Raw genomic sequence first — 57671 nt, forward strand, 5'->3', positions numbered from 1 at the left:
GTTCTTCCGCGTCTCCTATGCGCACGAGGAAGACCCCCGCCATGAGGGCCTCTCGAAATAAGAGCGTGATTGAAGATTCGTTTCCAGACAGTCGGCGGCAAGCAGCGCGGATTAATAAACCCAAGCCGTCGGCCGGGTCGCGCCCCTGCAGCTTTCGTTATTCAGTTGATGAGTCAACCGATAACGACTGTCAAGAAAACGGCCATCATCAAAGCACGATCCCTCCATTCCTACGAATAAACCGATTATACTTCCGGCGGCGGAGGTCCGCAACCGGACAACTTTTGGCGGGAAGCGAGGCCGAAACGGCCTCTTCCCGGATTATGCCTTCGCCCGGACCGACACGGCCACCTCCGCCATGATCCGGTCTCCCCCTTGGGCATTCCACTGCTCGACGAACGTGTCGAAGGCGCTCAAGGGCAGCTCGCCGGTGATGATTTTGGCGTATGTTTCCTGCTCAAGCTTTTGCAGCGCGGCCCACTTCTCGGTCATCGTCGACGTCGGATCGACGAACAGGCTCTGAACCTTCTCCATCTTCGTCTTGCTGACCGCCCCGCCCAGCAAATAAGCTTGCGTGGCGCTCCAGGCCTCCAGATTCTTCCTGGGCGACTCGCGTTCGGTCACTGCGCTGTCGTACAGCTGCTTCGTCTCGGCGTCCAGCTGACCGGGCTGGATCTCCCCGTTCAGCGCCTGAACGAGCCGGTCGTGCCTGGTGATGACGGCGTCGGGCCGATCGAGCAGCAGATCGAACGGATAATAATTGCGCAGCTGCGTGCCCAACTGATCGGTCAAGGCGATCAGTGCGGGCGCGTTCGGATCGAGGTTCCGCTCCATCCGGGTGAACGTGTTCAGCAATTTCAAAGCCGCTTCCGGATGGGCATATCCGCTGCGGACGACCAGATACCGATCGGTTACCGGGGAAGTTCCGGTGACGAACGCTCCCTGGTCGTTTTCCGGAGCCGCATACACCTGCCATTCCGCTTTCGTGTCGTCCGAGATGGACTTCGAGAGCGGATAATACGGCGCCCACCACGGGCCGAAAAACAGCCCCGTCTTGTTCTCGGCGACCAGATCCTGAGCGTCCTGCCGCAGCATGAACTGCTCGTCGAGGACGCCGTCCTTGTACCATTCCGCCAGCAGGCTCAGCGCCCGCTTCGCCTCAGGCTGGACCGAGCCGTAGACCGGCTTGCCGTCCGAGCCCCGAATCCACCGCTTCGGGAACGCCCCGAAGGCGGCGAAAACACCGTTCAGGCCGTTATTGCCGGTCTTCTCGTCGTAGACGAGCGAGCGGTCCACCGGAATGCCGGCCGTATCGGCCTTGCCGTCGCCGTCGAAATCCGCCGAGCGGAATGCCTTCGCGATGGAGGCTATGTCCTGCAGCGATTGCGGGGCCGGCAGGCCGAGCCGGTCCAGCCAATCCTGCCGGACCCATAAGTACGTCGGCTCGTCCGCCTCGATCGCCACGTTCGGGAACCCGTACAGCCTCCCGTTCAGCGACGCTTCCTTCAGCGCCTTCCCTCCGGTCGAGCCGTACAGGGACTTCACGAGAGTGGAAGCATACTGTCCGTAGATGTCGGTCAAGTCCGCGAGCTGCCCCGAGCGGGCGAGCTCCAGAAACTGGGCGCGATTCGCCACGAATGCGTCCGGCAGGTCGCCGCTGCGGATCGACAGATCCATTTTGGAGGCGTACTGGGCGTCGTTGGGCGCCTCCCAGGCGTAGCGGATCGTGATGCCCGTCATCTTCGTCAAATACCGGGTCAGAAAATTGTTCTCGCTCGTATCCCCTTCCGGAAGCTGAATGTCCGAATATTGGTGGGGGATGCGAAGCGTCACCGGGGATTCGTAGCGTTCGTACGCGAACCGATCGGCATCGTCCGTCGGGCTCCCGGAAGCGGGCGCTCCGCCCCGGCCCGTGCAGGAGCCGAGCAGCAGCAGCGCGAACCCGGCCGCCGTCAGCGCCCGTGCCGCTTTCCCAAGGCTTGCCTCTTGTCGCCACCGTTCCGCTCTGCCGAGGCTCGTCTCCTTTCGCGCCCCTTCCGCTCTCCCGAGGCTCACCGCCCTTCGCCTCCTCCCGCGCCGGTCGTCTTTCGGAGCTCGGACGGCAGACAGCCGAGCTTATCCCGGAACACCCGGCTGAAATACTTCTCGTCGACGAACCCGACCCGGCCCGCGACCTCCCGGACCGGCAGCTCCGAGCGGACGAGCAGCTCCCGCGCCCGGTCGATCCGCAGCTTGCGAAGCGTGTCCCCGAACAGCTCGCCGCCGGCGAACTTTTTGAAGCACTGGCTGAAATAGCTGCGGCTCATGCCGACGCGGCGGGCGATATCGTCCTGGCTCAGCTCCTCGCCCAGATGGTCCTTCATGTAACGGATCGCACGGACGAGGCTGAAAAACACTTCCCGGCTGAGCGACAGCTCCGCCATACGCTGCTGAACCCGCAGCGCCGCCTTCGAGAACCAGCCTTTGAGCGGCTCCCACCTTCGCATCTGCCGAAGCTCCGCTTCGAAGGACGCCCCTTCCGGCTCCCAGCCGAGCAGCCCGGCCCATTCGCAGGCGATCTCCCCCGCGAAGCGGCGGAGGCGGTCCGGATCGATCCGCCGCGCTTCGACCCATTCGATGAATCGTTTCCAATCCTCGGTGAAAATGAGCCATTTCAGCTCTCGCCAGGCATCTTCCGCCGCCGCCAGCTCCGATTCGGACGGCGGGTCGAGCCGCTTCAAGTCTTCCAGCGCGACACGGGCCGCCGTCTCCGCGACGGGCAGGTAGAACAGGTAGGAAGGCAGCCGGGAGGAGATCAGCGATTCCGCTTCGCGCCGGGCCATGCCTGTCACCGAGACCGCCTGAACGGCCTGCCAGTCGGCCGTTACGTAGGCCGGCAGGTCTCTCAGCCAGTCCGCATGCGATTTCCCTTCGCCCGGCGCCAACCAGAGGCCGCCGGACAGCGGCCTGAGCGAATGGGAGGACGGCACGCCGTCATGGAGGGCGTCCGTTCGCGACGACTTGCGCAGCGGGACGAACACGACCCCCGTCTCGAAAGCCGCGGCACGGACGGGGGCGGCATCCCTCGTCTCCCAGGCGTACCGCTTCGCGATCCGGTGCATCGTCTCGTCCACGTTATTTTTGTTAAGCAGCGTCTTGACGATGTAATCGATCGCCCCGAGCCGCAGCGCCTCCTGCACGTAATCGAACTCGTGGTGGCAGGTCAGGATGACCGACTTCGTCCCCGGATATCGTCCTCTCGCTTGCTCGATCAGCTCGAAGCCCGACATGCCGGGCATGCCGATGTCGACGAACATGAGGTCGATCGGCTCCTGGCCGAGCGCCTCCAGGGCGGACGCGCCGTCCTTCGCTTCCCCGACGATCCGGATTCCGTAGGAAGCCCAGTTCGCGAGCGAGATGAACCCTTTGCGCACGCGCTTCTCGTCATCGACCACCAAAGCTTTGATCATGGAGCTCGCCCTCGTTTCGCATCGGAATGTCTACCGTAAGAGTCGTCCCTTCTCCGGGCGCGCTGCGAATCTGCAGCCGCTCCCCGCTTCCGTAGAAGCTGTCCAGCAGCCTGCGCACGTAGCGCAAGCCGATGCCCATGCCTCTGCGCGGCCGCTCGCCGTCCTCTTCGAACAGCTTGCGGATCGTATCCTCGTCCATGCCCGGACCGTTGTCCGACACTTGCAGCCGCAGGCCGGCGGGCTTCACCCGGCGCACCGTGACGACGATCTCGCCGTCCTCTTCGTTTTTCCCGTGGTAGATCGCGTTCTCCACCATCGGCTGCAGCAGGAATCTCGGGATCGCGCACATTTCCGTCTCCGGGTCCACCTCGATGCGGAATCGCAGTTCGTCTTCGTACCGGTACCGCTGCAGCTCCAAATAATGACGGAGCGCCTCGATCTCCTCCCGGACCGTAACGATCAAGCTTTGCTTGCCCATATTGTACTGCAGCACCTTGACCAGAAGCGTGACGATCGTATCGATCTCCTCCTGGCCGTTGGCTCGGGCCACCCATTGCACCGTATTCAGCGTATTGTGCAGAAAATGCGGATTGATCTGGCTGAGCAGCTTCTCCGTCTCGAGCTGATACTTCATGCGCTCGTTGCTGCCGACCTCGGCGATCAGCTGATTGACGGTCGTCTTCATCGTCTGAAAATTGCCGAGCAGCTGGTCGAATTCCTCGACGTTCATATATTGAACGGGCGCCTCTCGCTCGCCCGTCATGCGAACGATCTCCAGGTTTACCTTGCGAATCGAACCGTACACCTTGCGCCAGATCAACATCGCCAGCACGATGGCGAACGCGAACGCGCCGACGAACAACGCGGCCATGCGCCACAGCCAGTTGTCGATCTCGCGGTTGAAAGCGCTTTTGCTAACGGCCGTCACGAGCTTCCATCCTTGCGGGCTGTCGTAGCCGAACAAATAATACCCGTGCTCGGTTTTCATCTCGGGATTGTCCGCGGACTGCGCCATCTCCCAACGGACGTTCTGCGGATCGAGCGGCGCCTCGCCATCGTCCGCGAACAGCGCTTGGCCGCTCTCGTTGATCAAATAATGGGACACCTTCATGCCGTACCAGGAGTTGTTCATGATCTTCCGGAACAGGTTGTAGTTCGTCTCCAGATAAATGTAGACGGACTGCTCCTGATCCGTCCGCACGACCCGCAGGGACGAGAACACGGTATTGTCGCTGTCTTTGTACTGCGTCCGATGCGGCCCTTGGAAAGTGGCTCCCTTGTAATGAACGAAAGCCGGCAAATCGTCGATGCGGAACGTCGGCGCCACGGCCAGATTGGTGAACAAGACCGGATTGTCGGCCTGCGGCATGTAGTACACCGTCAGCCCCAGGTTCGGGTTCGTAAAGTTGACGACGTTCATGCTCTCTTCGATGTCTTTCTTGATTTCTCCTTTGTCGTACGTCCGGTCGGTGGCAAGGTACCGGTTCATCAGATCGGCGATACGCCCGTCGAGCGCGAACTGCTTCGAGACGAAATCCAGGTCGTTCAGCACGTTCTCCAGCCCCGTCGCTTCCTGCTTCAGGCTCGCGTCGATGCCGCTGCGAATCTTGTTGGTCAGAATCGCGTGCAGCGAAGAGTAGGTATAGACGGAGAACAGGACAGGCGGGAACAGGCAGGCGATGAGCAAATAAACGACCAGCGTCCGTCTTAACGTACCGGGCTTGAATGGATGGGGCATCCGAAAAAATCGCAGCGCGGACAGCTGGCGTTCCTCCTTCCCGGCTCACGTGATGCGGAATGTTCATCTGCTATTTTAGCAACGTTCGCGGTCTTTAGGGAATAGAGAAAGGCATGGATGACGGCAAGCGTCCCCCATACCTTTCCGTTCGGAATGTCTTCGCTTATTTTTGCTTGCGGTACCCGAACACTTTCTCGTTCTGCTCCTTGTTCCAAGCCAGCACTTCGTCGTAGCCGAGCCCTTTGGCCTTGGCGATCATCTCGTTCTTCAGCTTGTCGTATTCGGCGTCGTTCTTCGCGAACACCATCTTCCATGAATACTGCTTGATCACCTGTGCCGCCTGGCTCTGCTTCTGCGACAGCGAATCGCTGATCACTTCGGGCGCCGTGCCGGTGAAGATCTGCGGGTTGACCGCGAGCATGTTGTTCTTCTCCAGATACTCCTTGGCCGTCGTCGCTCCGCCCATCGCCGCGCGCCAGCTCTCATCGAACTTGGTCGGAGCTTTCGACAGATAAGACGACCACAGGTCGTACTCGTACGGCTCGCCCGTATCCGGGTTCGTATCGGTCAGCTTCAGCGTCGTGTTGTTGATCTGGTTCTGGCCGTCCTTCCAGGTACCGCCGCCGAACTCTTCCGGCACCGGCGTCGGGTTCGAAGGCAGCGCTTGGTTGCCGAAGTCCGTCAGCTCGTACTTGCCGTCGGCGTTTTTCTTCCAGGCGAGACCTTCCGGACCGTAGTTGGCCACGGTAACGCCTTCCGGGCTGTACAGCCAGTCGAGGAACTCCATGATCCGCTCCGGATGCTTCGCCTTGGCGCCGATCGCCCAGATCCGGTTGCCGCCGTACGGGTTGTAGCCGTACGAGAACGTGCGCTCTTCCTGGAACGGCACGAGCGCGAAGCCCTTGCCTTCCGCGAGGCGTTCCGGCGTGTTGTACGTGTTCATCCACGGGAACCACGTGAACAGCAGCTGTCCGTCCGTCATCTTGTTGACGACGTCGTCGAACGTCTGGGTGAGCGAATCCGGATCGACGAGGCCCATTTGGTTCGCTTCATAGTACAGATGAAGGCCGCGCAGATAGTAGCCGTCTTCGTCGAGAACGCCCTGCACCTCGTCCTTGTCGGCCGAGATGAGCGTGAAGCCGCCGTTGTTGAAGCCGTCGCCTTCGTCGAAGCCGTTAAGCCCCGCCCAAGCCTTCGCGTTCATCATCATGTTGCCGTCCCAGTCCTTCCACATCGAGAAGGCGTAGGTCGGTCGGCCGGAATCGCTCTTCGGCTCGAGCTCCTGCATTTTCTTAAGCACCGGCAAATAATCTTCCATCGTCTTGATGGGCGGGCTGCCGATCTTCTGGTACAGGTCGAAGCGGAGGTTCGGGTGGTAGGTCAGGTCTCTCGCCTCGGACGGGCCCGGCTTGTCGTCGCCGACGTCGAAGCCGATGCCGTACACCTTGGAGCCGCCGCCGAAGTTGACTTTGTTCTTCTCGATCGCCTTCGGCGCATACTTCAAGATGTTCTGCCCGTACTTGTCGAGCAGGCCGTCCTGCGTCCAATCCAGCAGCATGCCGGCCTTGATGGCGTCCTGATACTTTTGGCCGTCGTCGCCGAACACGACGAGATCGCCGAGGTTGCCGGCCGACATCATCGCGGAGAACTTGACGTCGCCGCCGCCCTCCAGGTTCGAGGAGATGATGTTCAGGTCGAGGTTGAACTTGTCCTTGACGACTTTGGCGAACCAGCCTTGCTGCTCGCCGGAGAAGTTGGACAGCATGGAGAAGACGTCGACTTTGTATTCGTCCCGGTTCTGCGAAGCCGAAGGCGATGCGGATGCGGAAGAGCTTGCCGCCGATCCGGACGGCGATGCGGCCTGCGATGCGGATGGGGATGAGTTGCCGTTATCCTTGTTCGACGAGCAAGCCGCCAGGCTCAGCGCCAGCAGAACGGCGGTAGACGCAAGTCCCGTTTTTCTCATCTTGGTCAACTGGTTTGCCTCCCTTGTTTGTTCCCGATTGTGGCCGTGCTTGAACGTTGCGTGAATCGCATGCGCGGCCGCGCCGCGCGCCCCCTCCCGATCACCTCCTTCAAGAAGCCGATAAGCCTCGTGCTTCACCCCTTGACGGCGCCGATCATGATGCCCTTCACGAAGAAGCGCTGGAAGAACGGGTAGACGAACAGAATGGGGATGACCACGACCATGGACACGGTCGTTCGGACCGAAGTGGCCGTCTGCATTTTGGACAGATCGATATTCGCCGTGCCGCCGCCGCTGCGGATAATGGCCGCGAGCGAATTGGATTCGTTCAAATATTTGTAGAGCACGAATTGCAGCGTGTAATATTTCTGCTCGGTCATCAGGAAGACGGTATCGATAAACGAATTCCACTGCGACACCGCGGCGAAAATGGCGATCGTGGCCGCGATCGGCATGATGAGCGGCAGAACGATCCGGGTGAAGATCGTCATGGTGCCGGCTCCGTCCATCTCCGCGGATTCCTGCAACACCTCGGGAATCGATTCGACGAACGTCTTGACGAGAATGATGTAGAACGGCGAGACGATCGTGGGCAGCACGTAAGCGAGGAAGTTGTTCGTCATGTGCAGCTTCATCATGATGACGTACCAGGGAATAATCCCGGCGTTAAAGTACATCGTGACGACGACGAAGCGATACCAGAAGCTGCGGCCCCACATTTTTCGCTTGGTGAAAATGAACCCGAGAAACGCCGAGCCGAGCACGGTCGCCGCCGTTCCGACGACGGTGCGCGCCACGGAGATGAATGCGGCTTGGGACAAGCCTTTCAGCTTAAGGATCTGGACATAGTTCCCGAAATGGATCTCCCTCGGATACCAGGTCACGAGGCCTCTGGCGCTGAGATCGTTGCTGCTGATCGTGTTGATGAACAGGTAGTAGAACGGGAATACGCAAAGCAGCGTAAAGAGGACAAAGAAGGCATAATTTAACGTCATAAACGTTCGGTCGCCCATCGAGCGGCGAATTCGCATGTGCGTCACCTCTTCCGTTAATCAAATGATGGATTCGCCGCGGACGAGCTTGGACAACCGGTTGGCGAACAAGAGCAGGCCGATGCTGATGAGCGACTTGAGCATGCTGACGGCCGTCGCGAACGAGAAGTTCGTTCCGAGCATCCCCGTGTTGTACACGTACAGGTCGAGCACTTCGATGTGGTCTTTGTTGATCGGATTCTGGAAAACGAAGTACTGCTCCATCCCGTTGTTGATGAAGTTCGCGATCGAGAGCATCAGCAGAACGAAGTAGGTCGGAAGAATGCCGGGCACCGTGATGTTCCACATCATCCGGAACCGGCCGGCGCCGTCGACCTTGGCGGCGTCGTACAGCTCCTGGTCGATCGAGGTGATCGCCGCGATGTACATGATGGCGCCCCAGCCAAGCCCCTTCCAGGTCCCCCACAGAATCATCGCAAGCCACGTGTGGCTGTCGGTGGCCAGGTAGTTGATGCCGCGATCCTGCCAGCCCAATCCGATCATGATCTTGTTGATGAGCCCGTTGTCCACGTTGAACATGGCGAACGCGATGGCGTAGACGAGGACCCAACTGATGAAGTTCGGCAGCGTCGTCAGAATCTGAACGAGCTTCTTGAAGCGCATGGCCCGGATCTCGCTCAGCAGAATCGCGAACGCGACCGGGAGCACCGAGGTGAGAATGCCGAGCGAGCTCATGGCGATCGTATTTTTCATGACCCGTCCGACTTCCGCGGTCTGCGTCGGGTTCGCGAAGATCGAACGGAACCATTGCAGCCCGACGAACGGCGTATCGGACAGCTTGAAGCCCGGCCGGTAGTTGTAAAGCGAATAGATCCATCCGTAGAGCGGCAAGTAGCTGAAAAGAAAGACGAGCACGATAAAAGGAAGCGCATACAAAAACAACCGGTAACGCTCTGGCAACCCTCTCGATCTTCGGACGACGGACTCTCCGGAAGCGCGGACGATCGGTTCCATGGGACCCCTCCTGCTGAACTTCTTGGTTTTGCGGCTCGCGTCAAAGAATTTGTCGAAACCGTTTTCTTTTTCGGACCGGACCCGGCCTCTTGCCTTTCGACCGGTACTTTCATTTTACGGAGTTATCGGTAACCGTGGGAGGCAAAACGGTGCGGCGTTCGGGAAAAACGTTTTCGGAAGGAGAACGAATTTCTACCCTCATCGAACCGTTGTCTACCTAGGGGAGGGAACGGAGAAAGCCCCGGTCAGGAGGACCGGGGCTTTCGGGCTTGGAGCTTATGGGGTCTCGAGCAGGTTATACGTTGAAGCGGAAATGCATGACGTCGCCGTCGGCGACGACGTATTCTTTGCCTTCCAGGCGAAGCTGGCCTTTGTCGCGCGCGGCGGCCATCGAGCCGGCGGCGACAAGGTCGTCGTAGGAGACGACTTCGGCGCGGATAAAGCCGCGTTCGAAGTCGGTGTGAATGACGGCGGCCGCCTGGGGCGCTTTGGTCCCTTTGCGGATCGTCCAGGCGCGCACTTCCTGAACGCCGGCCGTGAAATACGTGTACAGGCCGAGCAGCTTGTAGGCCGCGCGGATCAGACGATCGAGCCCGGATTCTTGCAAGCCGAGCTCCTCCAGGAACATCGCCTTGTCCTCGCCTTCGAGCTCGGCGATCTCCGATTCCACCTTCGCGCTGATCGGCACGACCTCGGAGCCTTCCGCCGCGGCGAATCGGCGAACCCGCTCGACATACTCGTTGGCGTCCGCGTTCGCCGCTTCGCTCTCATGCACGTTCGCCGCATAGAGCACCGGCTTGATCGTAAGCAGGTGAAGATCGCGGACGATCAGCTTTTCCTCGTCGGACAGCTCGACGCTCCGCGCCGGCTTCTCCGCCGTCAACGCGGCGTGGATGCGCTCCAGCACTTCAAGCTCTTGGGCGTACTTCTTGTCTCCGCCCTTCATGTTCTTGCGAGAGCGGTCCATCCGCTTCTCGACGGAATCGATGTCCGCCAGGATGAGCTCCAGGTTGATCACTTCGATATCGTTAATCGGGTCGATCTTGCCGGACACGTGGGTGATGTTCTCGTCCACGAAGCAGCGGACGACGTGCACGATGGCGTCGACCTCGCGAATGTTGGCGAGAAACTTGTTCCCGAGACCTTCGCCCCGGCTGGCGCCTTTGACCAGGCCGGCGATGTCGACGAATTCGAATGCGGTCGGCACGATCCGGTTCGGCGTGACGATGTCGGCCAGCTTCTGAAGCCGTTCGTCCGGCACCTCCACGACCCCGACGTTCGGATCGATCGTACAAAACGGGTAATTGGCGGATTCGGCCCCGGCTTGGGTGATGGCATTGAATAAAGTGGACTTGCCGACGTTCGGCAGCCCGACGATCCCGCAGGACAGTGGCATGCGTACAACACTCCTGACTTGGCGGCGGCCGGCGGCGATCCCGCCGCCCGCGGCCCCTGTTCAATTCTCACGTCATTATACCGGAATCCGCTCGGCTTCGTCTACTCGGGCCGCGACGGCCGTTACTCTCGCGGGACGCGGATAGCGGCAGGCCCACGGGAGAACAATGACGTCAGGGAGCTCCGCTCCCCATGCACGGCGGCCGCGACTTATCCGCGGCTCAGCCACTATGCCAGAGGAGGCTATCCGAGTGGAGAACAAAAAGCACCGCGGCAATTACAAAGGAACGACGAACATGCACGCCGAGAACCAGGACATGGCGTTCGTCAACGATACGCTGGAGAACACCAAGTCGGTCGCTCCGGTTCCCCAGAAAAACAAAAAGTCCGACTGAACGGCGACGGCGGCACCCCGACAAGGTGCCGCCGTTTTCTATTTGATCCGCTCGCGCAGTTAAACCCAAGCGTCATTGTCATATCCAAGGTTTTCCCAATAGCCGATGTGAGACTTGTCGATCAGTTCGATCCGCACCAGCCATTTCACCGACTTGTAGCCGTACATCTTCGGCACGATCAGCCTCGCCGGGCCGCCGTAGTCGCGTCCGATCGGCTTGCCGTCATGCAGGACGGCGACCATGATGTCGTCCATCGCCGCCTGCTCCAGCGACAGGGCGTCGGTGTAGACGCCGTCGCCGGAATAGAACTTCACGAATTTGGCTTCCGGCTTGACGCCCGCCTGCGCCAGCAGCTGAGCGAGGGGGATGCCCTCCCACGTATTCTTGTACACCGACCAGCCGGTGACGCAGTGGAAGTCGCTGACCTGCACGCGGCGCCGAAGCGCGAGGAACTGCTGCCAGTTCCAGCTCCCCGGCTTGTCGACCAGGCCGTCCAGCGTGAACGTCCAATTTTGGGAGTCGAACTTGGGGAGCGGCGTTACCGTATAGACCCGGTAGCTGCCCTTAGCGCCTCCGCCCACGACGTTCGCCGAATCGGGGAGCGGCACCGGCTCCGGCACCATATGGTTCGCATCCTCCCCATCCGCCATGCCCCCCGGCAAACCGACGCCGAGAACCGACTTGCCCATCCAGCGGAAGAAGGACGGCGCGACGGCCGCGGTCAAGGCGATGCCGACCGACCATTTGACGAATTGCCGCCGGGTCATCCAAGGCTGCGGGTGCGCCGCGGGGTGAAGGGCGGGCGAGCGCTCGCCGGATGGAACGTTCGTCTCTTCGGGCTCCGGAATGTCCGTCCGGATCGCCCGCCGCTCCGGCCTCCGCATCCAGCGCAGCCGCACGAGCGAATGGTACGCGATATACGGCAGGCCGGCCCAGGTGAGCAGATCGTGCACGAGCAGCGCGTTGCTGGCCCATCGGGGCGGAAGATGGCGGAACTGCCACAGAACGATGCCGGACAGCAGCCACCCGATCAGCAGCAGCAGTACGAAGCCCAAGTTGCCCCGCTGGCGGGGACGTTGGCGAAGCTGCTTCAGGTGCTTCCGCATGAGCGGGCCGTAAAGAGCAAGAAAAATCGCCGTAATCAGACCGATATAAATGTGCAGCTGCTTCAGCCATACCCGTCCCCCGCCCAGCCATCCGCGCGCCGCGCCCCAGGACAGCAGCAGCCCGCTTAAGGCGAGAAAGACGACCAGCCAAGCGTTCCATCGATGCAAATCCGCCAGTTGCTTGCCGAACCCCGGTTTTTTGCGACCGCTCATGTTCCGATCCCTCCCCGCGCGCTTATCTCGCCTTGCCGGACGCCGTCCGAAGCGTAAACCGGAATTCGCTTCCTTCTCCCGGCCTTGATGCCACGCCGATCGTCCCTCCGTGCCGCCCGACGAGCGACTTCGCGATCGCCAGGCCCAATCCCGCTCCGCCCTCGTCGCGCCGTCGAGCGGAATCGGATCGGTAAAATCGCTCGAAAATCCGTTCCCTCTCCGCCTCCGGAATTCCTTCGCCTTCATCCCGCAGCGTCACCGCCACCGCCGTCTCCCCTTCCGGTTCGACCGACCAGACGAGCCGCCCCCCGATCGGAGAATGCCGAATGCCGTTATCCAGCAAATTGCCGACGATTCTCCGCAGCTCGCTCTCCACGCCGAGAACGATAGGGGAAGCCTCGGGGAGCTGGACGGACACTTCGAGCCGCTTATTCTCCAGCTTGAGCCGGTACGCGTTCAGCGTGTCGACCAGCACGTCCTCGAGCGGCACCGCACGAGCCTCGAACGATTCGGCGCCCGCATCGAGCCGGGACAGGTCGAACAAATCTTTCACAAGTTCCCCCAGCCGGACCGTCTCTTTGCGAATGACGTTCAGGTAGCTTCGCACGGTCTCCTCCTCCTCGACGATTCCGTCGAGAAGAGCCTCGGAATGAGACTGCAGCAAGGCGAGAGGCGTGCGCAGGTCGTGCGCCACGTTCGCGACCAGCTCTCCGCGTGCGGCTTCGGAGCGGGCGATCCGGTCGAAGCTTTCTTTGAGCTGGCGGCTCATCGCGTTGAACTGCTCGGCGAGGAGACGGAATTCGGCGGGTCCGACGATCGGCACCTCGGTGCCGAGGGAGCCTGACGCGATCTGGGCGGACGCCTCTCCGATCCGGGCAATGGCCCTTTCCAGAGGGTGCGTCAGCATGACGTGCAGCAGAAAAGAAAGCGCCCCCGCCGCAACGGTCGCGCCCCCGAGCCACGCGAAAGCGGAAGCCTTGAGCAGCATGTGGCTATAGCAATAGAAGAGAACGGCAAGGATGGCCGCAAGGCTGAACGCGTTGGCCAGCAGCAAGTACGTGCGGAACTTGACCGTTCTCCGTTTCATCATAATGGCCGCCCTTCGAACTTGTAGCCGATTCCCCAAACGGTTTTCACAAATGTAGGCTCGGACGGGTTCGGCTCGATCTTCTCCCGCAGCCTTCGCATATGTACGGTCACCGTCGTGGAGTCGCCTTCAAAGTCAATGTTCCACACCCTGCTCAGCAGCTGGCTTCTCGAAAAAACCTGTCCCGGATGCCGAGCCATCCATTCCAGCAAGTCGAACTCCTTCACGGTCAGCTCCTCGTCGATGCCGTTCACCGTTACCCTGCGCTGATCGCGGAAGATGGACATTCCTTCAAAATGGAGATCGGAAGACGGAGCGCCTCCTCCGGAAGGAGTCTCCTGGTCTCCCGAAGCCGGCCTAGGAGCGGCGCGGCGGAGCAGGTTGCGGACGCGCAGCACCAGCTCGCGGGGGCTGAACGGCTTCACCACGTAATCGTCGGCTCCGAGCGTCAGGCCGATGAGCCGGTCGCTCTCTTCCCCTCTGGCTGTCAGCATGATGATCGGGACGTCTTCCTCGTCCCGAATCGCCGAGCAGACGTCGAGCCCCGAGCGCCCCGGCATCATCAGATCGAGGATGAGCAGATCGGGGCGCGGGCGAGAGTCCTTCCACAGCCGATAAGCTTCCTCCCCGTTATCGGCGACCAGAACCTCGTAGCCTTCCCGTTCCAGATATCTTCGGCATACGTCCGTAATCTCCCGCTCGTCGTCTGCGACCAACACCGTACCCGCCATTTGCTTCGTCACCCCGGCAAACCCTTTTTTCTGCCCAAATTATAGCATACTCATATGTCCGCAAGATGAACGCAATGCTTTATTGGCTCCCCATGCTCGCTTGGTTCCCATCATCGGTCCCTTCTTCGAATTATGGACGCCTCTTACGATATCGCCCATTGCTAACGGAGCTCTAACCGAAAAGGAACGAAATAATTAAACATTTCTTACGAAAAAATGACGATCGCCCTCGCAAGGGAACCGATTGCACAAAAATATTTTCCATCGCGGATCGCTCGGAACATCTGGACGTCTTTTGCGTTTAACCCTATGACACAATGCCATCGAACATACGAAGTAGGAGGAATGTAAATGATGCGCAGATTGCTCCCGCTGCTCGCGGTAGCCCTTCTCGCGCTGCAATTGGCCGGGTGCGGCGCCGGGAACGATCGTTCGACCGCAAGCTCGCCCGGAGCCGATGCGGAAGCCAGTCAGTCAGCGTCTCCTAGCCATAACCACGCCGTACCTGCCCCATCCCCTTCGGCGGGACAACCGACCCTTTCTTCCGAGCACTCGGAATCGCCCAGGGTCTCCGAAGAGAAATCCGCCCTTCACGATGCCGCCAAGGATGTGGTTGAAGCTTTACGCGACCGGGACTTAAAGCGGCTCGCCGGCTGGATCGACGGCGAACGCGGTCTTCGTTTCTCTCCGTATGCTCATCTGGATGCGAAGAGCGGCCTGGTGTTCAAAGCCGGCCAACTCCCGAGTTTCCGGGACGCCGACAAGCTGGAGTGGGGAGTTTACGACGGCTCGGGCGAACCGATCAGCCTGACGTTCCGCGACTATTTCGAGAAATTCGTCTACGACCAGGATTTTGCCGACGCTCCCGACATGAACGAGAACAAGCTAAAGGGCAAAGGCAACTCGGCCTATAACGGGCAGGAGGTTTACCCCGGATCCTCGTTCGTGGAATTTCATTATCCGGGTTTTGACGACAAGCTGGAAGGCCAGGATTGGGAGAGTCTCATTCTGACCTTCGTCCCGTCCGGCCGCGACTGGCGTCTTTGCGCCGTCACCCATGCGCAGTGGACGATCTGAATCCGCCGGGGACAGGGCGTGCGTCTTGCCGGGCGGTTCCTTGCCGACGAATAACTGTGATACCATCGATATAACGAATCCACGCAAGGGACCGATCCGACATGGGAACGCCAAATGCCCCTTTTATCACAATCGCCGCGCTTTCGGCCGTGCTGAACGTTCTTCTCGGCATCTACGCCGGCATGAAGAAGGCCGATTTTTCCGGCATCAAATATTACGTCTGGATTACGATCGCATCCGCCGTCTACGTTCTTGGGTACTCCTTCGAACTGGCCAGCGGTTCTCTGAGGGAAATCAAGTTCTGGATCGGGGTCGAATACGTCGGCATGCCGTTTATCCCGCCCTTGTGCCTCATTCTCTCCTGCCATTATATCGGGCTGGGCAAGCTGTTTAACCGGCGAACCGTCTCGCTGCTGCTCATGATTCCGGCCCTTACCCTGCTGGCGGTATCGACGAACGACTTCCATCATTTGTTTTACCGCTCCGTCTTCCTGCGTGCCGGCACGCCTTCTCCCATGGTCGATCTTCAACTCGGCGATTGGTATATCGTGCATGGGGTTTACACCGTCGCCTGTCTGCTCGGATCGGTCTTCCTTCTGGGCCGGCATTGGAAAAAAACGAAAAAGACCTACCGGAAACAGCTGCTCGCCTTGATCTTCAGCGTGCTGCTTCCGGTGCTGGCCGCCTTCCTCTATCTGGTCGGAGCGACGCCGAACGGCATGGATCCCGTGCCTCCGCTCACTTGCCTGACCTCGCTGGCCATGGCCTGGTCGATCTTCCGCAACGACATGCTGACCGTCGTCCCCGTCGCCCGGGACACGATCTTCGACAGCATGCGCGACGGCGTCATGGTGCTCGACTCCGCGGATCGTCTGATCGACTACAATCAAGCCGCGGCAGCCATTCTTCCTTCCCTCGCCTTATCGTCCATCGGGCAATCGATCGACCGCATCTGGAAAAAAGAACAGGGAGGCGACTTCCCGCTGCCCCGCGACGCCGACGGCAACGAGCGGGACGAGCGCCAGATCGACTGGGCGGATGCGAACGGCCGCTCCCACTACTCGCTGCGGTCTTCCCCGGTCGTCAGGGGGAAACGCAGGGAATCCGCCCGAATCATCGTCATGCTCAACATGACCGAACAGAAACGGCTTCAGGATCGCTTGCAGCAGTTGGCCTATTACGACGATCTGACGCGCATCTACAACCGCGGGCATTTTATACGTCTCGGGAAACAATTGCTGGAGCGAATGCGGGATGCGGGAATCCCGATCTCGCTCGTGCTGTTCGACATCGATCATTTCAAACGGATCAACGACACCTACGGGCACGAGACCGGCGACGAGGCGCTGCGCCATGTCGTCTCATCCTGCCGGGACAAGCTCGGCGCGGACGATTTGTTCGCCCGGTATGGGGGAGAAGAGTTCGTCGTATGCCTTCCCGGCGCATCGATCGGAAAAGCCGCGGCCACGGCCGAGCGGCTCCGTCTGGCGATCGCGGAGCGTCCGCTCGAGAGCGCGCACGGACCGATCGCGATTACGGCCAGCTTCGGCGTCGCGGAAGCTTCTCGCGTCGAGGATTCGCTCAAGCAGCTCCTCCGCGAAGCCGATGAGGCGCTTTACTCGTCCAAGAGAGACGGACGCAACCGGGTCAGCCTGCCGCTCACTTCCGCCGAGCAGCCTTCCCGGTAAACTGTTGATCCGGGCGAGCGCCAAGGGGCATTTCGCTTCTGACGCAAAAAAACGAGCGCCCTTAGCCTCACGGCTTCGGGCGCTTGTTTTTATCGCGGCTTACAGTTGGTTCTGGATCTTCGTCTTGAGCGAGTCTTTGCTTTGCAGACCGACCAGCTTGTCGACCGGCTGGCCGTTCTTGAAGACGATCAGCGTCGGAATGCTCATGACTCCGAATTGCGAAGCCAGTTCCGGCTCTTCGTCCACGTTCACCTTCGCGATCGTCGCTTTGCCTTTCAATTCCTCGGCCAGTTCATCCACGATCGGGCCTTGCATTTTGCAAGGTCCGCACCAAGGCGCCCAGAAGTCCAGCAAAGAGACGCCTTCGGAGACGGTCGAATTGAAGTTGTCTTTCGTTACGGTTGCAGACATCCTAATCCACTCCTTCAAAGAATCTATAATGGGTACCATCCAATCTGGCTATATGATGATCGAGTCGGCAAAGCCTCCCCGCTGCATCCTTCTTCGGCGGCCGCCCGTCAGACTTGCTGGCGTTCTTTGATCCGGTTCAGCATGGAGCCGATCGTGATCTCGGAAAAGTAGCTCTCCAGCCTGGTCTCCGCCCCGCAAAAAACGGCGTTCATGACTTCCTGCATGTTCGAGCCGACCATGCAGTCCATGTCCGGATCGCCCGAGCACCAGCTCGGCGTGAGCGTGCCGGCCGCCATGGCGCGGTACACATCCGCGAGCGTGACGCTTGCCGGATCCCGAACGAGCCGGTACCCTCCGCCGGATCCTTCGCGCGTCGCCACGAAGCCTTCCTTGCGCAGGCAGCCGAGCACTTTCCGAATCCGCGCGGGATGCGTGCACACATTCGCCGCGATCTCCTCGCTGGATGCCATGCCGTCCGGTCGGTAAGCCATGAACACGAGACTGTGGACAGCTATGATAAATTCGCTGTTCATCGCTTTCCGCCTCCCCGGTTCGTACTGTAATATTATCAGTTACAGTTGGCGTTGTCAAGCGGTCTCGGCGGATGAATTCCCATTAGAAATCCACGTGGTCCGGATCGGCCCCGAACCGATGGTCTTCATTCAACGCATCGATGCGTTCCATATCTTCCCGGGACAAGCGAAAATCGAACACTTGCCCGTTCTCGCGAATGCGGTCGGCATGTACGGACTTGGGAATCGTGACGACGCCGAGCTGCAAGTGCCAGCGAATGACGATTTGGGCCGGCGTTTTGCCGTACTTGTCCGCGAGCTCCCGGAGCAGGGGAAGATCGAGGCCGCCCTTCATCAGCGGCCGCCAGCTCTCGACCTGGATGCCCTCCCGCTTGCAAAATTCCAGCAGCGGCTTGCGGGTCAGCAGCGGATGCATCTCCACCTGGTTGACCATCGGCTTGATCCGGCAGGAGCCCATCAGATCCTCCAAATGATGCTCGAGGAAGTTGCTGACGCCGATCGCCCGCACTTTTCCTACCTCATAAAGCTTCTCCAGCGCCCGATAGGTCGTCTTATATTTCCCCGGAACCGGCCAATGGACCAGGTACAAATCAACGTAATCCAGCTTCAGGCGCTCCATGCTCCGCTCGAAAGCCTTCAGCGTCTCGTCGTACCCCTGCTCGTTGTTCCACATTTTCGTCGTCACGAACACCTGGTCTCTCGGAAGACCGGAAGCCCGGACGGCTCGGCCGACACTGGCTTCATTCTCGTACAGGGAGGCCGTATCGATCAGGCGATAGCCGGCCTTCAGCGCGGCTGCGACCGCGTTCTCCGTCTCTTCCCCCTCTTGGGATCTCCAGACGCCCAGGCCTAGCTTCGGCATAAGGACGCCGTTCAACAGCTCCACCGTTTGCGGAACGTTTACGTTCATGATGGATCTTCCTTTCTTCGCTTATGCATGATGTTCCGATTTTATCATGCGCCGGCGCGCGCCGCACATTGTCACCTCCTCTTCCGTCTGTCATACTAGGCGGTAACCGACCGACGAAGAGGTGTCCACGATGCACATTGCCGTTTATTCCGATATGATCTGCCCCTGGTGCCGAATTGGAAAAAAGAATTTGTCCGATGCCATCCGCGAGTGGGAGGAGAGATCGGGCGCGAAGGTTGCCGTGAGCGAACACGCATTCCTGCTGGACCCGACGCTGCCGGAAGAAGGGCTGCCGTTCAACAGCTCCATGGCGGCCAAAATGGGCGGCCCCGAGAACGTAAAGGTCATGCTCGAGAAAGTCCGGGAGGCCGGCGCCGCCGTCGGCGTCACGTTCCGCTGGGACCGCGTGACCCGAATGCCGAACACGATGCTGGCCCATCGGATCACCGCGATGGTGCCGGAAGAACGCCGACATGAATGGGTGGAAACGGTCATGATCGCGCACTTCGAATACGGCCGCGACATTGCCCGAAAAGACGTGCTTCTAGAGTTGGCGGGCGATCTTGGGCTGGATGCGGACGAACTGTCCGCCGGCCTGGATGAAGGAGGCGGAGACGAAGCCGTTCGCCAAGACTTGGAGCAGGCCCGAAAGATGGGCATCTCCGGCGTTCCGTTCTTCGTCATCGACAACAAATACGGACTGTCCGGCGCTTATCCCGTTGCCGACTTCGTGCGGGCTTTCGAGAGGATCGCCCAAGGCGCCTGAGTGCCTCGCAACACACCCGTCAATCGATCAGCAGCCGCTCCGTCTCCTCTTGAAGCGTCTGCAGGAACACTTCCATCGTGCGGGTTCTCAGCTCTCCCTTTCGAAGAAGAACGTAAAAATCCCGTTTTACCGGGATTCCTTCCACGAGCAGCAGCTTCAGCGAGCCGAGCCCCAGCTCCTTGCGAAGGGCCAAACGGGATTGCAGCGTGACGCCGAGCCCCGCTTCCACCGTCTCCTTGATGAGCTGGGTACTGCCCAGCTCCATCAGGCGGGCCGGGCGAATGCCCAGCGACGCGAACATCCGGTCCGTGGCCGCCCGCGTTCCCGAACCTTCCTCCCGCACCATCCATATCTCCTCGGATAATCGCTCCGGACCCACCGGCTCCCCGCCCGCCAAAGGATGGCCCGCTCCCGCGGCGATATACATCCGATCGTTCGCCAGCCTTTCAGCTTCCACTCCCGTTCCGTACTCGCTTCCTTCCACGATAGCGAGGTCCAGCTCCCGTGCGCGCAGCCGATCGGCAATGTCGGCCGTGTTGCCGATCGCAATGGACGGCCTGATCCCGGGAAATTCGAGATGGAGCCGGGCAATCGTGGCCGGCAGCGCATATTCCCCGAACGTATAGCTGGCTCCGATCGCCAGAGGCCCTCCCGTAAAATGCAGCAGCTCGTCGATCATTTCCCTCATTTTACGGTATTGCCCGTTAATTTCCTTCGCATAATGAAGCACAAGTTCGCCTGCGTTGGTCAGCGAAACCCCCTTGTTATTCCGCTCCATCAGGCGAACGCCGAGCGAATCCTCCAGCGCCCGGATCTGCTGGCTCACGGCCGGCTGCGTCATATGCAGCTTCTCCGCCGCGCGAGAAAAATGCTTCAGTTCGGCGACGGTCTGAAACACGTTCAGCTGAGCGTCCATCCGAATTCCTCTTTCTATTATTATATAATGCTTATGATAACCATAATGATAATCAATTTTCCTTATTCATTCAACGGAGTTATGCTAAAACCACATTCCGACATCCTGATTCGAGGTGCCATCATGATGAACGCTCAACCGTTTCGCCTGCCGGCCGTGCTGACGGCCGAGGGAGCCGCGCGGCGCAAAGGCCTGATCGGCGGCCTGGCGCTTATCGCCTTGCTGACGCTGGCCGGCTGGCAGCTGTCCCGCGTTCCGGGCCTGGCACTCGCCGGACCGATGGCCTGCACGCTGCTGCTCGCCATCGTCTATCGCAACCTGTACGGCTATCCCGAGGAGCTGCGGCCGGGCATCGCCTTCGCCGGAACCAGGCTGCTGCGAACCGCCATCATCCTGTTCGGCCTCAAGCTGCCGATCGACGTCGTGCTCGGCCAAGGCTTGCCGTATCTCGCCCGTGCCGCCGGCACGCTTGCGTTCGCGCTGGCCGCCAGTGCCGCTCTAAGCCGCTTGTTCAAAGCCGACCGCGAGCTGAGCCTGCTGCTGGCCATCGGGACCGGCATCTGCGGCGCCGCCGCGATTGCGGCCACCGCCCCGCTGCTCGGTTCCAAAGAGCAAAAGACCGCGCTGAGCGCCGGCCTGATCGCCGCGACCGGCACCTTGTTCGCGGTCGCCTATACCCTGCTCGAGCCGGTGCTTCCGATCAACGGCGTCACCTACGGCATCTGGTCCGGCCTCTCTCTCCATGAGATCGCTCACGTCGCACTTGCTTCCGCCGCCGGAGGGCCGGACGCCTTGAGCCAAGGAATGCTCGCCAAGCTTAGCCGGGTTCTGCTGCTCGTCCCGCTCACCTTCGCGCTGCACGTTCTCAACATCCTCCGGCAGCGCCGTCATTCGCGCGCCCACGACGGCAACGCGCTCCGTTCGAGCGCTGCTTCGGCTGATATGTCCCGCCGTTCGGGCCTTCGCGGACTGCCCTGGTATCTTCTCGGTTTTGTGGCCATGAGCCTGTTCGCCTCGACTCATCCGGACAACTGGCTCCCTCTGCCTTCCGGCTGGGAGAGCGCGGCAGCCCAACTGACGACGACTCTCCTCGTCATGGCCATGGCCGCGTTCGGCCTCAGCGTCAACGTGCGGGAGCTGCGGTATGCCCTCCGCCCTTTGGCTGTCTTGCTGACCGTCTCGATTCTGCTGTCGGCTGCCGTTTTCGTCTCGCTTCTATAAGCTTCAACATCCCGCCCGGCCGGTCGCTATGTCCTCGACTGTCTTCGTCCGCTCGTTCTCCAGTCATCCCCGCTTTCACGAGGCGGACAGATGGCTCTCGATCGGTAAGCGGCGTGGGCGGCAAACTCTTTTTTTCTCTTTATTTCGAAATCCCCGTCCCTCAGGAAAGGGACGTCAAGTGCTTATGCGGAAATAGCGGATGTGTCCCTTGTATTTACAATTTGCATTACCCAACCGCCTTGATAGCAGTTGCGGACCGCGGGCGCCGGCCGGAACGGGCCTTCGATGGCCGCTTCGTCAACACCGGATACGTGATGGTCCGCGTCGCCGCGCACCATCTCAGCAGATCGCCGAACCGTGACGTTTTCCGCCGATTCCAGTCATAGCAATAGTGGTTGAGATAGGCCTGGAAATGCTTCGGACCGATCCCCCGGAACAGCTCCGCCAGCCATTTTTCCACCTCTCTTCCGATTTTCAGCAGCGCGTGATGGCGTTCTCTGCTATATTGACGGACGAAATTTATACTCATTCTCGCTTCCGGCGCGACATGCTGGATGATAAAAGAGCTCGTCCCGGGCGCCTCCAACCGATGCCTCAGCAAGCTCTTATCCTGCTTCTTGATCTTCACGTTCTCCGGTTCTCCGTTCTCCCCGTCCGTGGCCCCGATCAGAACGGATTGCTCCTGCCGATGCCATTTCATATTCGATGAAACCCGGTGATAGATGCAAGCGTCGGTCAGCCGGACCGCGCCGGTGAGCAGCTCGTCGGCATCCGCCCCGCTCATCGCATGGCGCAGCTTGTGGCAGATGAGCCACGCGGTTTTATAAGTAACATGGATCTCTTTGGACAATTGAAGGGCGTTGATGCTCCCGGGACGGGAATGCAGCCAGATCGCCTGAAACCACAGATGCAGCGGCGTGCGCGTCCCTTGGAAAACGGTGCCGACGATCAGCGACGTTTGCTTGGAGCAGCGGGAACATTCATAAAGAGGAAGTCTGCGCGTGGCGATCGGATAAGCATGATCGTGGCCGCAGCTCGGGCAGCGGAAGCCGTTCGGCCATTTGGCCTCATACAGTACGCGAGCGCACGCTTCTTCATCCTGCAGCAGGGCGCGCACCTTTTCAAAGGAATCGAACGCTTCGGACATCCTCAATCACCTCAAACGCGAATGTATGTTCCCTTTTTAATTATACCAAACATATGTTCCCAATTGTAACCAAAACTTTTCCAACCGTTTCCTGATCGAAGGGGATTTCGGAGGGTTAAGCAAATGTGCGAAAGCAGCCTGATTAACGGGGATTTCGACGGAAGGAGAACAAGTAATACGAAAGAGCCGGCTCCTGAGCGACGGGGATTTCGAAGTTAAGGAAAAACAGAACGTCCTCGGAGGCGTCCTGAGCGAGAGGGATTTCGAAAGAAAGCAAAAATAAGAGGCAATGGGCGCTGGTTGACCTGAGCTAGAGGGATAACCCCCAAGGACAGGAGCACAAAAAGAAGAAGCCCCCTACATACGGGCGGCTTCTTCCTTGGCCATCGAACGAATGTAGAAAAATCCGAGAACCGAGCAGAGGAGAAACGTGAAGACGGCGATGGCGGCCGCTTGCTCCCGTTCCTGGAACACGCCGAACACTTGCTCCATCGCGACGCCCAGCATCTGCGGAGAATTCTGGCCGATGAGGAACGGAGCGGTGAAGGAGCCGATCACGCCCATGAACACGAACGTCAGCGCAACTAGGAACGTCTTGTAGGACAGCGGGAGAATAATTCGGAAAAAGATGCCGAGCTTTCCCGCTCCGACGTCTCTGGCGCTCTCGATGACGGAGCCCGGAATGCCTGCGATCGCCGAGCTGAGCAGCATGGTGGTGAACGGGATGTTAAACCACAGGTTCGCGATAATGAGCCCCTTCTCGTCGAAAATGATCCGCGGCAGCGTCACCCCGAAAGGAAGAAGCAGTCTCGACAGCCAGCCGTGATTGCCGAGCAGGTTCATCAAGCCGTACGTGGCGATGACGCCGGGAATGAACATCGGGATCATATACGTCCGGCGGATCCACCCGGCCAGCTTGCCGGGGCTGAACCGCAGGTACAATGCCAGCGCGTAGCCGATCAGAAGGACAAGCGCGCAGGAGATCACCGTGATCTTCAGCGTGAACCAAATGTTGTTCCGCATCCCTTTGTCCGTGAACAGCCACTCGTAACGGCTCAAGTCGTAGCCGCCGGCCTCGTTCCGCAAGCTCTCGATGAAGGATTGCACGATCGGGATCACGACGACGACGAGAAGAAGCAGGAACGAAGGGGTGACGAGGACCAGCCCCCACAGGGCTTGCTTCCGCTCCTTCGTCATTGGGCCGCGACGTCGCTTTGCCAGCGCTTGTTGATTTCGGTGCCGAGGTCGCCGATGTTGAACGTCCGGAAGCCGTCGGACACGCCTTTGAATTTATCCTGCATCTCCTGGGACATGTGGGACAGCTCGATGCCCGGGAATCCGTTCATCTTGCCCACGATAACTTCCTGCGCCTCCGAAGAGAGGACGAAGTTCAGGAATTGGTAGATGGCGTCTTTCTTGTCGGACAGTTTGTTCACCATCAGATAAGTCGGGCCGCCGTTGAACCCGGGGGTAATCTGCTGCATCTTCACGTTCGCGGACAGCAGGTTCTCGCTTTGCTGCTGGAGGATCATATCCGACCAGGCCGGGATCATGTCGACTTCCCCGTTCTGCAGCAGATCGATCGTTCCCTGGTTTTTCTTGGGATAGATCCCTTTTCCGTACACGACCGGTCCCAGGTCCTTCAACGTTTTGAAGCCGGCATCCCACTGCGACATGATGGAGGGATCGCTGTTGTGAATCGCGTCTGCCGGCAGATCCTTGTAAATGACGGTCTGGACGAACGAGCTGCCTGCGCCGCCGGTGGACGGATCGTTATAGGCGAACTTGCCCGGATGCTGTCGAATCCAGTCCAGCAGCTCGTCCAGCGTCTTGGGCGGATTCGTTACTTTGTCGCTGTTGTAAGCAAGGAGAACCGCCGAAGAGCGATAGGGAATGGCCAGATTGGACACGTCGCTCATCGTCTGGGCGTTGACGTTCGCCAGGTTCGCAATGTCGCTCGTGCTGAGCGTCTGCCAGACGTCGTCCTTGCCTCCTTGGGTGACGACGTTGATGCCGTCCTCGTAAAGGTCGATGTCGCCGGCGCCTTTGCCCGCCTTCTTGGCGGCCAGAATGCGGTCGTACGTCGGCTGTGCGCCCGTGCCGGACGGAATATACACTTCGTCGACTTTGACGTTCGGATTCTCCTTCTCGAACATCGGAATGAGCGTATCCCACAGATCCTTCACGTTCTGGGAACCGGTAAAGTAGAAATGGAATTTGACCGGATCGCCGGACGCGGTTGTCGCGGACGAGGAAGCGGAGGCGGAGGGAGACGCGGAAGAAGAAGCAGACGAGGAAGGCGAAGGAGATGCGGAATTCGAACTGCCGCTCGCGTCGGAGCCGGAATTGTTGGAGCTGCCGCAACCGGCCGCAAGAACGGCAAGCGACAGGGTCAGGGCGGCGATCGCCGCAGGCTTTTGATTCTTTTGGAACATGTTGATCATCATCCTCCCGTGGATTCGTTCGTATGGGGATAAGCTATCGTTTTGGCAAAAGAAATGCCGACATTCTGCCCGATGTCCAGCTCGCGGACGGCGTCCTTGGGCAGGAAACTCCGAACCGTGCCGCCCGTCTCGGTCTCGATCGATACCTCCGCATAATGACCGAGCACCATCGATTGCTTGATTCGCCCGCTTAGCGCCCGATCGTCCGCTGCGCCGATCCGAACGTCTTCCGGGCGAACCGCCGCGATAACCGGGCCCGCCAATCCTTTGGGATTCGGGAACTCGCCCCGCCCGACCCGGATGAACTCCCCTTGCGCCGTCCCGTCCAGAAAGTTCATCTTGCCGATAAACCGGGCGACATAAAGCGATGCGGGATCGTCGTAGATGCGCTGAGGCTCGCCGATCTGCTCGACGCGGCCGTTGTTCATGACGACAATCCGATCGGACAGCGCCAGCGCTTCCTCCTGGTCGTGGGTCACGAACACCATGGTCAGGCCGGTCTGCGCCTGAATCTCCCTCAGCTCCTCCCTCATCTCGTGGCGAAGCTTGGCGTCGAGCGCGGAGAACGGCTCATCGAGCAGCAGCACCGCAGGCTGCAGCAGCAGAGACCGGGCGAGCGCGACGCGCTGCTGCTGGCCGCCCGAGAGCTGGCCCGGCAGCTTCTTCTCCGCGCCGGGCAACCGTACGAGACGCAGCGCGCCGGCTACCGCTTCGCGGATCTCCGCCTTCGATTTCTTGCGTATTTTAAGACCGAATGCCAGGTTCTCGTACACCGACATATGCGGCCATAGATTGTAGCTTTGGAACACCATGGTGGTCGGACGTTTCTCCGGGGGAAGCTTCACGACGCTGCGGCCTTCGATCTGGATGTCTCCCGAGTCCGGCTCGAGAAATCCGCCGATGCTGCGCAGCACAGTCGTTTTGCCGCAGCCGGAAGGCCCGAGCAGCGTGACCAGCTCTCCTTTGGCCACGTCCAGATTGATGTCGGAGACGCCCTCGCCCGTCCTGTAGCGCTTCGACAAGTCTTTGATCGATAGCTGAATGCTCATAGGATCCTCCGCTTTCGAACCGGTAAGGTCCGTTTATTTGACTTGGAAGCCGCTCGCCAGCACGTCCGCGCTTACGAGCCGCTGCGCCGCCAGCAGCAGAATGAGCGTCGGAGCGGTAAGAATGATGGAGAAGACGGCGCCCGCGCTGCTCGGAAAGTCCGAGATGATCGAATACATGACGATCGGCATCGTCTTGTAATCCGGAATCCCAACGAGGAACGTGCCTTGCGCTTCGTCCAGCGAATTGAGGAACGTGAACACCGATGCGACCGCGATGCCGGGCATCGCCATCGGCAGCGTCACGCTGCGAAAGACGCGCAGCGGCGAAGCTCCGACGTCCCGCGCGGATTCCTCCTGCGCGGCGTGCACGTTGCGGAAGGCCGCCGTCGGAATCCACGTCATGAACATCAGCACGTTGATCATGTGGATCAGCACGACGCCGAGCAGCGTGTTCATGAGCCCCAGCCGATAGAAGAGAACGGCGATCGACACGTACAGGCCCATTTTCGGGAACGCATGAGTGAGAAGGAACGAGAACAGGAAAAACCGCTTGAACGGGAACCGGATACGCGCGAATGCGTAAGCGGCCGGAATGCAGAGGACGATGGACAGCCCCGTGACGATCGCGGCGATCAGGAACGACAAGCTGATCGACTGCGCGATATCTTCCTTCTGCAGCACGAAGCTCCACCACTTGAGCGACCATTGATGCGGCAGCGCGTCGGGGTAGGTCCACTGTCCGCTGAAGGCGAGAACGGCCAGATTGAGCAAGGGGCCGGCGAAAAAGACCGCGAATACGGTAAGCAAAATAAATTCGATGATGCGGCGCAAACCCACTGAACGGAAATACCATAGCACCGGTAAATCACCCCTCTCCTTCAGGCGGCGCCGCTGCCGTCTCATGGCCCGAAGGCCCGGGCCTCGTCGACTGCCGGACGATCAGCTCGCTCGCGTATTCGTTCAGCATGGGAACGCCTTCCTCCTTGCGGATCAGCCGGTCGAGCAGACCGACGGCATCCCGCCCCATCCGCTCCGTGTCCACTCTCACCGTTGTCAGGGCGGGAGCGAACATGGCGGCGGAAGCGACGTCGTCGAAGCCCATGACGGATGCCCGACCGGGAACGTCGATGCCGCGTTCCAGCAAGGCTTTCATGACGCCGAGCGCCAGCATGTCGTTCGTCGCGAACACGGCGGTACGTCCGTCCCGCAGAAAATCGTCCGCCCGTTCCGCCATCAGCCGGTAACCGTGCTCGAAGCCGGATTCCGGGGAAGGGGCGATTTCGACGTTTTCCGCGCCGCCTAGCTTGGCGAGGCCTCGCTTGAAGCCTTCCAGACGCAAGTTGTGGCTGCGATGCTCCTGCGGCCCCGCGATGACGAGAAACCGGCGATGTCCAAGGCCGTGAAGATGCTCTGCCACCCGCTGTCCGCCTTCTTCGTCGTTGCTGACCAGATGGATCACTTCCGGATCGTCGGTAGAACCGTTCACCATCAGGTAAGGCACGTTGAACTTCTTGACGTAATCGATGACGTTCTTCCGCAGGCGGCTGATCAGGATCAGACCGTCGACCCGCTGCTCCATCAGATAGCCGGTCGAGCGAAGCGACATCTCCTGGTCGGTCTTCAGGAAGACCGAATAGCCCCGGGCTTCCGCCGCCAACAGGATCGCGTCGATCAGCTTGCCGTACAGCGGATGGGAGACGATCGGCTGCCACTCGCGGAACACGATGACGCCGATATTGTGCGTACGCTGCGAGACCATGGCCCGCGCCACGGCGCTCGGTTTATATTGAAGCTCTTCAATGACGGCCGTTACGCGCTGGCGCACCTCTTGACTGACATAGCCTTTGCCGGAGATGACCCGGGAAGCGGTCGAGCGGGATACGCCCGCCAGTTCGGCGATCTCCTTGATGTTGTGGTTCATAAACGACAGGTCTCCTGGTTCCAGTGGGCTTTGACGGCTTGCAGCGTTGCGACGTTGCGGGTCGTAATCGACTGTACGCCCCATTCGGCGCAGCGCTTCATCCGCATCGGTTCGTCGACGGTCCAAACGTAAAGAGGCAGGCCTGCTTCCTCGGCTCGCTTCAGCAAGTTGTCGGAGACGAGCGGGTACGGCACGTTCAGGCCGAAGCAACCCGCCGATTCGGCTTCCTCGCACGCTTGCCGGACGGCTTCCTCTGGAGCCTTCGCAGCGAAGCTGACGGCCTGCACGTTCAGCAGCTTCCGCAGCAAGGGCGCTCGGCTTCGAGCCAGCATCGCCCGCGGATGCTCGCACCCGGTCAGGAAAACTTGATCGGTCATCCCTAGTGCGGCGATCAGATCGGCGAGCGGTTCCAACGACGCATCGTCTTTTACGTCCAGGTTCATAAGCACGCCCGTTTCCTTCACGATCCGCAGCGCGCTCCTGAGCTCGACGATCGGAGACTGCGGCAAAGTGCTCAGCTCCTGAAGAGTCAGCGCCGAGATGCGGAGCTGGCGGCCGTCCGACAGTTGGATGGCGTCATCGTGGCTAAGCACGAGAGCGCCGTCTTTGGTCGCCCGGATGTCGTCCTCGACGATGTCCGCCCCATGCTTCAAGCCCGCGAAAATCGATTCGATGGAGTTCTGCGGCGTATCCATGCAGCCGGCATGAGCGGTTATCAACGGGAATGGGGGCGCTTTCATGCAGCTTCACTCCTCCTAGTCGAAATAGATGGCATTGGTGAAAGCGATCCGTACGCTCGCCCCCCGAACGACGCCCCACAGTTCGGCACGAATCCAGAGGGGACGGGAGGCATCCGGAGGAAATGGCAGCGCGTAATCGCCGTCCGCCGGCTCGATGGTTCGTTCGGCTATCGTGCCGGCCGATCCGGTGATCAGGAGCCGGAACGGCTGAGGCTCCAATTCCCACAGTCCCTGCCGCACGGAAAATAAGATTTGGGCACGGGCCTCGAAACCGTTCGCCCCGGCCGGGACGGCTTCGCCGATGCCGTAAGCGCGGCCGGCCTCCGACCGGACCTCCATCGTCAGCAGCGGCCCGATCGTCACGGACGCGCGTCCCGCTCCGAGCGCCGCCATCGCGGCAGCCGCTACCGTCAGCGGCTCGTCGGATCTCTCTTCCAGGCCTAGATACGTTACGGACAGCGGGTCGTCCGTCTCCGTCTGTTCGTGCCAGTCTCGGCCGGATGTTGCCGCGATTCGGACGCCCGCGTTCAGCAGCTCGGTCCACAATCCGAACGCCCGATGATTATCCGCTTGGATCGGGGCGAACGTTTTCGACCACACCTCGATGTAATCGATCTCCCGCCAATCCTGGATTTCGAACTCCCAATAGCATCCGGTACAGACCGGGTTCCCGATCCGGTACGGATGAGCGAGACCCGCGAGGCCTCCAAGGCGGTGCACCTCGGCGACCCCTTCCGCGATGTTGCCCGGCGTGGCCCGCCGCCAATCCGCGGCCGCCAAAGACATCGAGCCGACCGTCACCATGTGCCCGTAGAATGTCGTCCACTCCATGCCCGGAATGATCGTCAGCCCCGTCTCGCTTTCGATCCGTTCCCGGTCCTTCAGGCCCGACATCGTGTTATGGTCGGTCAGCGCGATGCAGTCGAAACCTAGCCTCCTGGCTCCGGCCGTCAGTTCCTCCAGCGTCTGCTTGCCGTCACTATGGTTCGTATGGGTGTGCAGCTCGCAGGCCAACCATCTCATGCGTCCCCCTCCTCTCCGCAACCGTTATCGTCAGCTGAAAGCTGATTGATCGGTTGTCGGGTCTTCCGTCCAGATCCGCAGCCGGTATTCGCAGGTATCCGTTACGATCGAATGGACGCTAAGCGTGACGGACCACAGCCCCGACGGCAGCCGCCCTTTCGTCAAGCCGGGGGAAGACGCCGATTCGCCCAGGAACAGCTGCTGCTCCGGATCGTGCCGATGGCAGGCTCCGCGGTACGTCTCGGGATCGTCCACGGATACGGTAATCAGATTGCTAAGAGGAAAATACCGGTCCATGCTGCCGAGAACGAGCGATCTTCGCTCCGGCTCAATGTACCGCTCGACGCACTCCTCCATCAGTTCGCGGGCCTGCTGCCGGTCGTCCAGCAGCTTCGGGCCGTAGGAGAAGTGAATGAACATTTTCGACGCCGATTGTTCCAATTGGAACGGGCAGCGAATATGAGAACGGGAATCCTCGGGTTTCAGCGTCTGCATTCGGTCGATCAGCATACCCTTCGTTCCTTTCCTGATCGGATGGGAGCGATCCCACATGGGAACGATCTCACATCCCCTACTTTATAGGGAGTTTATTCGAGCAGTATGATCGAAATGATAACTTTGTGTTAAAATGCCGGGTACCTCAATACCTCTTATCGCGGCTTAACCTCAAAATCCCCGTCCCTCAGGAGAGGGCTGCCCGAGCGTTATCTTTTTACCATTGCGCATGGAAAAGAGAAGCGAGCCAAGCGGCTGCTTCCGAGGAAAACCGGAGCAATCGTGAGCGGGGAAATGGCAACTAGCCGGGGAACGCGCTCGGCGAACCGTATGGCGCGGTGGAGATCGCCGGGCGTTACCTGAGCGACGGGGTTTTCGAAATAGGGGTCGAAAATGGAGAGACATCCACCGGACCTGAGGGACGGGGATTTCGAAGGAAAGCATGGACGGAGGGCTGAACGGCCCCAAAAAAAGAAAACCGAAGAAGAGATTTCTCCCCCTTCGGTTTCTCAGCTGAATCATGGCCGGGAAAAACGCTCCGCGATGCCGCGGGCGATCCAGACGCCCGCGGCGCCGGCTTGGGCCAGTCCGCGCGTCACCCCCGCGCCGTCGCCGCCGCAATAAAGACCGGCGATCTCCGATTCCAGCCGGTCGGTCAGCTGCGGCCGGGCCGAATAAAACTTCGCCTCCACGCCGTAGAACAACGTGTGCTCGGACGCGATGCCCGGAGTCACCCGATCCAGCGCCTCCATCATCTCCAGGAGGCTCCGCATGGTGTTATACGGGAGCACAAGGCCGAGATCTCCCGGCACCGCTTCCTTCAGCGTCGGCTCCAGGAAACCCTCCTTGATGCGGGACTCCGTCGACCTTCGCCCGCGCAAGATGTCGCCGTACTTCTGGACGATGACCCCGCCTCCGGACAGATCGTTGGCACGCTTGCAAATTTCCCGCGCGTATTCGTTCGGCTTGTCGAAAGGCTCGGTGAACTTGTGCGAGACGAGCAGCGCGAAGTTCGTATTCTCCGAGCCGAGCGCCGGATCCTTGAACGCATGGCCGTTGGCGGCCATGACGCCGCTGTGATTCTCGACGACGACGTGTCCGGACGGGTTGCTGCAGAACGTCCGTACCCGCGTCCCCACCGACGTGTTGAACACGAACTTGCCTTCATACAGATGCTCGTTGATCTCGCGCATCACGACATCCGACGTCTCCACGCGCACGCCGACGTCGACTTGGTTGTTGTGCATTTTGAGACGGCGCTTCTTCAGCACCTCCGTCAGCCAGGCGGAGCCGTCCCGCCCGGGGGCGACGACGACCGTGCCGGCTTCGATCTCCTCTCCGTTCTTCAGCACGATGCCCCGCACGCGGTGCTTGCCGTCGATTTTCTCGGTCAGCAGGTCGGCCGCTTCCGTCTTGAACCGCATCTCGATCCGCGGCTCCAGATCGTCGGAGATCGACTTCATAATCTCCAGGTTCCGCTCCGTCCCGAGATGCCGGACTTGGGCGCGCAGCAGCTTCAACCCGGCGGCATAGGCCCGCCGCTCGATCCCCCGCACGGTCTCGGTCGTCGGGTCGGTGATCGTATCGGCGGCCCCGTGCGCCAAGTTCACCTCATCTACGTAACGGATTAGAGAGAGCACCTGCGACGCGGGCAAATAGTCGGTCAGCCAGCCTCCGAACTCGGTCGTGATGTTGAATTTGCCGTCGCTGTATGCGCCCGCCCCGCCGAATCCCGCCGTAATGGAGCAGGCGGGGAGACAGCCGGCGAACTCCTTCTTGCCGGCGGGCGGAGGACACAGCTTGATCTTTTCCTCCAAAATCGGGCAGTTGCGGCGGCGGATCTCGTGCCCCTTGTCCACCAACAGCACCTTCAGCCCGGGAGCGATGCGGGTCAATTCGTAACAGGCGAAAATGCCGGCGGGGCCGGCGCCGACCACGATTACGTCATATCGGTTCAACAAGTTCATCTCCTTGGCTTGGGATGGGCGGCAGGCTCCGTACGCAGTCGAAACAAAAAACAGACGCAAAAAACCCGACCGCGAACGAAAGCGGAACGCCTGGTTCCGCCTCCTTCGTAGTCGGGAATTTACGGCTCCCGGTAGAAACCCCCGGCCCAATCGCCAAGGATATACGAATAGAGATCAGCATATTCGATGCAAGGCAAAGCCTCGCGCATCCCAAATGCTACTCTTTTTATCCGTACGCGTCAAGAGGAATACAGTTTAATTATTCGTCTTTCGTCATGCGGATTCTTATTTCCTACGACCATCTCATCTTTGATTAACAAAAAGACGAACATTATTTCGATCCTACCCCTGAACCCCCGCATCCGTCTTCCGCTTCAGCGCCATGAACCTTCGGGCCATCGCGATTCGCCATGGAAGCAGCATCCCGAAGGCGAGCAGGAAGAACAGCGCTCCCGTCTGCGGGATCGTCACGTGCTCCTCCACGACGTCATGAAGCAGGATTCGCACCACGAGCAGGGCGATGATGATGACGATAAAAATTTTCGAGCGCTTCAAATAAATTTCGCCGTCGACCGTCTCGAAGTGCGAAGTCAGAATCAACGGGTACGAGAAAAAAACCGCTCCGACCGCCACCGCCCCGAGGCCCCACAGCCATGGCACCCGAACGATCGGGGCAATGAACATGAGAAAGCCCGTGGACATCCCGAGCGGGGGCGCGATAATCTTGCGCAAGTTGGTCGGCTTGCTCGTTCCCCGCAGCCGCAAGGCGATGATGAGGCCTCCGGCAACGACCGAGACGAGCAGCGACAGGATTTGAGGAAGTGATGTCGACATTGCGCTTTTGAACCCCTTTCCGGCATGAACGCCTTGCGCGTCCCTTCACCTCTCTATTGTAAACGCGATCTTCGGAAGGGGCAAACCCGCTTTTCGGGCGCACATTAGGATTGTCGGACCGAATATGCTACAATATGGTTACAAAGGACAAGGGAAGGTGATCCCTGCCCATGCAACGGCATACTCGAACGATCCGACCCATACCGCAAGTGCCTTCAACCAGCGCCGGTTGAAGGCTTTCTTTTATTTTTGCGCGCGGCAAACACTTTTAGAGGGAGTCATCTTATGACGGATTCACGGCCCGCCAGCTTGCGAGCCATCTGGGTCAGCCTGGTCAGCAACGTCGCCCTGACCGTTCTCAAGATCACGGTCGGGCTACTGTTCGCCAGCCCGGTTCTCGTAGCGGACGGCGTGCACAACGCCGGGGACATCATCGCCACCGTCGCGGCGCTCACCTCGTCGATGGTGTCGAAGAAGCCGGCGGACGAAGACCATCCGTACGGCCACGGCAAAGCCGAAGTGATCGCCTCCGCGATGGTGGCGGTGATCTTGGCGCTGGCCGCGTTCTGGATCGGCTATCAGTCGGTTCTCGCGCTGTTCGGAACGCCGGAGACGGAGAACTGGATTCCGCTGGTCGCCGCGGCGGTCTCCATGGTCTGGAAGCAGCTTCTGTATCTATACACGATCCGGATCGGACGCGCGGAGAAGAGCAAGAGCGTCATGGCCACCGCTTACGATCATCTCGCCGACGTCTACGCCTCGCTGGCCGCCGTCCTGGGAATCGGACTCGCCCTGTTCGGCTCGCGGATCGGCTGGCATTGGACCGCCTACGGAGACCCGATCGCCGGCATTATCGTGTCGCTGCTCGTGCTTCGGCTCGCTTACGAGATCGGCAAGGACGCGGTGGATATTCTGATGGAACGGACGATTCCCGCCGAGCAGCTCGCCAAATACGAGGCGCTGATCGCGAAACAGAACGGCATCAAGCGAATCGACCGGGTGCGCGCGCGGGAACACGGCCACTACATCATCGTCGACGTGCGCGTCGGCGTACCGAGCCATTACACGATCCAGCAGGGCCATGACATCGGCCGTCAGGTGAAACAGTGCATCATGGAGAACGATCCCGACGTCGTCGAGGTCCTGGTGCACTTGAATCCTTGGAACGAGGGAGAAGCTTCATCTAAACCGGAAAATCAAGAGGCATAACAACGCCCCGGACCGAATCGGTCCGGGGCTTCTTCCTTTTCGTTGACGCCAAGGCAGCTGACCCGTCCTCGCGCAGAGCTTGCTGAACGAAAGTAAAGGCCGGTAACCCAAGGAGATGTGGAGGACTCCTGAAGTCTTCGCTCCTGCGCAAGCGGATATCTGCCTTCGTTCAGCACTCCCTATGCATTGCCGGCATTAGCGGCTGCGGAAACATAACGGAGCAAGCCGGCGTCGATCAGCTGCCCTTTGGTCGTTCCGACGTTTCCGGCGCAGGCGATATGCTTGCCGTTCAATCCGCCCGCCGATTTCGCGGCGATGCCGATGTTGTTGCAGTTGGTGAAGGCGTTGCCGACGATCGACACGTTGTCGGGGTAAGCGCCGGCGAAGTTGTCGTCGATATAGACGGCGATGGAATCCACGTTGTCGATCGTATTTTCGCTGATGATGAGCCCGTTGCCGTTCGTGTTCAGATGGATGCCCATCCGTCCGTCCTTCAGGTTGTTCCCCTTGATGATCGTGTGATCCGCCTGTCCGTAAATCCGAATGCAGTCCGCATTGCTAAGATCCGCCGTCGTTTTGTTCTGGCGCACCACATTCCCGATGATGGACACGTTCGATGTCGTCGTTCCGGAGATGCCCAGCTCGATCGGATTGAGAGCGGTCGCGATCAAGCACGTATTGCTGGCAATGACCCCGTTGCTCCCGTAAGCGGAGATCGCCGAGTACGGCTGGACGTCTTTTTTGGCCGTCCCCAGGAACGGGCTGTCGATAATGTTGCCGATTACGGAAAAGCCGTCCACCTGAACTTTAATCGAGCGTTTGTAGCAGCGATAGAAGTAGTTGTTGGCGATGACAAGCGAGACGTTTCCCGTATAGTCCTGAACGACGATGCCGTCTCCGTTGTCCACGGGAGCGATCTCTTCGAAGCGGCTGTTCACGATCGTCAGGTTCGTGGAGTCCCCCCCGCCGCCGCTCGCGTTCGCGAGGACGCCGCGACAGATTCCGTTAACCGGAGCGTTCAGGTTGTGAAGGTAGCATCCGTCGATCAGCACGTGATGCACGTTGCTCTGGATCCGAATGCCGACCGTCTCCGACGTGAAGCCCTTCAACTGTATCAAGCCGTAAACTTCGCAGTCGCGAATGGTAACGTGGTTGTTGCCGGTCGCGATTCGGAATCCGTTGTTCGTCTTGCCATTCCCGTTGAGTTTCAGCTTCTCGACGATAAGATTGGAAGCGTTGATCGCCACCATGGCGCCTTCGAAATTCGCGTTCGCCTTCAGAACCGCGCCGGGGTCTGCCAGAATCGATACGGTCGTGGTCAGCGTGGCGTTGATCAGGTACGTCCCGGCGGGGATGAACACGGCGACGCCGGAAGCGGCCGCAGATGCGAAAGCCTTCTGCAGCGCGGCGGTGTCGTTCGTTTTGCCGTCGCCTTTGGCCCCTGCCGTTTGCACATTCAAAGAGGTTGCCATTTGGTAATGCCTCCTTCCCTATCGGATATTTCATCTTATGGCGGATATCCACTCCTGATTGGACTTAACCCCCCGTGCATTTGTTGGATTTGTTGCAATCTTCTCTAGTACATTAGTGATACAATATGTATAATTAATAGAGAACCCCAATACATATCGTGTCGTTTGGAGGAGGAGCTTCCATGCGCCGCCGACGCCGCAGTTCGGGAAAAATCAAATTTTATCTCATCGCCTCTTTTCTGCTCGCAGCAGGGCTGGGGACGTTCGTTCTGCACCGCGCAGCCGATCGGACTTACAATGTCATGGACTTCGGTGCCAAAGGAGACGGACGCAGCGACGATACCGCGGCGATCCAGCAAGCGCTCGATCGGGCTTCCTCGCGCCATGCGACCGTCTATTTTCCGCCCGGCACGTACTTGGTCGATCCTGCCAAGCCGCTGTCCGTGCAATCGAATACAACGGTGAAGGGAACGGGGGAACGTTCGGTCCTGATCGGCGATACCGCCTCTTTCGGATCGACTCTCGTCTCCCTGTCCGGCACGAACATCCGCATCGAAGGCATGCGCCTGAACGGGAACGACGCCGTCAATCGAGTCTTGACGATCGAGTCGGGAAGCTCCCGCATCTCGATCGCGGACAGCGGCGTGGAACGGGCTTCCCAGAGCAGCCGGCCGTCGGACGGGGATTACTACAACTCGGTCGTCTCGGGGATATGGATTTACGGCGATACAAGCGACATCGACATCGAACGGACCGACATCGGCCATGTCCAGGCGCTTCATCTGCTCGGCGGCAGCGTTATCGCAAGAGGCATTTACATCACCACGACCGAGGGCTCGAACGAGCATGTCGGCAAGAACATTCGGATTACGAACAATGATATCCACGACGTAGGGCCTGCCGACGACGGCGACGGCATCTATTACGAGGACCGGCGGCTGGAGACCGGCGACGCGGAGAATACCGGCAGCAGGATCGAGGACAACCGGTTCGAGAACAACGCGAAGCGCGCCGTCAAGATTTATGCCGAAGGCGTAACGGTCAGCGGCAACCGGATCCTGAACAATTATTTGAACGACAACTATTACCGGGGAGAGAACAAAGGGAAGCTGGCCCCCGACATGTATGCGGGCATCAGCATCTATGCGGATAACAATACGGTAAAAGACAACGTGCTGAGCGGCAGCGGGAGCTTCTACGCGGCGATCGAGCTGTCCTCCTCCCGGACGATCCGGAATATCGTCGTCACCGGCAACCGGATCGAGATGGGGGCAAGCAGCAACATTAAGGACGCGACGGCGATCCGAATCGGCAACATCGAAGACTTCACGGTGTCGTCCAACGTTCTGCAGAACAGCGCGAAGGGAATCTGGATCTGGCAGAACGCGGAGCAGGGAACCATCGAGAATAACGACATCTCGATGCCGAACGGAGGCGGTATCGAAATGTCGTCTTATGTGGCGGACAGCCGCGAGAAGAATATTCAGATCGCCGGCAATCTTATCAGCGCCAAAGAGTTCGACGTGCACGCCCCGACGGAGTGAGAGAGGGCCCGCGCGCCGCGAAAAGAGCGGAGTTCCGGTACGGCTTCAGCGCCCCGGAACTCCGCTCTTTCTCGCTTACCGGCTCTCGGCTGCAATCTCCCGCTTATAGTATTGCTCCAACGTCAAAAAGTGATGGTCTTGCGAGGCCAATTCCTGTATGCACCGCATCGACATGCGGGACATTCCCTTCGGATGCGAGATGATGTTCACCGCGTCCTGCGGTGTCTTGCCGACGATCTCGATCAGATCCTTGGGGAACATCCGCTCCAGCGTGATCATCTCGTAGGTCGACAGCCATTTTTTGCGAAAATCTTCTTTCAGCGGAATTCCGGATCCGTCTCCGTAAGGCAGCAGCTCGTCCCGGTAAAAGCGGTTGACGATCTTCCTCTTGATCTTGAACAGACTCGTTCGCCGATAGGTGCTGATCGGAATCTCGGTCAGATGGCCCTTCCGGTTCCACTGGGTCGGATCCGAATCGAAGGAATAGTGACTCCGGTCGGGTACGCCCGTAAAGTCGAAATAGTGAACGTCGCTCATCCCTCTCATTCGGGGAGCGACGGAACTGTCCACGAGAATATGGCATTCGGCGAATGCCTTCTTCAGCTTGTCGAACGGCTGAATGCACCAGCCTCCCGCCCGATACGCCATCACCCGGTAATCGGGCCGTACCTCCTTGGCGATCTGCTCGAGCTCGCGGCAGCCTTGGCGGAACAGCGACATAATCTGCTCCTGGCCGAGAGCCTGCAGCCGGTATCGTTCGTAGTGGGGGAAGCTCCAAGCCCCGTCCTTGAACTCCGCGTCCAGCCAATGCGGATGAAGATGGGGCTCGATACGATTGCCTGCACGCACCAATCTCTGGAGCTGCCGCTTCATCGACTCGGCGTCGCTCCGCGTCTCTTCCCGTTCCAGCATCCGCAAGTAGTAGAGAATGTCCACGAAGAACGTAGCGACGATCCGATGCTCCTTCATCAGCTTCGCCAACTCGTCTACCGGCTTCTGAATGCATTGTTGGAATGACCCGGACTCGCGGAAATAAACTTCGTAGTCGAACGTCAGCAGGACTTTCTTCGGAGAATTCAACGATTTGTTCACATGGACACCTCCCTTAGAACCAGCATTCGGATACTTTGCTATGGTAATAGGCTTGAATCGCCCCGACGATCTTCTCCGAAGCGCGCCCGTCGCCGTACAGCCGGTCTTGATAAGCCGCGATCTCCAGCCGCTCGATCTCCGATTTGAGATCCATCCGAAGCGGGTCGATCAGCTTGTTCCACCCCGCCTCCACGGTCTCCATCCATTCCGTCTCGTCGCGTAGCGTGAAGCAGGGCACGCGGGCGAAATAAGCTTCCTTCTGCACGCCGCCCGAATCGGTGACGATGGCGGCCGCTTCGGTCTCCAGCGCCAGCATCTCCATATAGGAGACCGGTTCGATCAGGCGGATATGATCATGCCGGGCCAGGACGTCCAACCGTCCGAGCTCCCGCAGCACCTTCTGCGTTCGCGGATGAAGCGGCAGCAGAACCGGGGCTTCGAGCCGGATCAGGGAATCGATGATCGCCCCCAGCCGCTCCGGACGATCCGTGTTCTCCGCGCGATGGATCGTGCATAAATAGTACGCTTTGCGCTCGACTCCGTACCGCTCCGGGCCGTACCTTCTGCCGGCGATCTCGCGGTTGTACACGACGGCGTCGTACATGACGTCGCCGCACAGCCGAACGGGGTCGGCGATGCTCTCCCGCTCCAGGTTCTTCACCGCCGTCTCCGTCGGCGCGAACAGAAGGTCGGATACATGATCCGTGAGCACCCGGTTGATCTCTTCCGGCATCGCCTTGTTGTAGCTTCGAAGCCCCGCCTCCACATGGAAAAGCGGAATATGCAGCTTGCTGGCGGCCAGCGCGCCGGCGAGCGTGGAGTTGGTATCCCCGTATACGATAACCCCGTCCGGCTTCTCTTGCAGAAGAACCTCTTCGATCGCCTGCAGCATCAGGCCGGTCTGCTTGCCGTGGGAATGGGAGCCGACCTCCAGATCGTAGTCCGGACGGGGAATCTCCAGTTCGTCGAAGAATTGCCCCGCCATATTGAAGTCGTAATGCTGCCCGGTGTTGACGATGACTTCCCGGAACGATTGCCGGAGCGCCCGGGATACGGGCGCCACCTTGATGAACTGGGGACGCGCCCCGACGATGGTTACGATTTTTTCCATAGGACCCTCTCTTTTTAGGAGAAATATGTGGGAGACTCGTGCGATGCGGCCATTTCTTTCTGGGAGCCGAGCAGGCGTTTCATCGCTTGTCCGACCGGAGATTCGCCTTCGCTTACCCCTTTGGACTGTTCGCGCTGAAGGACGACCACGACCGTCTGGAACAGAATCTTCAGGTCGAAAAGCAGAGAGTAGTTATTGATATACATCAGATCGTACCGAAGCTTGTCCGACGACAGCGTGCTGTAATTGCCCATCACCTGGGCCAAGCCGGTAAGGCCCGGCTTCACCATGAACCGGTAAGGATAATGCGGAAGCGTTTGTTTGAATTGGTTGATGAAGAACTCTCTCTCCGGCCGCGGGCCGACGATGCTCATCTCGCCCCGCAGCACGTTGAACAATTGCGGCAGCTCGTCGATCCGGGTCGCGCGCATGAGCCTCCCCAGCTTCGTGATCCGGGCGTCCCGTTCGCCTGCCAGGACGGGGCCGGTCACATTCTCCGCGTCGTTGACCATGCTTCGGAACTTCAGAACCATAAAAGGCCGCTCGTCGATGCCGACCCGCTCCTGCCGATACAGCGCCTTGCCCGGAGAGGTGAGCGGGATCAGGATCCAGAACAGCAGCATCACCGGCGAGGACGCGATCAGAAGCAAGCTGGCCACGAGCAGGTCGAACGCCCGCTTGATCATCTTCTCCAGCGGACTCAGCCGCGGCGGAATAATCGAGTAGACGAGCATGTCGTCGATCTGCTGGGATTCCGCCTTCATGAGGAACAGCTCGTAAAATTCCGGAATGAGCAGGATCTCCTTGTGGTTGCGCCCGGCGAATCGCATGAATTCCGCCTTGACTCCCGGCTCGACGCCGGGGCTGAGCAGGAACAGATCGATATCGGCGTACGCTTCGCCCGGTACCGGAACCCGCTTCGCCGTCTCCTCGATGCGGACGACCTCCATCCACTTGTCTCCCTTGAGGATGACTTTCTCGATGATCGAGAAGTCCGACTCCGAATCCTTCACGATGAGAACGGCCCGCTTCTTGCCGTTCCCGATCGCCTGAATCGAGAAGATCGCCATGCGAAAGACGGCCATCAGGCAAGGCTGCAGGACGATCGCGAGCAGCACGATGCTTCTCGGAATAATGTAGTGCTGCACCCAGAAGTTCAGGAAGATCAGCTCGATGACCACCATGACGTGCGCGACGACGAGATTATAGAAGTAGCGGGAGTATTCGAACCGGCTTGAGAAGTTGTACAGGTTGAACAGGTAGTACGTTCCGATTCCCATCGCGCCCAGCAAAGGGACGAACCGCATGAACGAATCGAATTCTTGAACGGGGATGTCTCCGCGGAACCGAACCTCGTATGCCGCCAAGTAGCACAGGAAAATCAGGACGAAGTCGAGCGCGGCGATAAACCAAGTGGATCTACTTAACCGAAAGAGTCTGCTCATACACCCCTACCCTCTCCGAAGATTTGGAATCCGCAAGCTCCGGAGGCAGCGTTTTGCCCGAATAGGCCTCCATCAGCAATCCCTTGATCCGCTCGATATCGTATCTCTCCGCCCGGCTCAAGCTTTGGGCGCCGAACTCTTTCCTCATCGCCGGATCGGCGCACAGCCTGCCCAAGGCGTCCGCGGTTGCCGCCGCGTCCCCGACGGGAACGACAAAGCCGTTCTCTCCGCTTGCGACCAAGTCCCGGCTGCCCCGCACGTCCGTCACGACAATCGGCTTGCCGGCCGCCATCGCTTCCAGCACCGCCTTGGGCAGCCCTTCCCGTTTGGACAGCAGGACGACGGCATCCGCCGCCCGCATCAGCTCCGGAATGTCCCGACGGAAGCCCGCGAACCGGACGCGTTCCTCCACCCGGCACTCCTTCGCGAGTGACCTCAGCTCGGCCTCCCGTTCCCCGACGCCGGCCAGCACGGCGATCGCCGGAACGCCGCGCCGCGCGAGCTCTTGGATCGCCAGGATCAGCTGCCGCTGGTTCTTGTTGTCGTTCAGCTCGGCCACGCACAGGACGACGAACGTCATCTCGTCCGCGCCGAGCTCCGCTCGCAGCGCGTCGGACCTGCCGGCGCCCGAAGCGCCGAACTTGCCCGCGTCCACGCCGACGCCGGGAATGTAGGCGACCCGCCCGCGCACCGGGAACGTTCGGGCTCGCCGGTAATCTTCTCCGTTGATCGTGATCAGCACGTCGGTCCACCTCGACAGGATCCGCTCCATCGAGTAGTACAGCAGCCAATTCAAGCGGGGCGCTCCCCGGTAGAAGTGGAAGCCGTGCGCCGTGTAGACGACGAGCGGGCAGCCGGCCAGCCTGGCGGCGATCCGGCAAACGACGCTCGCGTTGGGCGTATGGACATGAACGATGTCGTATTTCTCCCGCCGAAGCCACCGGGTCAGCTCCCGGAGCGCTTTCGCGTTGTCGAGAGAGAGGGGGCTGCGGCTGAAGGAAATGTCCCGGCACGGTATGGCGGCTCCTTCCACCTCATGCTTGCAGTGATCGGGGCTCGCGTAAGCGTGGACTTCGCATCCCCGGCTCTGCAGCATCTTCATGAACGGGATGTGGAAGTTCGCCAAGTGGGAATAGACAGTGGCGACGTACGCCGTTTTCGGACCGTTCATCGTATTCCGCTCACCTGCCTTCTTCCGCGACAAGCCGGTCTTCCGGCCTGGCCCGTTTGCCGTATCGGACTTGCTTGCCGTGCTGCCCGTACTTGCCGTAGAGGGATTCCCACTTCGAGACGATCGCGTCCATCTCGTAGTGCGCCATCGCGAACTGCCGGCCGCGTTCGCCCATCTCCGCCCGTTCCTCCGGCTTGAGCACCATCATCGAGAGCATCTTTCGCGCCAGGAGATCCGGGTCGCCGGGACCGGACAGGAAGCCGGAGATGCCGTCTCTCACGACCTCCCGGTTGCCGCCGACGTCCGTCGCCACGATCGGGAGTCCGCTCGCCGACGCTTCCAGCAGCACCATCGGCATGCCTTCGTAGCGGGAAGACAGCACGAAGGCGTCGCATGCGCCCATTAGGCGCGGGATGTCCCGCCGAATGCCCAGGAAGCGGACCTGGGCCCCGACGCCGATGGAGTCCGCGAGCCGCATGGTCGCTTCCCGCTCCCCTCCGTCCCCGACGATGAGAAGCACCCCGCCCGCATTGACGCGCAGCACTTGAGCCCAGGCCCGGATCAGGTTCGGATAATCCTTCGCCTCGACGAACCGGCCGACCGCCAGCCAGACGAACGCATCGCCGATTCCCAATTCGGCGCGCAGCCGGCCGCCTTCGGAAGGATTCCTCCCGAAGCCCTTCAGGCTGATGCCGTTCGGCATCAGCACGATCTTATGCTTCGGGCTCGCTTTCTGCCGAATGTAGCGATCGACCCCCTCCCGGCTGACGCTCGTGGTCAGCTCGCACAGGGGATCCGTCAGGCGGTACAGCAGCATCCGCAGCTTGCCGCCTTCGTTCGCCGTGTGCGCGGTCGAGATCATCGCGGGCACCGGCGCGAACAAGCGGGTCACGCGGGCGAGCAGGTTGGCGTGAACCATGTGGCTGTGCACGACATCCGGGCGGAACGATTCGATGAGCCGCTTTAGTTTGGCGATCGCCCGCGGATCCGGCACGCCCTTGCTCATCTCCAGCGAATGCAGCTCGATGCCGGCGCCCGCGACTTCGTCCTCCAAGGCGACCGGCCGGGTCATGGAGACGATCTTGACGTTCCAGCCTCTGCGCCTGAGCCCGGAGGCGAGCTGCACGGTCTGCATCTCAGCTCCTGCGTAATCGAGGCTGGTAATGAGGAACAAAATTTTTCTCCCGTTGCTCCCGTCGCTCATGCCCATCTCCCGCCTCCTCTTTCTCTTCTTTGTCCTTCGGCTCGCGCCACAACGCCAGCGCGGCAACCGCCACCATCATGTACTCGTAATTGAAGCCGAAATCGCCGCTGAACAGCGTCGACGCGAACGTCTGAACGAGCAGGGCGAGCACCGCCGCGTGATGCCAGGCGACCCGGCAGGTGAACGCGAAAGCGATCGCCCACAGCAGCAGCCCGACCATCCCGAGCTCGCCGGCCATCTCCAGAATCAGGTTGTGCGGATAGTTAAGATAGCCGTTCAGGTCGGGTCCTCCCATGCCGGTGCCGAAGAAGGGATGCGCGATAAAGCGGCCCAGCGCGATCTCCTGCAAGTATCTGCGGTCGACGAAGTTGGCGTCCCCGGCCAACTGGCTCCCGCTGACCAGAACGGTAAATCTCGATCCTCCGAGCGATTCGAGCAGCTGATCCTTCAACAACCAAGCCGCGGCCGCCGCGCCCACGAACGCGTAACCGACTGCGTTGGCCCAGGCGGGAGGCAGCCGCCACTGCCCGTTTCGGCGCTTGCGGATCACGGTGAGCAGCAGGACGAGCAGGTTCGCCCCGATGAACGATACCAGCGGCCCGCGCGATTGGGTGGCCAGCGCCGACGTCATGCCGAAGCCGATCACGGCGAGCCGGAGCAGGAGCGGGATGCGCTTGCCCCAGAGGGCGACCGTCACGGCGATAAACAGCATTCTCGCGTCGAAGATCGGGTTGCCGCCCGGCAGCGTGAGCCGGTCCGGGTATTCCTGGGTGTATTGGCCGAACAGCTGGTGCGTGACGGAGTACCCGAGTCCGAAGACGGCGACCCAGGTCCAGGAGAACACCCGGTACCGCCGGTACGCCAAGTACGCGCAGATGCCGGGGAAAATCCCGTGAATAAACAGCATTTTCTCCTTATACATGCCGTAGTCCGAGTCCAGCGCCCACGCCAGCGACAGGATGGTATAGAAGAAGAAAATTCCCCACAGCGCGAATCCTTTGAACGCGACCGGGCTCATCGGCTTCTCCGCCTTGCGGAACAGCACCGCCGCCGCGCCGAGCAGGAACGGAATGGCGATCAGCAGGAACAGCGAGCTTCCGTGCACGTAACGCTTATAATAGAAGCCGGTAAAATCGAAAAAGATGCTGAAGCCGAAAATGAGCCCCGCGTCGACCTTCATCTTCAGCTGCGCCACGCACTGCAGAAGAAGCAAGGCGACGCTGCCGCCGAGCAGCAGGATCAGAATCAGACCGATCGTCACGGCCGTTCCCCCGCCGTTACGAGCCGCTTCATGTAGTCGATCCGGATCCTCTCCTTCTCCTTCGTATCCAGATGACGGATCGCCTCCCGCTCGATCCGCTTCCCCGCCCATTCCAGGACGAAGCTTCGGATCCGCTCCAGGTGCGGGACGACGTTGTCCTGCTCGTTCGGCAGTTCGAGAAGGAACGGCTGGCCGCCCGGGAAGTCGGTGTCGCGGTATCCCACGATAACGGGAATTCCATATGCGAGATACTCCCGAACTTTAAGCGGCGATCCTTCTTTCAAAGACGTCCGGTGCATGGCCAGAGAGCCGATGGCGGCGGTCGCCTGCTCCATGATCGGCTGGTACTGCTCTCTCGACATGCGGCCATGGAACACCAGGTTCGTCGGAAGCTTCTCCCCCGATCCCGCGGCGTCCTTGGCCTGCAGGCCGATCAGGTCGAACGCCCACCCGGGCTCGCGGGCCGCGAGCTGGACGATCTTATCCACCCCGTGCCAGGGTTGTCCCGGCGATCCGATGAATACGAGGCGGGTATCCCTGGCTTCCCGCCGGTCCAAGGGAGAGTAGCTGTCCAGCTCGATTCCGTTGCCGATGACGATGGGCTGCCTCGTATACCGATGGTACAGCCGCTCCTCCGAGAGCTCCTGGCTGACGAACACGTGTCCTTTGCTTCCCTTCAGCACCCGGGCCCGCGTCATCCGGTGATACCAGTAACGCAGCTTGCCGAACCGCTTCATCTCCGTCAAATCGTTCGAATTGATCTCCAGAACGATCGGGTGGCGCTGCAGCAGCCGTTGCATGGGGGGATAGAACATATCGTAGCGGTGGTAAATGACGTCGGGCTGCCACGCTTCCACTTGGCGGGCCAGCCTGCGGAACTTGGGGAAACGATCGCTCAGACTCTCATAGGCGACCGCCACCGTCTCGATCTCCTTCTGCGGCGCTTGCCAGTCGGCCAGCCTTCCGCCCGTGAATACGAACAGCCGCACTTCGTGACCCAAGTCGCTCCACACTTTGACTTGCGAGACGATCTTCTTGTACACGCCGCTCTCCGGACCTTCGTTCCAATGAAACAAATATGCGATCTTCATGCTCCCGCCACCTTCAACGGTTGATGTCATAAGCTCAAACATTCCGTATATAACAACCGCTGCTCCTTGCGGACGAATTGGCTGTTATGCCAGAGCAGCGAGAAATTTCCGCCGTAGCGCTTGCACTGCCGGTTCAGGGCATCGATGGCCGCGAGCTGTTCGCTCGGGCGCACCGGCCCGGATCCGGACTGGAAAACGGCTTGTTCCATGACGACAAGCGGCCGTTCCTGAAGCCGGAGCGTCTTGCGGGCGCGGAGGTTGAAAACGGGATATTCGTAGCAGACGCCGCAGCGGAATCCGGGCGTATCCTCGTACCCCAGCGTGCTGTCGTAGCTAAGACCCGCATCTTCCCAATGCTGCCAAGTATCCGGGGCTTTCCAGCGCAAGAAATGCTGGCGGCCGCCCCACCGCTCCTGGCGGATTCCGTTCTTGCTTGCCGATTCGAGAAGCGTCTCGAACTGGCGTTTGATCCGTTCCGGACTCGTATACGTATCGAAGCTGGGATGAAGCCCGATCTCGTGACCGCGGGAATGGATCTCCCGCATGAGCCGCTCGATCTCCCGATCGGCGATCGAGTAATTGCCGTCCTTGCCCCGGACGGTCTCTTCCGTGATAAAGTAGAAGGCGCTTCTCATCCCGGCCTTCTCGCTGTTCTCCATGATCCAATGGAACGTGTTGAAGGGGTCGCCGGACAAATCCCCGTTCCGCGTCAGCCAGAATGCGCGGGTCTTCCAGTAGGCCGATTGGAAATCCTGCCTCTTTACCGCATCCGCGAGAGCATCCTTCAGCATTCTCGCGCGGTTTTTGCCGAACGTGTAGAATGGCCAATCCACATCGTGACTCAGCGTGATGGAGGACTGGCGGGGCTTTCTCGGCAAGCCCGGCCACAGCTCCGCGATACACTCCCACAGCAGCTCCAAATATTCGTTCACGATGGGGCGGTGCAGAAATCCTTCCCGGTATGCCAGCGAACCCGCGGCCGGGAACCGGTCGATGGCGTCCCGCTTCGCCGGGACGCATTCCTCGTATCGCGTCAGCATGAAGAAGGCGCTGCCGAACACGTCCAGACGACAGACGATCTCGCCCGTCCGCCGCTCGAAATACGCTCCGCCTTCGGTCGGCCGTCCGAAGATCGCCGGAACCGCTCCGAGCCGCGGATGGTCGAAACGCCGCAGCGGCGTCGCCGGCAGAGATTGCGGCCGCAGCCAGCCGCTCTCGTCCGTTCGCAAGAACAGATCCTCCACCCGCAATAGGCGGGAATCGTCGCCGCTTAAACGGATCTCGATGCCGTCCCGCTGTTCGAAGACGACCGAATACGGAACGCCGAGAAATTGTTCCAGCATGACCTTGTAGATGTACTCGCGTTCCGGCCTGCGGTTTGCCGGCGATCTGACGATCAGCATGCTAAACCCCTCCGATTCCGACGATCTGACCAATTCCGCAAATGCCGCCGATCAGCACCATGTGCCGAAGCCACATTTTCCCTTCCCGGAACACGTCTCGGAGGCCCCTCTTGCGAACGGTGAAATAAGGCACCAGTTCGGCTCCCCACACCGACTTCGACTCCGCCACCGAAGGAACGTTCGCGCCGCAGAAGTCGAAGCCCTTGACCCCCATCGCGGACAAATCCTGGAACATGAAGTAGGTCATAAGCTGGTTAGCGCCGCTCGTCAGATGCGCCCGTTTGGAGCCGAGCGCCAGTCCGAGCGCGCGCTTCTTGCTGAGAACGAGTTCGACGCTGGCGCTTGCCGGCTCCCCGTCCTTGGAGTAGCAGACGTACGTCCGGAAGATGTCCGGTCCGAGCATTTCCCGGGCCATCTCCAAGTCCGCCAGACTTAAGTGATGAGTAATTCCTTTGCGTTGTTCCGTCTCGACGAGGCACGAGTAGACGTCCTCCATGTTGTCCGTGAGCCGGGTCTCGTAGCCGGCCAGCTTGGCTTTGTTCAACCTTCGCCGAATTGAGCCTTCCATCAGATGGTCTTGATAGGGAAGCTCCAGACGATAGGTATATTTGACGTTCGTGATGAAATTCGCCCATCTCCAGGGCCGGATGTCCTGGATGTCCGGCGGCAAAGCAATATCGACGGAGCCGCCGGCCCGGTCCATTTCCTGCAGCATCACTTCCGCCACTTTGAGCCATTGCTTGTTGATACGGAGGTTATTTTGAGTCGGTGTCGGCGTGAAGATAATAGGATAGTAGTAATTGATAGGGGGCATAATCAGCTTCCCTTTCCGATCCAGGAAGAACAGACTCTCGCAATAGGCTTCCGAGGAGGGCGCCTGGAACCGTTTGACTTCAACCCTGCATTTCCATTTCTGTCGATTGAACTCGGCCCACTTCTGCAACGCCTCTTGCTCCTGCAGCATTGGATTCACTCCTAGAGAGGGTAAGTTTTAGTCGTTTAGTGCGGTAGCGACTTCAGGAATCGAATTTCGCGTTCGGTATTTCCGGACGGAAATCCAGGACAGGGTCAAATGCAAGGCGTAACCGAGCGTGGAGGCGGCGCTCAGCATCGTCGCGGCCGTCAGCGCGTTCTGATGCGTATACCTTGCGGACAGCAAGGCGGCCAGCACCATCAGGATCCGAACGACCTCGCGAATCAGATGCAGATCCTGTCTCTCCATCACGTCGATCGTCGCGCCGACCGCATTGGCGACGAATTGGCTGAGATACATAATCGACATGATCCGCAGGTACGGCTCCGTCCCTTCCCACTGTTTCCCGAACAGGTAATGGAACAGGTACGGGGACGCGACGGTCACCGCGCCGATAATGACGATCCCGGTTATCAGAACCTTTCGCAGCGTACCCATGAATAACGGGACAACCTTCTCCGGATTCTGGTTGGCGTGAATGGCGAAGTTGGACAGATAGACCTGGCTGACCGAGATCGAGACAAGCGTGGTCGGAGCGCCCAGCAGCCGCTGGGCCAGCGTGAACAGTCCCGCCACGTTCGGCCCGTACATCCAGGCCAGAAGAATATTGGGCAGGTACAAGCCAAGGCTGTTCAGAATATGCGAGCCGCTCGACAGCAGCGGGAATCGCTTGTAGCGCGAAGCATTGCTCTTGATTTCCGCCCAGGTCGTGCGAATCCCGGCGTTACGGACATCCTTGCGCCACAGCTTCCATTGGTTCCAGATCCCCGTCATCCGGCCGATGAGATCGCCGTACATCAGTCCGAGCGGGCCGGTATGCGTCAAGCTGAGCAATAATTGGGTCGATACTTGGTTCATGCTCTGGAAGTATTTCGTGCGGGAGATCGGTTTGAAGTACTCTTTGCGGATGGACCAGAAGTTGAGCACGTTGTAGACGCCGGCGCACAACAGGCTGGCGGCGAACAGATAATAGTACTTTCGCAGATCCGGCGCGTCCAGCCATACGGCCAGCTTGTCATGCAGTCCATAGAAGGCGCCTCCGAAAATCAGGCTCATCAAGATGCACAGATAAAGGCAAAGATGAACCATGCTCGATGCGGTTCTGTCGTCCTTGGCGATCGGAATCGTGACTTCGTAGGATAAGGAGACGACGACCAGGACGATGGAGATGACGGACGAATAGACGGCAAATATTCCGTAATCGCTCGGGCTGTACAGATGCGTAACGATCGGCAGCGTCGCCAGAATGAGCACTTGGCTGAACAGCGTCCCGGAAGCCAGAACGAATACGTTGCGGACAAATTGTTCGTGCACCAGCCGCTTCAGGTATTTCAGCGCGGCTGTCTTCATAAGGATTCGATCAGTTGAGAGGCTACGTGTTCCTGGACTTCCCGGTCCATTCCCGGCCAGAGCGGCAAGCTCAGCACCTCGCCGGCCAGCCTCTCGGCCGTGGGCAGCCGCACGTCCAAAGCTTCGTAAACCGGAAGCCGGTGGACGGGAATCGGGTAGTACACCATCGTGCTGATCCCCCGCCGCTTCAGCGCGGCCTGCACTTCGTTGCGCTTGCCGCCGAGCACCCGGATCGTATATTGGTGGAAGCTGTGCTTCGTTCCTTCTTCCGCCTCCGGAAGCGCGATGCCGGGAACGCCGTCCAGCAGCTCCCGATAGACGTCCGCCGCGCCTCTTCGGCTCTCGTTCCATTCCTCCAGCCGGGGCAGCTTCAAGCGCAGAATCGCGGCCTGGAGCTCGTCCAGCCGGGAATTGAAGCCGACCGCTTCGTTATGGTACTTCACCTTGGAGCCATGCGCTCTCAGCATGGCCGCCTTAGCCGCATACTCGTCGTCATTCGTCGCGAGCAGGCCTCCATCCCCGTACGCGCCCAGGTTTTTCGAAGGGAAAAAGGAGAAGCAGCCGATATCGCCGATCGTACCGGCCTTGCGGCCCCGGAACTCCGCTCCGAACGCCTGTGCCGTGTCCTCCAGCACGAGGAGCCCGTATTTCTTCGCGACGGCCGCGACCCGATCCATGTTCACCGGCTGTCCGAACAGATGAACGGGCACGATCGCCTTCGTGCTGGCGGTTACCGCCGCCTCCAGCCGCTCGACGTCCAAGTTGCCGGTCCGTTCGTCGACGTCGACGAACACCGGACGCGCCCCGACCTGACTGATCGCTTCGGCCGTCGCGAAGAACGTGAACGGCGTCGTGACGACTTCGTCGCCGGGACCGATTCCGGCGGCCATCAGGCCGATGACGAGCGCGTCCGTTCCCGAATTCAGGCCGATCGCATGCCTCACGCCCAAATATTCTGCCGCTTCCCGTTCGAATTCCTTCACCTGCGTCCCCATGATGAAGACGCCGGAATCGAGCACGCCTTCGATCGCTTGAAGCAGCTGAGGCTTCATTTCCCGGATTTCCCGGCTCAGGTCCAGCAGCGGCACCTGCCTGAGCATGTTCAACGAGTTCATCAAGTCATTCCTCCCCGACCTTATGAAGCGATTCTTGAACCAGCTCGTACCTCCGCCGGCAATGCGGACAAGCGGCACGGCCGCCCGACAGCGCGAGCGTATGGCCGCATTCGCAGACCCAGCCGATTCTTCTGGCGGGGATGCCGGCGACGAGCGAGTAGGGGAGCGTGTCCCTGGTGACGACCGCCCCTGCCGCAACGAACGACCACGGCCCGATCGTGACTCCGCACACGACCGTGGCGTTCGCTCCGATGGAAGCGCCCTTGCGGACGATCGTCGGGGCATAATCCTCGCTCTTGTTGCGGGGAAAAGCCGACCGAGGCGTTCTCACATTCGTGAAAACCATGCTCGGCCCGCAGAAAACGTCGTCTTCCAGAACGACTCCTTCGTAGACGGAGACGTTGTTTTGGATTTTCACGCCGTTCCCGATCCGGACGTTGCCGGCGACGTATACGTTCTGCCCCAGGGAACAGCGGTCGCCGATCACGGCGCGCGAAGAGACGTGGGAGAAGTGCCACACCTTCGTCCCGGTTCCGACCGTCGCCCCTTCGTCGACGACGGCGGTATCATGCTTGAAGTAATCCACGGCCCGCGCACCTCGCTACAGCAGGAAGTATCGCGCCGGCTTCTCGCGGTTTCTCAGCGCGTTCCGCGTATCCAGCAGGCAATCGACCGTTCCCGCGATCAGGTTGTAATCAAATTTGGAGTGGTCCGTCGTAATGACGGCAAGATCCGCTTGCCGCAGCTGCCGTTCGGTCAGCTCGACGCAGTCGTACAGCTTCTGGCGGTGCTTGAACGTCGCGATATGCGGATCGCTGACGACAACGGACGCCCCCTTCTCCTCCAGAAGATCCACGATCTTCAGGACGGGGGACTCGCGATAGTCGTCAATGTCCTTCTTGTAGGCGACGCCGAGCAAGTAAATGACGGATCCGCGAACCGACTTCTGCCGCTCGTTCAAGATCTCTCCGATGCGCTGAACGACGAACTCCGGCATCGAATTGTTGATCTCTCCCGCCAGCTCGATCAGCCGGGTATGGTAATTGAACTCCCTCGCCTTCCACGTCAGATAGAACGGATCGATCGGGATGCAGTGCCCGCCGAGTCCCGGCCCGGGATAGAACGCCATAAACCCGTACGGCTTGGACTTCGCGGCGTCGATGACCTCCCAGACGTTGATGCCCATGCGATCGCACAAGATTGCCATCTCGTTGGCCAACGCGATGTTGATATGGCGGAACGTGTTCTCGTAAATTTTCTCCATCTCGGCCACCGACGGGCTGGAGACGGGGTGAACCTCTCCTTCCAGCACTTCCTCGTAAAGCGCGACCGCCGTCTGCAGGCAAGCTTCCGTGACGCCTCCGACCACCTTGGGCGTATTGCGCGTGTTGAAAAACTTGTTGCCGGGATCGACTCTCTCCGGAGAGTAGGCCAGGAAGAAGTCCTCCCCGCACGTCAGGCCCGTCTCCTCCAGAATCGGCTTGACCAGTTCCTCCGTCGTGCCGGGGTATGTCGTGCTCTCCAGGACGACCAGCATCCCTTTGTGCAAATAACGCGCGATTGCGCGGGCCGAATTGACGACGTAGCTCGTGTCGGGCTGCTGGTACATGTCCAGCGGCGTCGGCACGCAGATCGCCACGGCATCCACTTCGTTCAGGAAGGAGTAGTCCGTCGTCGCCTGGAGGAAGCCGTCCCGGACGATCGCGCGCAGGTCTTCGTCCACGACGTCGCCGATAAAGTTGACTCCCGCGTTCACCATCTCCACCTTCGACTGCTGAACGTCGAAGCCGATGACCCGATAGCCGGCCTTGGCTTTCTCCACCGCCAACGGCAGCCCGACGTAGCCGAGCCCGATGACGCCGATCGTCGCCGTCTTGTTCCGGAACTTCTGAATGAGCGCGGTGCCGTAAGCGCCCGTTGGCCGATCTGTCTTGAGAATCATAGCAATCCTCCCGCTCTTTGGACTTCTGCCCGCCTTATGCCGCCTTCGGCGATGTCGAGCGCCAGTTGGACCGCCGCCATGCCGTCCTCGAGGGTCACGCTCGGCTGCCGGTTGTCGCGGATCGCTTCGACCATGTCCCGGACGATCTCCTCATGACCCGGGGTACCGTACGGATCGCGATCGATCTCCCGTTTCCACGTCACGATCTCTTCATGCGACAGGGCCGCCAGGTTCAGATGCTTGAACCAATGGGCGGTCGGGCCGCCCACTACCGCGCAGCCCTGCTCCCCGAAGACGGCGATCGACTCTTCGAGATTGCGCTCGTACACGGTCGTCGACGCCTCCACGACGCCAAGCGTGCCGCTTGCAAACCGGAGCGCCGCCATCGCCGCGTCTTCGGCCTCCATGCGCCGGATCCGGGTGTCGGCCACGGACCTCACTTCCGCGACCGGACCGGCCAGCCAGAGCAGCAAGTCCAGACTATGGACCGCCTGGTTCAGCAGCACGCCGCCGTCCATCGCCCGGGTTCCGCGCCAAGGAGCCTGATCGTAATAAGCTTGGCTTCGACTCCAGCGAACGGTCGCGCTCACGTGGCTCAGCTTGCCGAACCATCCCCGATCCAGCGCCAGCTTGAGCTTGCGGATCGCCGGGCGGTACCGGTTGGGGTGTACCGCCGCCGCTTTCACGCCGTTCAGGAACGCCGCCTTCCGGATGGCCCGGGCGTCTTCGATCGTCAGGGCGACCGGCTTCTCGACGATCAGATGCTTGCCGGCCGCTGCCGCCCGTATCGCATGATCCGCATGCAGCCCGCTCGGGGTGCATACGCAGACGACGTCGAGGTCCGGTCTCTCTTCCAGCATCCGCGTAATATCGGTAAACAAGGATAGTCCCGGCTCTCCCTCGAGTTCCCGGAGCCTGTCCGGGTTGCTGTCGCATACGGCCGCCAGCCTCGCGCCCGGCACGTTCTCGATCGCTTCCTTATGCTTGTACGCAATGTGGCCCCAGCCAATGATCGCAAAATTCATCTTGTTCGCTCCTCAGACCCGATTGGACTTTCACGAATTCAAGACATAAGCCGCCGCTTTCTTCGTCCGCACCGCCTTGCGCTTGTCGAGCAGCAAGGAGAAGCTGGAACCGGCGAACATCCCGATGAAAAGGCAGATGGCCAAGTTGAACGTCTTCTGGGGACTGACGGGGTCCAGGCTGTTCTCGTAACTGGCCAAGTCGAGAATCGTGACGTTCGCGTTGTTCATGATCGTCGCCGCGTGATCGGCGAACGACTGGGCGAACGCGTTTGCGATGTCCACCGCTCCCTTGGGAGTGCCGTCCCTAACGTAGATCGAGAGCAGCAAGGCGCCGGGATCCGTCTTCACTTGAATTTTGCTGAGCAGCTCCGTTACGGATAGAGAGCTGGACAGGTCCGTCTTGACGATCTGGGCGATATATAAGCTCTGGATCATTTCCTCGTAGGACTTCGTCAGCATTTGGTTGGCCAAAATCTCGTTATACTTATTATCCGAATTGCTGTCCGTCGGAGCGAAGTTGGCCACGAGCGTAGCCTTGGCCTCGTACTGGGGCGACATTACCGTATTCAATCCGAACCCGATCGCCACGAAGCAGATGACGGTTAACGCGAACGTAATCATATGCTTGCGAATCGAATTCAAAATCTGAAATCCCATACTCTCACCTCTTTTGCCTAGTCAGCCGTTTTGCCAAGCGAAAGCGCCAATATCCCCCCATCTATGAAACGTTTTGTATTGATATAGCCAATATAAGATACAATCTGTATCATGTCAATAATGGTTTTGTCCTCCTTCGGGCAAAAAAAAAGAAGCCCCGAAATCCTTGTCGGATACCGGGGTTTCTTGTCTTTTCCTCGTTACACGATATTGTTGTACTCCATGATCCACACCGAGCCGAGCACGATCGTCAGCACGATGACGATGCCGAGAATGAGCGCCATCAAGTTCCAGCGCGGCTTCTTCTCTTCGCGCAGATGCATGAAGAACACGAGCTGTACGATGAACTGAAGGACGGCCGTGACGAGCAGCACGACAAGCGCCGCGTTGCCGTTCACCATGTCGTTCAGGACGGCCACAAGAGGAATGACGGTCAGAACCAGCGACAGCACGAACCCGATGATATAAGACTTGAGCGAGCCGTGAGACTCGTGGGAACCGTCGTTGATGCCGTGCGAATGAGGCTGCTGCGACATCTTACATCACCCCCATCATGTAGACGATGGTAAAGACGAAGATCCAGACAACGTCGAGAAAGTGCCAGTACAGGCTGATGATGTTGACCTTGCGCCGGGTAACCGGCGTGATGCCGCGCCTCGACAGCTGAATCATGAGCGCGATCATCCAGCACAGGCCGACCGACACGTGCAAGCCGTGGGTGCCGACCAGCGTGAAGAATCCGGACAGGAAGGCGCTCGTGGAGATCTTCGCCCCGTCGCCTACCATCTTGATGAACTCGGACAGCTCCAGTCCGATAAAGGAAGCCCCGAGAATGGCGGTGACGATCAGCCAGCCGATCAGCCCCTTGCGATCGCCGCGGTTCATGCTCAGAACCGCGAGGCCGCTGGTGAAGCTGCTCGTCAGCAGGATGAAAGTCTCGGCGATAACGCCCGGCATCTCGAACAGCTCGGAAGCCGTCGGTCCCCCTGCCGTATTGTGATGAAGCACGATATAGGTCGCAAACAGTGTGCCGAACAAGATACAGTCGGTGATCAGGAACAGCCAGAAGCCCATCTGCCGCAGGGCTTCGAGGTCGTGATGGCCCTCGTGCCCGTGATCGTGGCCATGGCCGTGATGAACGGCCGCAGCTTCGTTTCCGTGATTCGCCATCAGACACCCCTCCTTGCGGCAGCTTCCGTCCGTTTGATCTCATCCACCGGAATGTAATAATCGGTATCGTAATTGAAGGAATGCGCCAGCATGCAGACCGCGACGCCGACCAGACCCGGAATGGCGAGCCACAGCCAATCGAAGACGAAACCGAAGCCGGCGACGAACCAGCAGGCCGCTTTGATAATCGGAATGCCGGAGTTCTTCGGCATGTGGATCGGCTCCAGCGCCGGCTTCGGCTGCGGAGCTTGGCCTGCCGCCAGCCGCTGCTTCTCTTCCCACCAATCGTCGACTTCGCCGACGCGAGGCTCGGTGGCGAAGTTGTACATCGGCGCCGGGGACGGAATCGACCATTCGAGCGTGCGGCCGTCCCACGGGTCGCCCGTCTTGTCTTTCTGCATGAACCGGATGCTGTGCAGGATCTGCCATACCTGGAACAGGAAGCCGATGCCCATCAGGAAGCCGCCGATCGTCGACACGAGGTTCAGGCCGAACCAGCCGGTGTCCCAGCCGTACGTGCTGTAGCGGCGGGTCATTCCCATCAGGCCGAGCAAATATTGCGGCATGAAACAAACGTAGAAACCAATGTTCCAGAGCCAGAACGCCCACTTGCCGAGCTTCTCGTTCAGGGTGAACCCGAACATTTTCGGCCACCAGTAATACAGCCCCGCGAAATACCCGAAGGCGACGCCCCCGATCAACACCTGGTGGAAGTGCGCGATCAAGAAGTAGCTGTTATGGAACTGGAAGTCGGCGGGCGCCACGGAGAGCAGCACCCCGGTCATGCCGCCGATGACGAAGCAGGGAATGAAGGCCATCGTCCACAGCATCGGCAATTTGAAGCTGATCTTTCCTTTGTACATGGTCAAGAGCCAGTTGAATATCTTGACCCCGGTCGGAATCGCGATAATCATCGTCGACACCGCGAAGAACGCGTTGACGTCGGCGCCCGAGCCCATGGTGAAGAAGTGGTGCGCCCAGGTGAAGAACGAGACGACGCTGATGCTCATCAGCGCGAACACCATCGATTTGTAGCCGAACAGCTTCTTCTTCGAGAACGTCGAGACCACTTCGGAGAAAATCCCGAACGCGGGCAGGACGACGATATACACTTCGGGGTGACCCCACATCCAGATGAGGTTGATATACATCATCGGATTGCCGCCGGCGTCCAGCGAGAAGAAGTGGGCCCCGAGGAACCGGTCGAGGAACAGCAGCGCCAGCGTCACGGTCAGAATCGGGAACGCCAGAATGATCGTCAGGCTGCTGGCAAGCACCGACCAGCTGAACATCGGCATTTTCATCAGCTTCATGCCCGGCGCGCGCATCTTCAGAATCGTGATGATGAAGTTGATGCCCGTCATCAAGCTCCCGATCCCGGAGATCTGAATGCCCCAGATATAGAAGTCCTGTCCGACGCCCGGACTGAACATCTTCTCGGTCAGCGGCGGATAGGCGAGCCAGCCGCCGTTCGGGGAGCCCCCGATGACGAACGACAGGTTGAACAGCATGGCGCCCATGAAGAACAGCCAGAAGCTTAAGGAGTTCAGAAACGGGAACGCTACGTCGCGCGCCCCGATCTGCAGCGGAACGGCGATGTTGAACAAGCCGAACATCAGCGGCATGGCCATGAACAGAATCATGATCACGCCGTGCGTCGTGAAAATCTCATTATAATGTTCCGGCTTCAAAAAGTCGTTGTCCGGCATGACGAGCTGCGTCCGCATGAGCAGCGCGTCCACGCCTCCGCGGAACAGCATCAGCAGCGCCGCGATGATATACATGATGCCGATCTTTTTATGGTCGACAGAGGTCAGCCACTCTTTCCAGAGCCAACCCCACTTCTTGAAGTAGGAAAGGACCGCGACGACCGCGATCATCGTCAGCACAATCGCCACGTCGGCGCCATAGATCAGCGGATCCCCGGTAACGAAGAAGCCGGAGGCGAAGTCTTTGATTCGATCCAGCATGGAACAGCCTCCTTTTCTTTAATGGGACGAGCTCGAGTCGTGAGCGGCGGAACCCGCGGATGAACCCATGTCCATGCCGCTCATATCCATACCGCTCATATCCGACGAATCGGATCCGCTCGAATCTCCGCCGTGTTGATGTCCCGATTCGGCGCCGACATTGTACTTGTTCACGATCCGGTCGAACAGGCCGTCCGGGAAGGAAGAGTACGATTTCGCCGTGTCCACGACGCCGGGT

Annotated in this window: 52 protein-coding genes and 1 riboswitch (1 of these 53 only partly in view); of the genes, 7 read left to right on the forward strand and 45 right to left on the reverse strand. The window is 60.0% G+C overall.

The genetic code is table 11. From position 1 onward, the window contains the following. Nucleotides 1-321 precede the first annotated feature (321 nt). The 7 genes from H7C18_RS19075 to ychF form a co-directional block, all read right to left on the reverse strand. Nucleotides 322-2055: an extracellular solute-binding protein gene (locus tag H7C18_RS19075; protein ID WP_185130685.1), complete on the reverse strand. Its 1734-nt coding sequence runs from the start codon at nt 2053-2055 to the stop codon at nt 322-324. Then, nucleotides 2052-3449: a response regulator gene (locus tag H7C18_RS19080; RefSeq protein WP_185130686.1), complete on the reverse strand. Its 1398-nt coding sequence runs from the start codon at nt 3447-3449 to the stop codon at nt 2052-2054. The genes H7C18_RS19075 and H7C18_RS19080 overlap by 4 nt, the downstream gene beginning before the upstream one ends. Continuing rightward, the gene (locus H7C18_RS19085; protein ID WP_185130687.1) at nt 3424-5187 is read right to left on the reverse strand and encodes a sensor histidine kinase; all 1764 of its coding nucleotides are present in this window, start codon (nt 5185-5187) and stop codon (nt 3424-3426) included. The genes H7C18_RS19080 and H7C18_RS19085 overlap by 26 nt, the downstream gene beginning before the upstream one ends. A gap of 163 nt (nt 5188-5350) precedes the next feature. After that, nucleotides 5351-7153: an extracellular solute-binding protein gene (locus tag H7C18_RS19090; protein WP_185130882.1), complete on the reverse strand. Its 1803-nt coding sequence runs from the start codon at nt 7151-7153 to the stop codon at nt 5351-5353. A gap of 134 nt (nt 7154-7287) precedes the next feature. Continuing rightward, nucleotides 7288-8184 (reverse strand): carbohydrate ABC transporter permease, encoded by an 897-nt coding sequence (locus tag H7C18_RS19095; protein WP_238357808.1) that lies wholly within the window; start codon nt 8182-8184, stop codon nt 7288-7290. Between the two features lie 21 nt (nt 8185-8205). Continuing rightward, nucleotides 8206-9159: an ABC transporter permease gene (locus H7C18_RS19100; protein WP_185130688.1), complete on the reverse strand. Its 954-nt coding sequence runs from the start codon at nt 9157-9159 to the stop codon at nt 8206-8208. Nucleotides 9160-9454: 295 nt separating this feature from the next. Then, nucleotides 9455-10555, reverse strand: a complete 1101-nt coding sequence (gene ychF, locus H7C18_RS19105; RefSeq protein ID WP_185130689.1) for a redox-regulated ATPase YchF — start codon at nt 10553-10555, stop codon at nt 9455-9457. Between the two features lie 250 nt (nt 10556-10805). Between ychF and H7C18_RS19110 the strand changes: the two genes are divergently transcribed. Continuing rightward, nucleotides 10806-10949, forward strand: a complete 144-nt coding sequence (locus H7C18_RS19110; RefSeq protein WP_185130690.1) for a hypothetical protein — start codon at nt 10806-10808, stop codon at nt 10947-10949. Between the two features lie 59 nt (nt 10950-11008). Here the strand turns inward: H7C18_RS19110 and H7C18_RS19115 are convergent, their stop codons facing one another. Genes H7C18_RS19115 through H7C18_RS19125 form a run of 3 tightly spaced genes read right to left on the reverse strand, consistent with a single transcriptional unit; the run spans nt 11009 to nt 14086 of the window. Then, complete coding sequence (locus tag H7C18_RS19115; protein WP_185130691.1) at nt 11009-12268, reverse strand: molybdopterin-dependent oxidoreductase; 1260 nt, start codon at nt 12266-12268, stop codon at nt 11009-11011. A 22-nt stretch (nt 12269-12290) separates the two neighbouring features. Then, nucleotides 12291-13355 (reverse strand): sensor histidine kinase, encoded by a 1065-nt coding sequence (locus H7C18_RS19120; protein WP_185130692.1) that lies wholly within the window; start codon nt 13353-13355, stop codon nt 12291-12293. Beyond that, complete coding sequence (locus H7C18_RS19125; protein WP_185130884.1) at nt 13355-14086, reverse strand: response regulator transcription factor; 732 nt, start codon at nt 14084-14086, stop codon at nt 13355-13357. Before H7C18_RS19125 ends, H7C18_RS19120 begins: the two co-directional genes overlap by 1 nt. 351 nt (nt 14087-14437) lie before the next feature. Here H7C18_RS19125 and H7C18_RS19130 point away from each other — a divergent pair, with 351 nt between their 5' ends. Both H7C18_RS19130 and H7C18_RS19135 read left to right on the forward strand, forming a co-directional pair. Further along, nucleotides 14438-15163: a hypothetical protein gene (locus tag H7C18_RS19130; RefSeq protein WP_185130693.1), complete on the forward strand. Its 726-nt coding sequence runs from the start codon at nt 14438-14440 to the stop codon at nt 15161-15163. A 101-nt stretch (nt 15164-15264) separates the two neighbouring features. Further along, complete coding sequence (locus tag H7C18_RS19135) at nt 15265-16851, forward strand: histidine kinase N-terminal 7TM domain-containing diguanylate cyclase (protein WP_185130694.1); 1587 nt, start codon at nt 15265-15267, stop codon at nt 16849-16851. 99 nt (nt 16852-16950) lie between these two features. On the opposite strand, the gene trxA is transcribed toward H7C18_RS19135, so the two are convergent. From trxA to H7C18_RS19150, 3 genes are all read right to left on the reverse strand, one after another. Then, nucleotides 16951-17262 carry a thioredoxin gene (gene trxA / locus H7C18_RS19140; protein WP_185130695.1) on the reverse strand — a complete coding sequence of 104 codons (312 nt, stop codon included), beginning with the start codon at nt 17260-17262 and terminating at the stop codon, nt 16951-16953. Nucleotides 17263-17369: 107 nt separating this feature from the next. Next, nucleotides 17370-17795 carry an RrF2 family transcriptional regulator gene (locus H7C18_RS19145; RefSeq protein WP_185130696.1) on the reverse strand — a complete coding sequence of 142 codons (426 nt, stop codon included), beginning with the start codon at nt 17793-17795 and terminating at the stop codon, nt 17370-17372. A gap of 82 nt (nt 17796-17877) precedes the next feature. Next, nucleotides 17878-18705 (reverse strand): aldo/keto reductase, encoded by an 828-nt coding sequence (locus H7C18_RS19150; RefSeq protein WP_185130697.1) that lies wholly within the window; start codon nt 18703-18705, stop codon nt 17878-17880. A 130-nt stretch (nt 18706-18835) separates the two neighbouring features. Here H7C18_RS19150 and H7C18_RS19155 point away from each other — a divergent pair, with 130 nt between their 5' ends. Next, nucleotides 18836-19471, forward strand: coding sequence for a DsbA family oxidoreductase (locus tag H7C18_RS19155; protein ID WP_185130698.1), 636 nt, complete (start codon nt 18836-18838; stop codon nt 19469-19471). 19 nt (nt 19472-19490) lie between these two features. Here H7C18_RS19155 and H7C18_RS19160 read toward each other — a convergent pair whose 3' ends face one another. Further along, nucleotides 19491-20387: a LysR family transcriptional regulator gene (locus H7C18_RS19160; protein ID WP_185130699.1), complete on the reverse strand. Its 897-nt coding sequence runs from the start codon at nt 20385-20387 to the stop codon at nt 19491-19493. A gap of 123 nt (nt 20388-20510) precedes the next feature. Between H7C18_RS19160 and H7C18_RS19165 the strand changes: the two genes are divergently transcribed. Continuing rightward, on the forward strand, nt 20511-21608 hold the full coding sequence (locus H7C18_RS19165; RefSeq protein WP_238357809.1) for a YeiH family protein: 1098 nt from the start codon (nt 20511-20513) through the stop codon (nt 21606-21608). A 226-nt stretch (nt 21609-21834) separates the two neighbouring features. On the opposite strand, the gene H7C18_RS19170 is transcribed toward H7C18_RS19165, so the two are convergent. From H7C18_RS19170 to H7C18_RS19220, 11 genes are all read right to left on the reverse strand, one after another. After that, entirely contained in the window at nt 21835-22755 is a 921-nt protein-coding gene (locus H7C18_RS19170; RefSeq protein WP_185130700.1) for a transposase, read from the reverse strand. A 357-nt stretch (nt 22756-23112) separates the two neighbouring features. Next, nucleotides 23113-23952 carry an ABC transporter permease gene (locus H7C18_RS19175; RefSeq protein ID WP_185130701.1) on the reverse strand — a complete coding sequence of 280 codons (840 nt, stop codon included), beginning with the start codon at nt 23950-23952 and terminating at the stop codon, nt 23113-23115. Further along, nucleotides 23949-25190 carry an extracellular solute-binding protein gene (locus H7C18_RS19180; protein WP_185130702.1) on the reverse strand — a complete coding sequence of 414 codons (1242 nt, stop codon included), beginning with the start codon at nt 25188-25190 and terminating at the stop codon, nt 23949-23951. The genes H7C18_RS19175 and H7C18_RS19180 overlap by 4 nt, the downstream gene beginning before the upstream one ends. An 8-nt stretch (nt 25191-25198) precedes the next feature. After that, nucleotides 25199-26248 (reverse strand): ABC transporter ATP-binding protein, encoded by a 1050-nt coding sequence (locus H7C18_RS19185; RefSeq protein WP_185130703.1) that lies wholly within the window; start codon nt 26246-26248, stop codon nt 25199-25201. A gap of 33 nt (nt 26249-26281) precedes the next feature. Beyond that, a complete protein-coding gene (locus H7C18_RS19190) occupies nt 26282-27106 on the reverse strand; it encodes an ABC transporter permease subunit (RefSeq protein ID WP_185130704.1) in 825 nt (274 codons plus the stop codon). A gap of 7 nt (nt 27107-27113) precedes the next feature. After that, a complete protein-coding gene (locus H7C18_RS19195) occupies nt 27114-28169 on the reverse strand; it encodes a LacI family DNA-binding transcriptional regulator (protein WP_185130705.1) in 1056 nt (351 codons plus the stop codon). Then, complete coding sequence (locus H7C18_RS19200) at nt 28166-28909, reverse strand: glycerophosphodiester phosphodiesterase (RefSeq protein WP_185130706.1); 744 nt, start codon at nt 28907-28909, stop codon at nt 28166-28168. The genes H7C18_RS19195 and H7C18_RS19200 overlap by 4 nt, the downstream gene beginning before the upstream one ends. 15 nt (nt 28910-28924) lie before the next feature. Further along, nucleotides 28925-29932, reverse strand: a complete 1008-nt coding sequence (locus H7C18_RS19205; RefSeq protein ID WP_185130707.1) for a CehA/McbA family metallohydrolase — start codon at nt 29930-29932, stop codon at nt 28925-28927. A 30-nt stretch (nt 29933-29962) separates the two neighbouring features. Then, nucleotides 29963-30442, reverse strand: coding sequence for a hypothetical protein (locus tag H7C18_RS19210; protein WP_185130708.1), 480 nt, complete (start codon nt 30440-30442; stop codon nt 29963-29965). 503 nt (nt 30443-30945) lie between these two features. After that, nucleotides 30946-32385: an NAD(P)/FAD-dependent oxidoreductase gene (locus H7C18_RS19215; RefSeq protein WP_185130709.1), complete on the reverse strand. Its 1440-nt coding sequence runs from the start codon at nt 32383-32385 to the stop codon at nt 30946-30948. 97 nt (nt 32386-32482) lie between these two features. After that, nucleotides 32483-32581, reverse strand: a riboswitch (purine riboswitch). A gap of 155 nt (nt 32582-32736) precedes the next feature. After that, complete coding sequence (locus H7C18_RS19220) at nt 32737-33228, reverse strand: CcdC family protein (protein ID WP_185130710.1); 492 nt, start codon at nt 33226-33228, stop codon at nt 32737-32739. Between the two features lie 285 nt (nt 33229-33513). Between H7C18_RS19220 and H7C18_RS19225 the strand changes: the two genes are divergently transcribed. After that, on the forward strand, nt 33514-34437 hold the full coding sequence (locus H7C18_RS19225) for a cation diffusion facilitator family transporter (RefSeq protein ID WP_185130711.1): 924 nt from the start codon (nt 33514-33516) through the stop codon (nt 34435-34437). A 179-nt stretch (nt 34438-34616) separates the two neighbouring features. On the opposite strand, the gene H7C18_RS19230 is transcribed toward H7C18_RS19225, so the two are convergent. Further along, nucleotides 34617-35909: a glycosyl hydrolase family 28-related protein gene (locus H7C18_RS19230; RefSeq protein WP_185130712.1), complete on the reverse strand. Its 1293-nt coding sequence runs from the start codon at nt 35907-35909 to the stop codon at nt 34617-34619. Between the two features lie 182 nt (nt 35910-36091). On the opposite strand from H7C18_RS19230, the gene H7C18_RS19235 reads away from it, so the two are divergent. Then, nucleotides 36092-37453 (forward strand): glycosyl hydrolase family 28-related protein, encoded by a 1362-nt coding sequence (locus H7C18_RS19235; protein ID WP_185130713.1) that lies wholly within the window; start codon nt 36092-36094, stop codon nt 37451-37453. 75 nt (nt 37454-37528) lie between these two features. Here H7C18_RS19235 and H7C18_RS19240 read toward each other — a convergent pair whose 3' ends face one another. The 19 genes from H7C18_RS19240 to cyoA all read right to left on the reverse strand — a co-directional run. Further along, entirely contained in the window at nt 37529-38545 is a 1017-nt protein-coding gene (locus tag H7C18_RS19240) for a polysaccharide deacetylase family protein (protein WP_185130714.1), read from the reverse strand. A 13-nt stretch (nt 38546-38558) separates the two neighbouring features. Continuing rightward, complete coding sequence (gene wecB / locus H7C18_RS19245) at nt 38559-39656, reverse strand: non-hydrolyzing UDP-N-acetylglucosamine 2-epimerase (protein WP_185130715.1); 1098 nt, start codon at nt 39654-39656, stop codon at nt 38559-38561. 14 nt (nt 39657-39670) lie between these two features. Then, nucleotides 39671-41101 carry a sugar transferase gene (locus tag H7C18_RS19250; RefSeq protein ID WP_185130716.1) on the reverse strand — a complete coding sequence of 477 codons (1431 nt, stop codon included), beginning with the start codon at nt 41099-41101 and terminating at the stop codon, nt 39671-39673. Next, complete coding sequence (locus H7C18_RS19255) at nt 41076-42272, reverse strand: glycosyltransferase family 4 protein (protein WP_185130717.1); 1197 nt, start codon at nt 42270-42272, stop codon at nt 41076-41078. The genes H7C18_RS19250 and H7C18_RS19255 overlap by 26 nt, the downstream gene beginning before the upstream one ends. A 10-nt stretch (nt 42273-42282) precedes the next feature. After that, nucleotides 42283-43476 (reverse strand): glycosyltransferase, encoded by a 1194-nt coding sequence (locus H7C18_RS19260; protein WP_185130718.1) that lies wholly within the window; start codon nt 43474-43476, stop codon nt 42283-42285. Continuing rightward, the gene (locus H7C18_RS35790; RefSeq protein ID WP_185130719.1) at nt 43409-44737 is read right to left on the reverse strand and encodes an O-antigen ligase family protein; all 1329 of its coding nucleotides are present in this window, start codon (nt 44735-44737) and stop codon (nt 43409-43411) included. The genes H7C18_RS19260 and H7C18_RS35790 overlap by 68 nt, the downstream gene beginning before the upstream one ends. Next, a complete protein-coding gene (locus tag H7C18_RS19270; RefSeq protein WP_185130720.1) occupies nt 44734-45828 on the reverse strand; it encodes a glycosyltransferase family 4 protein in 1095 nt (364 codons plus the stop codon). Before H7C18_RS19270 ends, H7C18_RS35790 begins: the two co-directional genes overlap by 4 nt. A gap of 26 nt (nt 45829-45854) precedes the next feature. Further along, nucleotides 45855-47231 (reverse strand): polysaccharide deacetylase family protein, encoded by a 1377-nt coding sequence (locus H7C18_RS19275; protein ID WP_185130721.1) that lies wholly within the window; start codon nt 47229-47231, stop codon nt 45855-45857. Between the two features lies 1 nt (nt 47232). Next, complete coding sequence (locus H7C18_RS19280; RefSeq protein WP_185130722.1) at nt 47233-48195, reverse strand: GNAT family protein; 963 nt, start codon at nt 48193-48195, stop codon at nt 47233-47235. A gap of 27 nt (nt 48196-48222) precedes the next feature. Then, entirely contained in the window at nt 48223-49554 is a 1332-nt protein-coding gene (locus tag H7C18_RS19285) for a lipopolysaccharide biosynthesis protein (protein WP_185130723.1), read from the reverse strand. Next, entirely contained in the window at nt 49551-50669 is a 1119-nt protein-coding gene (locus H7C18_RS19290) for a DegT/DnrJ/EryC1/StrS family aminotransferase (protein WP_185130724.1), read from the reverse strand. Before H7C18_RS19290 ends, H7C18_RS19285 begins: the two co-directional genes overlap by 4 nt. A 4-nt stretch (nt 50670-50673) precedes the next feature. Further along, nucleotides 50674-51255: a DapH/DapD/GlmU-related protein gene (locus tag H7C18_RS35795; RefSeq protein WP_185130725.1), complete on the reverse strand. Its 582-nt coding sequence runs from the start codon at nt 51253-51255 to the stop codon at nt 50674-50676. 15 nt (nt 51256-51270) lie between these two features. Beyond that, complete coding sequence (locus H7C18_RS19300) at nt 51271-52611, reverse strand: nucleotide sugar dehydrogenase (protein ID WP_185130726.1); 1341 nt, start codon at nt 52609-52611, stop codon at nt 51271-51273. Continuing rightward, nucleotides 52608-53636, reverse strand: coding sequence for a Gfo/Idh/MocA family protein (locus tag H7C18_RS19305; protein WP_185130727.1), 1029 nt, complete (start codon nt 53634-53636; stop codon nt 52608-52610). Before H7C18_RS19305 ends, H7C18_RS19300 begins: the two co-directional genes overlap by 4 nt. Before the next feature lie 30 nt (nt 53637-53666). Continuing rightward, nucleotides 53667-54293 carry a YveK family protein gene (locus H7C18_RS19310; protein ID WP_185130728.1) on the reverse strand — a complete coding sequence of 209 codons (627 nt, stop codon included), beginning with the start codon at nt 54291-54293 and terminating at the stop codon, nt 53667-53669. A 200-nt stretch (nt 54294-54493) separates the two neighbouring features. Continuing rightward, nucleotides 54494-54829: a cytochrome o ubiquinol oxidase subunit IV gene (cyoD, locus tag H7C18_RS19315; RefSeq protein WP_185130729.1), complete on the reverse strand. Its 336-nt coding sequence runs from the start codon at nt 54827-54829 to the stop codon at nt 54494-54496. 1 nt (nt 54830) lies between these two features. Further along, entirely contained in the window at nt 54831-55463 is a 633-nt protein-coding gene (gene cyoC / locus H7C18_RS19320; protein WP_185130730.1) for a cytochrome o ubiquinol oxidase subunit III, read from the reverse strand. Next, nucleotides 55463-57433 (reverse strand): cbb3-type cytochrome c oxidase subunit I, encoded by a 1971-nt coding sequence (locus H7C18_RS19325; RefSeq protein WP_185130731.1) that lies wholly within the window; start codon nt 57431-57433, stop codon nt 55463-55465. Before H7C18_RS19325 ends, cyoC begins: the two co-directional genes overlap by 1 nt. Nucleotides 57434-57451: 18 nt before the next feature. Continuing rightward, nucleotides 57452-57671, reverse strand: partial view of a ubiquinol oxidase subunit II gene (cyoA, locus tag H7C18_RS19330; protein WP_185130732.1) — the end only. It continues 776 nt past the right edge of the window; 220 of the gene's 996 nt are visible here — the last part of the coding sequence; its start codon lies off the right edge, out of view; it ends in the stop codon at nt 57452-57454.

The organism is Cohnella zeiphila (assembly GCF_014212055.1).
In the GTDB taxonomy this organism is placed as follows: Bacteria; Bacillota; Bacilli; order Paenibacillales; family Paenibacillaceae; genus Cohnella; species Cohnella zeiphila.

What these genes read in the sequence shown, in the direction of transcription:
- H7C18_RS19080 (WP_185130686.1), bottom strand. Translation starts at nt 3,449, where the DNA reads ATGATCAAAGCTTTGGTGGTCGATGACGAGAAGCGCGTGCGCAAAGGG.
- H7C18_RS19085 (WP_185130687.1), bottom strand. Translation starts at nt 5,187, where the DNA reads ATGCCCCATCCATTCAAGCCCGGTACGTTAAGACGGACGCTGGTCGTT.
- H7C18_RS19090 (WP_185130882.1), bottom strand. Translation starts at nt 7,153, where the DNA reads ATGAGAAAAACGGGACTTGCGTCTACCGCCGTTCTGCTGGCGCTGAGC.
- H7C18_RS19095 (WP_238357808.1), bottom strand. Translation starts at nt 8,184, where the DNA reads ATGCGAATTCGCCGCTCGATGGGCGACCGAACGTTTATGACGTTAAAT.
- H7C18_RS19100 (WP_185130688.1), bottom strand. Translation starts at nt 9,159, where the DNA reads ATGGAACCGATCGTCCGCGCTTCCGGAGAGTCCGTCGTCCGAAGATCG.
- ychF (WP_185130689.1), bottom strand. Translation starts at nt 10,555, where the DNA reads ATGCCACTGTCCTGCGGGATCGTCGGGCTGCCGAACGTCGGCAAGTCC.
- H7C18_RS19115 (WP_185130691.1), bottom strand. Translation starts at nt 12,268, where the DNA reads ATGAGCGGTCGCAAAAAACCGGGGTTCGGCAAGCAACTGGCGGATTTG.
- H7C18_RS19120 (WP_185130692.1), bottom strand. Translation starts at nt 13,355, where the DNA reads ATGAAACGGAGAACGGTCAAGTTCCGCACGTACTTGCTGCTGGCCAAC.
- H7C18_RS19125 (WP_185130884.1), bottom strand. Translation starts at nt 14,086, where the DNA reads ATGGCGGGTACGGTGTTGGTCGCAGACGACGAGCGGGAGATTACGGAC.
- H7C18_RS19130 (WP_185130693.1), top strand. Translation starts at nt 14,438, where the DNA reads ATGATGCGCAGATTGCTCCCGCTGCTCGCGGTAGCCCTTCTCGCGCTG.
- H7C18_RS19135 (WP_185130694.1), top strand. Translation starts at nt 15,265, where the DNA reads ATGGGAACGCCAAATGCCCCTTTTATCACAATCGCCGCGCTTTCGGCC.
- trxA (WP_185130695.1), bottom strand. Translation starts at nt 17,262, where the DNA reads ATGTCTGCAACCGTAACGAAAGACAACTTCAATTCGACCGTCTCCGAA.
- H7C18_RS19145 (WP_185130696.1), bottom strand. Translation starts at nt 17,795, where the DNA reads ATGAACAGCGAATTTATCATAGCTGTCCACAGTCTCGTGTTCATGGCT.
- H7C18_RS19150 (WP_185130697.1), bottom strand. Translation starts at nt 18,705, where the DNA reads ATGAACGTAAACGTTCCGCAAACGGTGGAGCTGTTGAACGGCGTCCTT.
- H7C18_RS19155 (WP_185130698.1), top strand. Translation starts at nt 18,836, where the DNA reads ATGCACATTGCCGTTTATTCCGATATGATCTGCCCCTGGTGCCGAATT.
- H7C18_RS19160 (WP_185130699.1), bottom strand. Translation starts at nt 20,387, where the DNA reads ATGGACGCTCAGCTGAACGTGTTTCAGACCGTCGCCGAACTGAAGCAT.
- H7C18_RS19165 (WP_238357809.1), top strand. Translation starts at nt 20,511, where the DNA reads ATGATGAACGCTCAACCGTTTCGCCTGCCGGCCGTGCTGACGGCCGAG.
- H7C18_RS19170 (WP_185130700.1), bottom strand. Translation starts at nt 22,755, where the DNA reads ATGTCCGAAGCGTTCGATTCCTTTGAAAAGGTGCGCGCCCTGCTGCAG.
- H7C18_RS19175 (WP_185130701.1), bottom strand. Translation starts at nt 23,952, where the DNA reads ATGACGAAGGAGCGGAAGCAAGCCCTGTGGGGGCTGGTCCTCGTCACC.
- H7C18_RS19180 (WP_185130702.1), bottom strand. Translation starts at nt 25,190, where the DNA reads ATGTTCCAAAAGAATCAAAAGCCTGCGGCGATCGCCGCCCTGACCCTG.
- H7C18_RS19185 (WP_185130703.1), bottom strand. Translation starts at nt 26,248, where the DNA reads ATGAGCATTCAGCTATCGATCAAAGACTTGTCGAAGCGCTACAGGACG.
- H7C18_RS19195 (WP_185130705.1), bottom strand. Translation starts at nt 28,169, where the DNA reads ATGAACCACAACATCAAGGAGATCGCCGAACTGGCGGGCGTATCCCGC.
- H7C18_RS19200 (WP_185130706.1), bottom strand. Translation starts at nt 28,909, where the DNA reads ATGAAAGCGCCCCCATTCCCGTTGATAACCGCTCATGCCGGCTGCATG.
- H7C18_RS19205 (WP_185130707.1), bottom strand. Translation starts at nt 29,932, where the DNA reads ATGAGATGGTTGGCCTGCGAGCTGCACACCCATACGAACCATAGTGAC.
- H7C18_RS19210 (WP_185130708.1), bottom strand. Translation starts at nt 30,442, where the DNA reads ATGCTGATCGACCGAATGCAGACGCTGAAACCCGAGGATTCCCGTTCT.
- H7C18_RS19220 (WP_185130710.1), bottom strand. Translation starts at nt 33,228, where the DNA reads ATGTCGACATCACTTCCTCAAATCCTGTCGCTGCTCGTCTCGGTCGTT.
- H7C18_RS19225 (WP_185130711.1), top strand. Translation starts at nt 33,514, where the DNA reads ATGACGGATTCACGGCCCGCCAGCTTGCGAGCCATCTGGGTCAGCCTG.
- H7C18_RS19230 (WP_185130712.1), bottom strand. Translation starts at nt 35,909, where the DNA reads ATGGCAACCTCTTTGAATGTGCAAACGGCAGGGGCCAAAGGCGACGGC.
- H7C18_RS19235 (WP_185130713.1), top strand. Translation starts at nt 36,092, where the DNA reads ATGCGCCGCCGACGCCGCAGTTCGGGAAAAATCAAATTTTATCTCATC.
- wecB (WP_185130715.1), bottom strand. Translation starts at nt 39,656, where the DNA reads ATGGAAAAAATCGTAACCATCGTCGGGGCGCGTCCCCAGTTCATCAAG.
- H7C18_RS19250 (WP_185130716.1), bottom strand. Translation starts at nt 41,101, where the DNA reads ATGAGCAGACTCTTTCGGTTAAGTAGATCCACTTGGTTTATCGCCGCG.
- H7C18_RS19255 (WP_185130717.1), bottom strand. Translation starts at nt 42,272, where the DNA reads ATGAACGGTCCGAAAACGGCGTACGTCGCCACTGTCTATTCCCACTTG.
- H7C18_RS19260 (WP_185130718.1), bottom strand. Translation starts at nt 43,476, where the DNA reads ATGAGCGACGGGAGCAACGGGAGAAAAATTTTGTTCCTCATTACCAGC.
- H7C18_RS19270 (WP_185130720.1), bottom strand. Translation starts at nt 45,828, where the DNA reads ATGAAGATCGCATATTTGTTTCATTGGAACGAAGGTCCGGAGAGCGGC.
- H7C18_RS19275 (WP_185130721.1), bottom strand. Translation starts at nt 47,231, where the DNA reads ATGCTGATCGTCAGATCGCCGGCAAACCGCAGGCCGGAACGCGAGTAC.
- H7C18_RS19280 (WP_185130722.1), bottom strand. Translation starts at nt 48,195, where the DNA reads ATGCTGCAGGAGCAAGAGGCGTTGCAGAAGTGGGCCGAGTTCAATCGA.
- H7C18_RS19285 (WP_185130723.1), bottom strand. Translation starts at nt 49,554, where the DNA reads ATGAAGACAGCCGCGCTGAAATACCTGAAGCGGCTGGTGCACGAACAA.
- H7C18_RS19290 (WP_185130724.1), bottom strand. Translation starts at nt 50,669, where the DNA reads ATGAACTCGTTGAACATGCTCAGGCAGGTGCCGCTGCTGGACCTGAGC.
- H7C18_RS19300 (WP_185130726.1), bottom strand. Translation starts at nt 52,611, where the DNA reads ATGATTCTCAAGACAGATCGGCCAACGGGCGCTTACGGCACCGCGCTC.
- H7C18_RS19305 (WP_185130727.1), bottom strand. Translation starts at nt 53,636, where the DNA reads ATGAATTTTGCGATCATTGGCTGGGGCCACATTGCGTACAAGCATAAG.
- H7C18_RS19310 (WP_185130728.1), bottom strand. Translation starts at nt 54,293, where the DNA reads ATGGGATTTCAGATTTTGAATTCGATTCGCAAGCATATGATTACGTTC.
- cyoD (WP_185130729.1), bottom strand. Translation starts at nt 54,829, where the DNA reads ATGTCGCAGCAGCCTCATTCGCACGGCATCAACGACGGTTCCCACGAG.
- cyoC (WP_185130730.1), bottom strand. Translation starts at nt 55,463, where the DNA reads ATGGCGAATCACGGAAACGAAGCTGCGGCCGTTCATCACGGCCATGGC.
- H7C18_RS19325 (WP_185130731.1), bottom strand. Translation starts at nt 57,433, where the DNA reads ATGCTGGATCGAATCAAAGACTTCGCCTCCGGCTTCTTCGTTACCGGG.